General features: G+C 63.2%; 51 protein-coding genes (2 of these 51 only partly in view). 22 read left to right on the forward strand and 29 right to left on the reverse strand.

The genetic code is table 11. The annotated features are described in order from the left end of the window. The 5 genes from C0Z18_RS01575 to C0Z18_RS01595 form a co-directional block, all read right to left on the reverse strand. On the reverse strand, positions 1-33 hold the 5' portion of the coding sequence (locus tag C0Z18_RS01575; protein WP_102643587.1) for a response regulator. Its footprint begins 642 nt before the window's first position; 33 of the gene's 675 nt are visible here — the first part of the coding sequence; it begins with the start codon at positions 31-33; its stop codon lies beyond the left edge, outside the window. A gap of 4 nt (positions 34-37) precedes the next feature. Next, positions 38-1,408, reverse strand: coding sequence for a sensor histidine kinase (locus C0Z18_RS01580; protein ID WP_102643588.1), 1,371 nt, complete (start codon positions 1,406-1,408; stop codon positions 38-40). A gap of 104 nt (positions 1,409-1,512) precedes the next feature. Then, positions 1,513-2,376 (reverse strand): ABC transporter permease, encoded by an 864-nt coding sequence (locus C0Z18_RS01585; protein ID WP_102643692.1) that lies wholly within the window; start codon positions 2,374-2,376, stop codon positions 1,513-1,515. A 34-nt stretch (positions 2,377-2,410) separates the two neighbouring features. Next, on the reverse strand, positions 2,411-3,208 hold the full coding sequence (locus C0Z18_RS01590) for an ABC transporter ATP-binding protein (protein ID WP_102643589.1): 798 nt from the start codon (positions 3,206-3,208) through the stop codon (positions 2,411-2,413). Between the two features lie 124 nt (positions 3,209-3,332). Further along, positions 3,333-4,346: an ABC transporter substrate-binding protein gene (locus C0Z18_RS01595; protein WP_102643590.1), complete on the reverse strand. Its 1,014-nt coding sequence runs from the start codon at positions 4,344-4,346 to the stop codon at positions 3,333-3,335. 262 nt (positions 4,347-4,608) lie between these two features. On the opposite strand from C0Z18_RS01595, the gene C0Z18_RS01600 reads away from it, so the two are divergent. Further along, positions 4,609-5,946, forward strand: coding sequence for an APC family permease (locus tag C0Z18_RS01600; RefSeq protein ID WP_102643591.1), 1,338 nt, complete (start codon positions 4,609-4,611; stop codon positions 5,944-5,946). Between the two features lie 46 nt (positions 5,947-5,992). Here the strand turns inward: C0Z18_RS01600 and C0Z18_RS01605 are convergent, their stop codons facing one another. Beyond that, complete coding sequence (locus tag C0Z18_RS01605) at positions 5,993-7,384, reverse strand: alkaline phosphatase family protein (protein ID WP_233216802.1); 1,392 nt, start codon at positions 7,382-7,384, stop codon at positions 5,993-5,995. A 414-nt stretch (positions 7,385-7,798) separates the two neighbouring features. On the opposite strand from C0Z18_RS01605, the gene C0Z18_RS01610 reads away from it, so the two are divergent. From C0Z18_RS01610 to C0Z18_RS01620, 3 genes are read left to right on the forward strand one after another with little or no spacing between them, the layout of a single operon-like run. Further along, positions 7,799-9,682 (forward strand): TonB-dependent receptor plug domain-containing protein, encoded by a 1,884-nt coding sequence (locus C0Z18_RS01610; RefSeq protein WP_102643694.1) that lies wholly within the window; start codon positions 7,799-7,801, stop codon positions 9,680-9,682. A 1-nt stretch (position 9,683) separates the two neighbouring features. Beyond that, positions 9,684-10,226: a YfiR family protein gene (locus C0Z18_RS01615; RefSeq protein WP_102643592.1), complete on the forward strand. Its 543-nt coding sequence runs from the start codon at positions 9,684-9,686 to the stop codon at positions 10,224-10,226. Continuing rightward, positions 10,223-12,121: a putative bifunctional diguanylate cyclase/phosphodiesterase gene (locus C0Z18_RS01620; protein ID WP_102643593.1), complete on the forward strand. Its 1,899-nt coding sequence runs from the start codon at positions 10,223-10,225 to the stop codon at positions 12,119-12,121. The genes C0Z18_RS01615 and C0Z18_RS01620 overlap by 4 nt, the downstream gene beginning before the upstream one ends. A gap of 15 nt (positions 12,122-12,136) precedes the next feature. On the opposite strand, the gene C0Z18_RS01625 is transcribed toward C0Z18_RS01620, so the two are convergent. Next, positions 12,137-13,459 (reverse strand): hypothetical protein, encoded by a 1,323-nt coding sequence (locus C0Z18_RS01625; RefSeq protein ID WP_102643594.1) that lies wholly within the window; start codon positions 13,457-13,459, stop codon positions 12,137-12,139. Between the two features lie 296 nt (positions 13,460-13,755). On the opposite strand from C0Z18_RS01625, the gene C0Z18_RS01630 reads away from it, so the two are divergent. After that, entirely contained in the window at positions 13,756-13,968 is a 213-nt protein-coding gene (locus C0Z18_RS01630; RefSeq protein WP_102643695.1) for a DUF3820 family protein, read from the forward strand. A 95-nt stretch (positions 13,969-14,063) separates the two neighbouring features. Here C0Z18_RS01630 and C0Z18_RS01635 read toward each other — a convergent pair whose 3' ends face one another. Beyond that, positions 14,064-15,227: an aldose epimerase family protein gene (locus C0Z18_RS01635; RefSeq protein WP_102643595.1), complete on the reverse strand. Its 1,164-nt coding sequence runs from the start codon at positions 15,225-15,227 to the stop codon at positions 14,064-14,066. On the opposite strand from C0Z18_RS01635, the gene C0Z18_RS33355 reads away from it, so the two are divergent. From C0Z18_RS33355 to C0Z18_RS01650, 3 genes are all read left to right on the forward strand, one after another. Beyond that, complete coding sequence (locus C0Z18_RS33355; protein ID WP_233216803.1) at positions 15,220-15,897, forward strand: helix-turn-helix domain-containing protein; 678 nt, start codon at positions 15,220-15,222, stop codon at positions 15,895-15,897. The genes C0Z18_RS01635 and C0Z18_RS33355 overlap by 8 nt on opposite strands. A gap of 281 nt (positions 15,898-16,178) precedes the next feature. Then, entirely contained in the window at positions 16,179-16,670 is a 492-nt protein-coding gene (locus tag C0Z18_RS01645; protein WP_102643597.1) for a ComEA family DNA-binding protein, read from the forward strand. 81 nt (positions 16,671-16,751) lie between these two features. After that, positions 16,752-17,201: a YidB family protein gene (locus C0Z18_RS01650; RefSeq protein ID WP_102643598.1), complete on the forward strand. Its 450-nt coding sequence runs from the start codon at positions 16,752-16,754 to the stop codon at positions 17,199-17,201. Positions 17,202-17,301: 100 nt separating this feature from the next. Here the strand turns inward: C0Z18_RS01650 and C0Z18_RS01655 are convergent, their stop codons facing one another. From C0Z18_RS01655 to C0Z18_RS01675, 5 genes are all read right to left on the reverse strand, one after another. Beyond that, positions 17,302-18,006 (reverse strand): ProQ/FinO family protein, encoded by a 705-nt coding sequence (locus C0Z18_RS01655; protein WP_102643599.1) that lies wholly within the window; start codon positions 18,004-18,006, stop codon positions 17,302-17,304. 130 nt (positions 18,007-18,136) lie between these two features. After that, positions 18,137-19,351 (reverse strand): DUF3734 domain-containing protein, encoded by a 1,215-nt coding sequence (locus tag C0Z18_RS01660; RefSeq protein ID WP_102643696.1) that lies wholly within the window; start codon positions 19,349-19,351, stop codon positions 18,137-18,139. Further along, positions 19,348-20,133, reverse strand: a complete 786-nt coding sequence (locus tag C0Z18_RS01665) for a 3-hydroxybutyrate dehydrogenase (RefSeq protein ID WP_102643697.1) — start codon at positions 20,131-20,133, stop codon at positions 19,348-19,350. Before C0Z18_RS01665 ends, C0Z18_RS01660 begins: the two co-directional genes overlap by 4 nt. Positions 20,134-20,174: 41 nt before the next feature. Then, on the reverse strand, positions 20,175-20,915 hold the full coding sequence (locus tag C0Z18_RS01670) for an acetoacetate decarboxylase (RefSeq protein ID WP_102643600.1): 741 nt from the start codon (positions 20,913-20,915) through the stop codon (positions 20,175-20,177). Positions 20,916-20,982: 67 nt separating this feature from the next. Continuing rightward, entirely contained in the window at positions 20,983-21,639 is a 657-nt protein-coding gene (locus tag C0Z18_RS01675) for an NADPH-dependent F420 reductase (RefSeq protein WP_102643601.1), read from the reverse strand. Between the two features lie 177 nt (positions 21,640-21,816). Between C0Z18_RS01675 and C0Z18_RS01680 the strand changes: the two genes are divergently transcribed. Then, a complete protein-coding gene (locus C0Z18_RS01680) occupies positions 21,817-22,782 on the forward strand; it encodes a LysR family transcriptional regulator (protein ID WP_102643602.1) in 966 nt (321 codons plus the stop codon). A 2-nt stretch (positions 22,783-22,784) separates the two neighbouring features. Here C0Z18_RS01680 and gntR read toward each other — a convergent pair whose 3' ends face one another. Beyond that, positions 22,785-23,855: an HTH-type transcriptional regulator GntR gene (gene gntR / locus C0Z18_RS01685; RefSeq protein ID WP_102643698.1), complete on the reverse strand. Its 1,071-nt coding sequence runs from the start codon at positions 23,853-23,855 to the stop codon at positions 22,785-22,787. A gap of 163 nt (positions 23,856-24,018) precedes the next feature. Between gntR and C0Z18_RS01690 the strand changes: the two genes are divergently transcribed. Continuing rightward, on the forward strand, positions 24,019-25,305 hold the full coding sequence (locus C0Z18_RS01690) for an ABC transporter substrate-binding protein (protein ID WP_102643699.1): 1,287 nt from the start codon (positions 24,019-24,021) through the stop codon (positions 25,303-25,305). Positions 25,306-25,339: 34 nt separating this feature from the next. Here C0Z18_RS01690 and C0Z18_RS01695 read toward each other — a convergent pair whose 3' ends face one another. From C0Z18_RS01695 to C0Z18_RS01715, 5 genes are all read right to left on the reverse strand, one after another. Then, positions 25,340-26,128, reverse strand: a complete 789-nt coding sequence (locus C0Z18_RS01695; RefSeq protein WP_102643603.1) for an ATP-binding cassette domain-containing protein — start codon at positions 26,126-26,128, stop codon at positions 25,340-25,342. Beyond that, a complete protein-coding gene (locus C0Z18_RS01700; protein ID WP_102643604.1) occupies positions 26,128-27,135 on the reverse strand; it encodes an ABC transporter permease in 1,008 nt (335 codons plus the stop codon). Before C0Z18_RS01700 ends, C0Z18_RS01695 begins: the two co-directional genes overlap by 1 nt. Next, on the reverse strand, positions 27,132-28,238 hold the full coding sequence (locus tag C0Z18_RS01705) for a sugar ABC transporter substrate-binding protein (RefSeq protein ID WP_199189366.1): 1,107 nt from the start codon (positions 28,236-28,238) through the stop codon (positions 27,132-27,134). The genes C0Z18_RS01700 and C0Z18_RS01705 overlap by 4 nt, the downstream gene beginning before the upstream one ends. A 357-nt stretch (positions 28,239-28,595) precedes the next feature. Then, positions 28,596-29,588, reverse strand: a complete 993-nt coding sequence (locus C0Z18_RS01710; RefSeq protein WP_102643701.1) for a response regulator — start codon at positions 29,586-29,588, stop codon at positions 28,596-28,598. 44 nt (positions 29,589-29,632) lie between these two features. Continuing rightward, positions 29,633-31,075, reverse strand: a complete 1,443-nt coding sequence (locus C0Z18_RS01715; RefSeq protein ID WP_102643605.1) for a sensor histidine kinase — start codon at positions 31,073-31,075, stop codon at positions 29,633-29,635. Between the two features lie 200 nt (positions 31,076-31,275). Between C0Z18_RS01715 and C0Z18_RS01720 the strand changes: the two genes are divergently transcribed. Beyond that, complete coding sequence (locus C0Z18_RS01720) at positions 31,276-32,661, forward strand: carbohydrate-binding protein (protein WP_102643606.1); 1,386 nt, start codon at positions 31,276-31,278, stop codon at positions 32,659-32,661. Positions 32,662-32,756: 95 nt separating this feature from the next. On the opposite strand, the gene C0Z18_RS01725 is transcribed toward C0Z18_RS01720, so the two are convergent. Beyond that, a complete protein-coding gene (locus C0Z18_RS01725; protein WP_102643607.1) occupies positions 32,757-33,467 on the reverse strand; it encodes an SDR family oxidoreductase in 711 nt (236 codons plus the stop codon). A gap of 61 nt (positions 33,468-33,528) precedes the next feature. Next, positions 33,529-34,089: an ester cyclase gene (locus C0Z18_RS01730; RefSeq protein WP_233216806.1), complete on the reverse strand. Its 561-nt coding sequence runs from the start codon at positions 34,087-34,089 to the stop codon at positions 33,529-33,531. A 771-nt stretch (positions 34,090-34,860) separates the two neighbouring features. Here C0Z18_RS01730 and C0Z18_RS01735 point away from each other — a divergent pair. The 8 genes from C0Z18_RS01735 (at position 34,861) to C0Z18_RS01770 (ending at position 48,344) form a co-directional block, all read left to right on the forward strand. Then, positions 34,861-37,461, forward strand: coding sequence for a sugar ABC transporter (locus tag C0Z18_RS01735; protein WP_408646957.1), 2,601 nt, complete (start codon positions 34,861-34,863; stop codon positions 37,459-37,461). Further along, positions 37,451-41,293, forward strand: coding sequence for a tetratricopeptide repeat protein (locus C0Z18_RS01740; protein ID WP_233216813.1), 3,843 nt, complete (start codon positions 37,451-37,453; stop codon positions 41,291-41,293). Before C0Z18_RS01735 ends, C0Z18_RS01740 begins: the two co-directional genes overlap by 11 nt. 71 nt (positions 41,294-41,364) lie before the next feature. Continuing rightward, a complete protein-coding gene (locus C0Z18_RS01745) occupies positions 41,365-41,910 on the forward strand; it encodes a penicillin-binding protein activator LpoB (protein WP_102643703.1) in 546 nt (181 codons plus the stop codon). Between the two features lie 21 nt (positions 41,911-41,931). Beyond that, complete coding sequence (locus tag C0Z18_RS01750; RefSeq protein WP_102643609.1) at positions 41,932-43,314, forward strand: PelD GGDEF domain-containing protein; 1,383 nt, start codon at positions 41,932-41,934, stop codon at positions 43,312-43,314. After that, complete coding sequence (locus C0Z18_RS01755) at positions 43,307-44,326, forward strand: hypothetical protein (protein ID WP_102643610.1); 1,020 nt, start codon at positions 43,307-43,309, stop codon at positions 44,324-44,326. The genes C0Z18_RS01750 and C0Z18_RS01755 overlap by 8 nt, the downstream gene beginning before the upstream one ends. Continuing rightward, on the forward strand, positions 44,323-45,957 hold the full coding sequence (pelF, locus tag C0Z18_RS01760; protein WP_102643611.1) for a GT4 family glycosyltransferase PelF: 1,635 nt from the start codon (positions 44,323-44,325) through the stop codon (positions 45,955-45,957). The genes C0Z18_RS01755 and pelF overlap by 4 nt, the downstream gene beginning before the upstream one ends. Beyond that, a complete protein-coding gene (gene pelG, locus C0Z18_RS01765) occupies positions 45,957-47,330 on the forward strand; it encodes an exopolysaccharide Pel transporter PelG (RefSeq protein ID WP_102643612.1) in 1,374 nt (457 codons plus the stop codon). The genes pelF and pelG overlap by 1 nt, the downstream gene beginning before the upstream one ends. A gap of 48 nt (positions 47,331-47,378) precedes the next feature. Continuing rightward, positions 47,379-48,344: an endo alpha-1,4 polygalactosaminidase gene (locus C0Z18_RS01770; protein WP_102643613.1), complete on the forward strand. Its 966-nt coding sequence runs from the start codon at positions 47,379-47,381 to the stop codon at positions 48,342-48,344. Between the two features lie 25 nt (positions 48,345-48,369). On the opposite strand, the gene C0Z18_RS01775 is transcribed toward C0Z18_RS01770, so the two are convergent. Further along, on the reverse strand, positions 48,370-49,293 hold the full coding sequence (locus tag C0Z18_RS01775) for a LysR family transcriptional regulator (protein ID WP_102643614.1): 924 nt from the start codon (positions 49,291-49,293) through the stop codon (positions 48,370-48,372). 64 nt (positions 49,294-49,357) lie between these two features. After that, a complete protein-coding gene (locus tag C0Z18_RS01780) occupies positions 49,358-50,197 on the reverse strand; it encodes a hypothetical protein (protein ID WP_146013906.1) in 840 nt (279 codons plus the stop codon). 276 nt (positions 50,198-50,473) lie between these two features. Here C0Z18_RS01780 and frmR point away from each other — a divergent pair, with 276 nt between their 5' ends. Next, the gene (frmR, locus tag C0Z18_RS01785; protein WP_102643616.1) at positions 50,474-50,749 is read left to right on the forward strand and encodes a formaldehyde-responsive transcriptional repressor FrmR; all 276 of its coding nucleotides are present in this window, start codon (positions 50,474-50,476) and stop codon (positions 50,747-50,749) included. 63 nt (positions 50,750-50,812) lie between these two features. Continuing rightward, positions 50,813-51,922: an S-(hydroxymethyl)glutathione dehydrogenase/class III alcohol dehydrogenase gene (locus tag C0Z18_RS01790; protein ID WP_102643617.1), complete on the forward strand. Its 1,110-nt coding sequence runs from the start codon at positions 50,813-50,815 to the stop codon at positions 51,920-51,922. Here C0Z18_RS01790 and C0Z18_RS01795 read toward each other — a convergent pair. The 5 genes from C0Z18_RS01795 to C0Z18_RS01815 form a co-directional block, all read right to left on the reverse strand. Next, the gene (locus tag C0Z18_RS01795; RefSeq protein ID WP_146013907.1) at positions 51,916-52,245 is read right to left on the reverse strand and encodes a hypothetical protein; all 330 of its coding nucleotides are present in this window, start codon (positions 52,243-52,245) and stop codon (positions 51,916-51,918) included. The genes C0Z18_RS01790 and C0Z18_RS01795 overlap by 7 nt on opposite strands. Before the next feature lie 15 nt (positions 52,246-52,260). Then, positions 52,261-52,635 carry a hypothetical protein gene (locus C0Z18_RS01800; RefSeq protein ID WP_146013908.1) on the reverse strand — a complete coding sequence of 125 codons (375 nt, stop codon included), beginning with the start codon at positions 52,633-52,635 and terminating at the stop codon, positions 52,261-52,263. Between the two features lie 328 nt (positions 52,636-52,963). Further along, the gene (locus C0Z18_RS01805; protein WP_102643620.1) at positions 52,964-54,262 is read right to left on the reverse strand and encodes an MFS transporter; all 1,299 of its coding nucleotides are present in this window, start codon (positions 54,260-54,262) and stop codon (positions 52,964-52,966) included. 147 nt (positions 54,263-54,409) lie between these two features. Then, complete coding sequence (locus tag C0Z18_RS01810; RefSeq protein ID WP_102643621.1) at positions 54,410-55,300, reverse strand: LysR substrate-binding domain-containing protein; 891 nt, start codon at positions 55,298-55,300, stop codon at positions 54,410-54,412. Between the two features lie 323 nt (positions 55,301-55,623). Beyond that, positions 55,624-56,766, reverse strand: a complete 1,143-nt coding sequence (locus tag C0Z18_RS01815; protein ID WP_158244185.1) for a branched-chain amino acid ABC transporter substrate-binding protein — start codon at positions 56,764-56,766, stop codon at positions 55,624-55,626. A gap of 171 nt (positions 56,767-56,937) precedes the next feature. Here C0Z18_RS01815 and C0Z18_RS01820 point away from each other — a divergent pair, with 171 nt between their 5' ends. After that, positions 56,938-57,189 (forward strand): hypothetical protein, encoded by a 252-nt coding sequence (locus tag C0Z18_RS01820; protein ID WP_102643623.1) that lies wholly within the window; start codon positions 56,938-56,940, stop codon positions 57,187-57,189. Positions 57,190-57,353: 164 nt separating this feature from the next. On the opposite strand, the gene C0Z18_RS01825 is transcribed toward C0Z18_RS01820, so the two are convergent. After that, positions 57,354-57,478, reverse strand: partial view of a rhomboid family intramembrane serine protease gene (locus C0Z18_RS01825; RefSeq protein ID WP_102643624.1) — the 3' portion only. Its footprint extends 1,804 nt past the window's final position; only the last 125 of its 1,929 coding nucleotides appear in the window; its start codon lies off the right edge, out of view; the stop codon is at positions 57,354-57,356.

Below are 57,478 nucleotides of genomic sequence, written 5' to 3' on the forward strand. Positions count from 1 at the left end.
ATCGGCGTTGTCTTCCACCAGCAGCAGCTTCATCGATTCATTCCTTCCAAGCCGGCAGATGCACGGTGGCCACGAGCCCCACCCGCCCCTCTCCCGGCGCAATCCCTACCGTCGCGCCGTGCGACTGCGCGATACGCCGCACGATCGCGAGACCAAGACCCGTTCCCTCGACATCGGTCTTGCCGCGATAAAAGCGCTCGAAAACGTGAGCCCGAATCTCGGCGGGGATGCCCGGCCCGTTATCGATGACGTCGAGCACCACCTCCTCATCCACACGCCGGCAGCGCGCCGTGACGCATCCGCCCTCTTGCGTATAGCGGATCGCATTGTCCACGAGGTTGGCGACGAGCGCGGTCAACAGTTGCTCGCTGCCCGCGACGCGTAGATCCTCGCCCAGTTCCGCACCGAGGTCGATGTTGCGCCGCTGCGCGGCGAGAATCAGTTCCTCGAGCACCGACGACACCACCTGCGCCATATCGACAGGCACGCTCGGCACCGGCGAAGGTGCCGATTCGGCGCGCGCAAGAAGCAGCAATTGGTTCGTCATCTCGGTCATCTTGCGGCTCGTGCGATGAATCGCGCCGAGCGCATCCGCGAGCGCCGCCGGGTCCTCGGCGCTCTGACGCGCGCACTGCACTTGGGTATCGAGCACGGTGAGCGGCGTGCGCAACTGATGAGCGGCATCGGCGACGAATTGACGCTGCGTGCTCGTATGCAACTTCAGCCGGGCAATGCACTGATTGATCGCATCGACGATGGGCCGAAGCTCCGTCGGCAAATGATCGACGCGTACCGGCTCGAGCTGCATCGGGTCGCGGTCGGCCACGTCGTCCTTCAATTTCATGAGCGGTCGCAGCTCGCTCGTGAGGCCGATCAGCACGAGCAGGACGGCTAGCACGAGCATCATCCCCTGCCGGATCAATTGCGGGTGCCACAGCTGCGCGAGCATCCCCTCGCGCGATGCCTGCGTTTTGCCGACCACGACCACCACGGGCAGCGCGGCGCCCGCGTCGTATAACTGGCGGCGGAACGCGACCGCGCGGATGGCTTGGCCCTCGAGCGTCGTGTCGTAGAACACGGGGTATGGCCGCTGCCCTTCCGGCAGCGAAAGCTCGGGCGTACCGACTAGAAGCCGGTCCTCGCCGGCCACGACTTTGTAGAACACATGATCGTGATACGGCGACTCGAACATCTCCAACGCGGCCGGCGGGATGTCGGCTCGCAGCTCGCCGTTGTTCCATTCGATGTCTTCGCCGATGGTACGCGCGGAGGCGAGCAGCGCGTTGTCCTGCAGTAGAGCGGCCGTGTGCCGGGCGGCGTCATAAGACATGACGCCCGCGACGAACATGAAGGCCGCGAGCGGTAACAACACCCACCACAGCAAGCGGGCGCGCAGGCTATGCATCATCGATTGACGCCCTATAAATGAGTTTGGCCCGTTCCGGGTCGACGCACGGGGCGTCGGCACGGAACGAGCCGGCCGGGTCCGATGCGCCGTGGCGGCGCATACCATCAGAATGCGGCGGGTCTCCATTTCAGTAGACGCTTTTCCAGCCGGGTCAGCAAGTAGTCGCACGCGAGCGCGACGACGGCCAACACGATCATCGCCGCGAACACGCCGCTGGAGTTGAAGGCGCCCTGCGCCGTCGAGATCAAGAGCCCGATGCCCTGCTTCGAGCCGAGGAACTCGCCGACCACCGCACCGACCAGCGCGAAGCCGAAGCTCACGTGCAAGCTGGCCAAGATCCACGACAGCGCCGAGGGGATGACGACGGCTGTCGTCAGTTGCCGTTTCGACGCGCCCAGGATCTGCGCATTGGCGATCATATAACGATCGGCTTCGCGCACGCCCTGGAACGCATTGCCGAACACGACGAAGAAGACCATGACGACGGCGAGCGCCACCTTCGATGCCATACCGAGACCGAGCGCGATCACGAACACCGAGCCGAGCACCACGCGAGGAATCGAATTGGCGATCTGAATATAAATGCTGAACACGTCGGACAGCAGCTTGTTGCGCCCCAGCACGACGCCGCAGATCACGCCGGCCACGGAGCCGATCGCGAAGCCGATCATCGTCTCCTCGAGCGTGACCCAGACCTGCACGAGCAGCGGCCCCTGAGAGGTACCGTTCACGAACCAATCGCCGATCTGAGCAAAAATCATCGAGGGCATCGAGAAGAAGAACGGATCGATCCATTTCAATCGTCCGGAGACCTCCCAGCCGCCGAGCCAGACGACGAGCACGAGCAAACGCAGGCCGATGATCAAGGCGCGGCGCTGGCGCAACCGGCGCTGTGCCGCTTTTTCGACTTCGGCGAGCGATTGCGCGTCGAGGCCGCTCGCTTTGGGTTGTTCGAAGGTGGTAGCCATGGTAGCCATTCTCTAGTCTTTCCGGTGTTCAGGGTCAAGCAATCCGCACTTCTTCGCGCAGGTCGTGCCAGATATCGCGCGACAGTTCGATAAAGCGTTGTTCGTAGCGAATTTCCGAGGTGATACGGGGGCGCGGCAGGTCGATTTCGTAGACCTTTTTCAGCGTCGCGGGCCGAGCGGTCAGCACGAACACGCGGTCGGCAAGCGCGATCGCCTCTTCCAAATCGTGCGTGACGAACACGACCGATCCTTTGTTCGCCGACCACAGTTGCAGCAATTCGTCTTGCATCAGCGTACGCGTTTGCATGTCGAGCGCGGAGAACGGTTCGTCCATCAGCAAAATCTCGGGCTTGTTGATGAACGTCTGCGCGAGGGCAACGCGCTTTCGCATACCGCCCGAGAGTTGATGCGGGTAGTGATTGCCGAACTTCTCGAGGCCCACGCGGCGCAACCACTCTTTCGCCTCGTCGTAGGCGACGGCCTTCGAACGGCCGCGGAACAGCGGACCGGCAGCGACGTTATCGAGCACCGAGCGCCACGGAAAAACCGCATCGGCCTGGAACACGAAGCCGATGCGCGGATCGATGCCCGAGACGGGGTTGCCCATGACGCGTACGGTGCCGGTCGTCGGCTTGAGCAAACCGGTGATCATGCTCAACGTCGTCGATTTACCGCACCCCGTCGGGCCGACGACGGCAATGAATTCGCCCTTGGCCACGGACATGCTGAAATCGCGCAACGCGATCGTCGCTTTGCCGTCGGGGGAGATGAAGCGGCACGACACCGAGTCGAACTCGATGACGGGTACGTCATGGGAAGCAGCGTGGTTCATCAGAGCAATCCAAGCGTTTGGGGGTGGGCGCCAAAGCCGCGGCGCCCGGGGCACGGCAGACGATACAAAAAACCGGTCGAGCTTGCCCGGGCCGCTCACGCGCGGCTCGGGCAAGGCCCGCGCGTCACTTCGCGCCGACGAACTCGTTCGTATAGGTCTTGGACAATTCGACGTGCTTGCCCTTGATGGACGGGTTGAAGCCCGAAAGCACCTTGAGCACCGTCGCGGGACCATCGGCCGGCATCTTGCCGTCCGCCGTATACATCGGCAGGGACGCCTTCAGCGCGGCAACGTAAAGGGCCTTGTCCTTCTGATAATCGGCCGGCATCTTCGCCGCGATGTCCTCGGCGCTATGCGTATGGATGAACTGCATCGTGCGCACGAACGCATGGGCGAGCTTCGCGGCCTGGTCCTTGTGCGCATCGGCCCACGCCGATTGGACATACAGGCTCGCGGCGGGATACGTTCCGCCCAGCGCCGCTTTGGTGCCCTCGACCGAACGCATATCGACGAGCACCTTCGCGTCGCCCGTGGCGAGCAGCTTCGAGACGGTCGGCTCGGTGGTCATGCCCGCGTCGATGCGCGCCTGCTTGATCGCCGCGATGAAGCTCGCGTCGGCACCCACCGGCAGCATCGTGTATTGCGACGACGTGATGCCATGCTGGCCCGCCAGATACTGCGTCAGGAAACTGGTCGACGAACCGAGGCCGGTCACGCCGAGCGTCTTGCCCTTCACGTCGGCCATCGACTTGATCGTATCGGCCGCTTTCGTCGACACCATCTCGACCTCGCCCGGCACTTGCCCGAACACGGCGATGGCCTTGACGTCCTTGCCCTTCGTCTGCAAATCGATCGTGTGATCGTAAAAACCGACGACACCCTGCACGGCGCCCGCGAGCAATTCGTTTTCCGCATCGACGCCGGCCGGCTGCGAGAGCAGCTCCACGTCGAGGCCCTCGTCCTTGAAGTAGCCCAACTGCTCGGTCAGCTTCGCGGGCAGATAGATCAGCTTGGTGATGCCGCCGACCATGATCGTGATCTTGCCGCTATCGGCGGCCATCGCGCCATGCGAGGCCACGCCGAAAAGCAAAGCTTGGGCAACGGCGAAAGTACGGATTTTCCACGAGCTCGGGTGCATGCGAGTGTCTCCTCTTTATGTCGGCGCCTTGGGACGCCGGGTTGAATCGATGAGGCGATTCTAGGAGCAACAACCCTTCCCGAGCCTTTCACCGGGCCGGCCGGCACATCCGGGATTACCATGACGAAACGCACGTCCGCGCGCGTGGGCCGCGCGCCTCGCTCAATTCATGACACCCTTTGTCATGTTTACAGGACTATAAAGAACGCACCGCTCCCCTTTCGCGGGCGGCTCGATTCGAACAATGGCACACGAGATAAGCATGTCAAATAGCAGCAGCAATGCCCGCGGCGGCCGCACGGCGCCCAGCGAGGCACGTCCAACCTCGTCGCACGGCACGTTGACCGTGCTTCAAGGCGCGGCCCTCTACGTGGGGGCCGTACTCGGAACCGGGGTCATCGCCCTCCCGGCATTGGGCGCCCATGTCGCCGGCCCGGCGTCCTTGCTGGCCTGGCTCGGCCTCGTCGTCCTATCGGCACCGCTCGCCGCGACCTTTGCCGCGCTCGGGGCGCGCTATCCCGATGCGGGAGGCGTCGCCACCTACGCCCGGCAAGCGTTCGGGGCGCGCGCGTCGGCCATCGTCGGCTGGTGCTTCTATTTCGCGGTGCCGGCCGGCGCGCCCGCCGCGGCGATGTTCGCGGGCGCCTACGTTGCCGCCGTCGTCGGAGGCGGGGAGCAGACGGTGTTACTCACGAGCGCCGTTCTACTGACTGTCGTCACCTGCGCCAACGCATTCGGCGTGACGATCTCCGGCCGGATGCAACTCGCCTTGTCCACGGTGCTCGTGGCGCTGTTGGTTACGGCGGTCGCCGCCTCGGCACCCCATGCGCACGCGAGCAACCTGCACCCGTTCGCGCCGCACGGCTGGCTTGCCGTCGTGCCCGCGGCCGCCCTGCTCGTTTGGAGCTTCGCGGGCTGGGAGGCCATCACGCATCTGGCCGGGGAATTCAAGCATCCGTCCCGGGACCTCCCACTCGCTTCGGCGATCGCCGTGGTCGTCGTCGGCGTGCTTTATTTGGCCGTTGCCCTCGCGAGCGTGCTCGTGCTCGGTCCGTCGGCGGGCACCTCCGCCGCCCCGCTGGCCGAGTTGCTCGTGCTCGGCGTCGGCGGCAACATCCGAGTATTGGCTGCTTGTGCGGCCTTGTTGCTCACGCTCGGCACCATGAACGCCTACTTCGCGGGCGCGGCCAAGCTCGGCGCGGCACTGGGCCGCGACGGAGCGTTGCCCTCATGGCTCGCGGCGGGCTCGCTGGCCGGCGACGTGCCGCGCCGCAGCCTCGGGGTCATTTGCGCTTTGGCCGCGCTGGCCACGATCGCCGTCGCCGTGGCCGGCGTCGGACCGAAGCCGCTCGTGCTGCTCACGACGGGATCGTTCGTCACCGTCTACGCGCTCGGCTGCGCGGCGGCGTTGCGGCTGCTGCCTCGGGGCACCGCGGCGCACCGCTGCGCTTGCGTCGCCCTCGTGTGCGTCGTTGCGCTTTGCCTGGCAACCGGCTGGTTCTTGCTGTGGCCGCTCGTCATGAGCGGCTGCGCGCTGCTCTATCTTCGCTTGAACCGTCGGCGCGCGCGCCCCACCGCCGTACGTTGCGACGCTTCTTGACGCATCGCCATGTAGGCACTTCGACGGCCGCGACGTACCGGCGGACCTAAGCCACACGCGCGCTCGACCAGCCGAGCGTGCGGAACGCCGACGCGGCTCGCCCGCTGTTCGCCGGGGCCGGCTCGGCCGCGAGCGGCAACGCGTGCGGGCATGGATGAATGTCGGCCGCCTTGCGCGGCGCCGACAACGTCAACACCGACGTGAAATCGGCCGCCTGTGCGAAGCGTGGCGTATCGAGCAACGGCGCCCCGCCTTGCGCCACGATACGGGCCAGTGTCTTGGGGATCGACGCATGTTCGTAGAACGTGTGATCGATCGTCGCCTGCTTCACGTACGGCGAGATCACGAGTGCGGGCACGCGAAAGCCGAAGCGATCGAATCGGAAACCGCGTTTGGTCAATCCCGTAGGCGCGCTCGGCGCCGGCGTCGGCAAACCGGCCACGTGCGCGGCATCCGGAATCACGTGATCGAAAAACCCGCCATGCTCGTCGAATACGATGAGCAACAGGCTTTGCTCCCAATACGGGGACGACACGATGGCGTTGTAGACGCGCTCGACCAACGCCTCGGCAGCGCGTACATCGCCGCACGGGTGCATCGATTCGCCGTTTGCGAAATTGCCGACCGGATCGTAGTGCGGCTCGATGAAGACGAAGCTCGCGTCGAGATTGCCGCTGGCGAGCGCCGAGAAAAAGTCCTCGTGCGTGGCGAGGCGTGCCGCATGCGCATCGACGCCTTTGATCGCCCATGCTTGCGGCATATCGCCGTGGGCAATGAGCCATTGCTCGGGCGGCAGCCGCGTGAAAATCGAATCGTTGCCGTTCCCGTACTTGGCCACATCGAGCAAACTCGACTCGATCGACTGCAAATCGCTCGGCGAATGATCGAGCCCCCAGGAGGTGCCGGCCAATGCAAAGAAGCGATTCGGCCACGTCGGTCCCGGAACGGAGGAAAACCAGCGGTCGCAAATCGCGAATTGCTGCGCGAGAAAGTTCAGCACCGGCAATTGGTCGGGGGTGAAACAACGCAGTGCCGACGCCACGTCGTAACCGTGCGCCTCCAGATCGCGCGCGAAACCGAGATCGAGCGCGCTCGTCACGCACGCCGGATAGGCGCCGTTGGTCAGCCCGCCGGAATCGTCGCGCACGCAGGTGGCAAACGCCCGGCTTTCGCTCGGCACCGCCAGTTGCACGAGCGTATCCGTGAACTCGTGCCCGGGATCGAAAGCCAACCTGAACGGCGCCCCTTGCCCCACCGGGTACACCATCCCATTCGCGCCCGAATTCGAAAAAGCCGGTTTGCCGACGAGGCCGTCGGCTTGCGTCGCCGTGCCGTCCGGCGTCCAGCCGCGCAAGTCCGACCAGCCGAATACGTTGTCGTACGAGCGGTTCTCCAACATCAAAACGAACAGCTTTTTGACATTTAGGACTGCCGACATTCGTTGTCTCCGTCAGTATCCCCGCAGTCACCGGGCCCGATCCGCACCGGAGCCCGAAACCGGGGACGCGCTAGCACCCCATCAATTCAGTAAGTGTTACATGTTCCGCCGATGGCAACGGTGGCCCGGCCGGCGCCTTCCCGTCGGAACCTAGTTCACTCGCCGGCGTTCGTCAAGCTGGGGCGTGCGCTGCTCAAGGTTTTCATCCGCGAGCCGATAAACAAGCAGGCACACATTAGATAATCGAACGCTGTCGTTTCTTGCTCCATGCTTTCGGAACACTTCCCTCACGGGTCCAACCCGCACCCGTTGTGCCGCCTTGCGCTCGTGCTGACGATTTTATTCGGCGCGGGCCGCGTCGGCGCCGCGCAATTCGACGCCGCCGGGGGAGGCTCCACGCCCGATCTGGCCTCGATGCCCCTCGAGGCGCTGATGCAGGTCAAAGTTAGGACTGCTACTTTGTTGAGCCAGTCCGTTGCCGACGCACCGGCGGCGGTCGTCGTGCTCACGGCCAAGGACATCGAGGCCTACGGATGGCGCACGCTGGCCGATGCCCTCGCATCGCTACCCGGCCTCTATACCTCGTACGACCGGACCTATTCCTACTTGGGCGGACGCGGTTTTCAACGGCCGGGCGACTACAACAGCCGCTTCTTGCTGCTGATCGACGGTATGCGGGTCAACGATACGGTCTACGACCAAGCGCCGATCGGCGACGACTTCCCGCTCGACATGGACCTCGTCGAACGCATCGAATACGTGCCGGGTCCCGGCTCCGCGGTGTACGGCTCGAACGCGCTCTTCGGCGTGATCAACGTCGTCACCAAGAAAGGCAGCGATATCAACGGCACGCAGGTGGCCGGCTCGGTCGGCAGCTTCGGCGAAAAGCGCGCACGAGCGAGCTACGGCTGGCACGGCGATAGCGGCGCCGACCTCGTGCTGTCGGCGACGGGCTACGATCGCAGCGGACAAGACCTGTACTACCCCGAATTCGATACGCCCGACCAAAACAATGGCGTGGCACACGGTCTCGACTACGATCGTGCGCAATACTTGTTTGCAAAGTTCGCGTACCAAGGGTTTAAGATCAGCGCCGGCTACGGCTCGCGCACGAAGGGCGTGCCCACCGCGCCGTATCAAGCGATTTTCAACACGCCGCAAAGTACGAGCGATGCGCATAGCTTCATCGACGCCAAGTACCGTCATGCCGTCACGAACGGGCTAGAGATCGCATCGGAAGTGTATTGGGAGCGGTACGACTACCAGAGTGTCGGCCTGTACGGCCAGCCGCCCGTCGGCAACGTCGATGGCGACAAGGCGATTTGGTACGGGGCCGACGTGCATGCCACGGTTTCGTCCGTGCCGCGCAATAAGTTCGTCGTGGGCATCAGCGCGCTGCGCGACGCGGCCCGCGATCAATACAACTACAACGCGGACCCGTATCAGCTCATCCTGGACGACCGGCGCAGCAGCAATTCCGTCGGCCTGTATGCGGAAGACGAAATTCAGTTGCCGTGGCACTTCACGTTGAACGCGGGGGTGCGCATCGATCACGATTCGAATGCGGGCACGAACGTAAGCCCGCGCCTCGCGCTCAACTACAAGCCGACGGACGTCGATACGTTCAAGCTGCTCTACGGCCGGGCTTATCGCGCGCCGAACGCGTACGAACTCTATTACACGATTCCCGTTCCCGGCGGGCAACTCGGCAATTCGTTGCTGAAACCCGAGCGAATCGCGACGACCGAGTTCATCTACGAACGGGCCTTCGGCGAAAACGCGCATGCGACGGTTTCGCTGTTTCACTACGACGTCCGAGATCTGATCACCGAGACGCCCGACCCGTCCGGCGTCTTCATCTTCGAAAACGTCAATCATGCAACCGCGAACGGCGTCGAGCTCGCTTACGAGCAAGACGTCGCTTCGATCGCTCGGATCAGGGCGAGCTATTCGTGGCAGCTCGCTCGCGACAGCGCGACGGGCGGCGTTTTGCAAAACTCGCCGCGCCACCTCGGCAAGCTCAACGTCACCGTACCCCTGCTGCACAACGCCGCGCGCGTGGGTGCGGAGCTGCGGTGCGAATCCGCGCGCCTCGCCGAGGCGGGCTCGGCCGCGGGATATTGTCTCGGCAACGTCACGATCGGAAGCGAGCGTCTGATCCCTCACGCCGATGTATCGTTCTCGGTCTACAACGTGACGGACAAGCGCTATGCCGATCCGGCAGGCCCGAACTTCACGCAGAACGTGATCCCGCAGCAAAGCAGGACCTTTCTGTTCAAGCTCGTGTACGGTTTCTGACATGCAAGCCGCGCGATCAGTGCTGAGTCGAACCCTGGCCCTCGCGGTGGTGGCGGCCGCGTCCGCGTGCGCGCGGGTGTCGGCCTACGCGCAGGTCGATTTGTATTCGCTCGAAGCCGCCTACATCTACAACTTCACGGAGTTCACCGAATGGCCGGCTGCGCGTGGCGAGAACGCCGCACTCAACGTTTGCGTCAACCCGCACACCCCGCTCGGGACAACACTGGCGAAGCTGAGCGGGCGCGCCGTAGCGGGCAAGACATGGAGCGTGAAGCCGATTCCCGACGGTGCCACCCTCGCCGTGTGCAATGTGCTGATCGTCGATGACGCGAGCGCGAGCGCGGCGGCGAAAACCGCGGCCGCCCGCGACCTGCCGATCCTCATCGTGCGCCCGGCCGACGTCGACGGCGGTGATGTGCGCAATGTCGTCACGCTGTTTCGCGAAGGCGACCGGCTGCGTTTCGACATCGACAACACGGAGGCTGCCCGCCGTCACCTCGCACTGAGCTCGAAACTGCTGCGCTTGGCAAGGAATGTGACATGAACCATAGTGCGGACCACACGCCGAGCCCGCTGAAGGAAATGGCGCGCGTGAAGCTCGCCGGGTTCGGCGTCGCCCTGTTGATATCGGGCTTCGTCTTGCTCGCGTATCAAGCGTTTTCCTTACGCTCCGCTTTGACGGCCGATGCCAACGTGCAAGCCGACATGATCGCCGACAACGTCTCGGCCTCGGTCTTGTTCGACGACGTGCATTCTGCGCAAGAGACGCTGCATTCGCTGCGCAAGGTGCCCTACGTCGAAAGCGCCGCCATCTACACCGCCGCGGGCAAGCATTTCGCCGCCTACATCCGTCCAGGGGTACCCGCGAAAGAATTGCTCGAAGCGCAGATCGGTAACGTCGAGGGCTCCAACCGGCGCTTCTTGTTCGACGATGTCTTCGTCGCCTCGAGCATCACGCAAAACGGCAAGACGCTGGGATCGGTCGTCGTCGTCGCGAGCACCCAGCAGATTGCGGCCGAGTTGGCGCACTTCGCGGTATTCATCCTCGCGGCATCGCTCTGCGCATTGTGGATTGCCTTCGTGATCACGTCGCGAATGAGCGCGCGCATCGCCCAAGCCGAAAAAAAGCTCGAGTACTTGGCCTCGACCGACCCGCTCACGGCACTGCCGAATCGCCGTGCGTTTTACGAAGCGCTGAACGACCGATTGCAGCGAGGCGCGCAGGGATGCGCGCGTGCCGCGCTGATTCTCGTCGACCTCGACGACTTCAAGAACGTGAACGACACGCTCGGCCACGGGGCCGGCGACGAACTGCTCAAACACGTCGCGCTCGCGCTGCGGCAAAGCGTGCGCGTGGCCGATCTCGTCAGCCGCATCGGCGGCGACGAATTCGCGGTACTCGTGGCGATCGCGAAAGAGAAAGCCGAGGGCATTCGCACCGCCGAGCGTATCGCCCGTGCCCTCGCGCGGCCGTTCGATCTACCGCGCGCCAGCATCGTCGCTAGCGCGAGCGTAGGCGTGAGCGTCTATCCCGACGACGCGGCCGATGTCGCCGCGCTCGTGAGCAGCGCCGATATCGCGCTGTACGCCGCCAAGAGCACCGGCAAGAACGCGGCGGTCGAGTTTCATCCGAGCATGACGGTCGAGGCCCGCCGCCGCGCCCGGCTCGAGACGGAGTTACGCAAGGCGATCGAGACCGATGCGCTCAGTCTCGTGTACCAGCCGCAATTCGATTGCCGCACGGGGCGCATGATCGGCGTAGAAGCGCTTGCGCGCTGGGTCCATCCCGTGGATGGGGAAATCTCCCCGGTCGAATTCGTACCGGTGGCAGAAGACAGCGAACTGATCGTCTCGCTGGGGCAATGGGTGTTGCGCCGCGCCTGCCGAGACGCCGCTCGCTGGAACGCCGATTCCGAAGTCCAGATTTACGTGGCCGTAAACGTATCGGCACGCCAGTTGCGTCAAGTACAGTACAGCGAAAACGTGAAGGCGGTACTCGCCGAAAGTGGCCTATCTCCGCATCTGCTCGAACTCGAGCTCACGGAGAGCCAACTGATGGCGAACATGACCGCCGGGGTCGAGGCAATGCAGCAATTGCGTGCGGCCGGCATCCGCTTGTCGCTCGACGATTTCGGTACGGGCTATTCCTCGCTATCGTATTTACAGTCGTTCCCGGTGAACAACTTGAAGATCGATCGCGCCTTCGTGAAGCCGCTGCCGCAAGCGGGGCAGCCGATCGTCACCGCCATCATTTCCATGGCGCACAGCTTCGGTATTGCCGTCGTCGCCGAAGGCGTGGAAGAAGCCGCGCAGCTTGCGTGGCTCACCGACGCGGGCTGCGACATCGTGCAGGGCTACCTCACGGGCAGGCCGATGCCGTTCGAGCGCATCACCGAACTCATGCGTACCGAATGCGAGGACTCCGAACCTTTGGCGTAGCGCCGCGCGTACCCGCTACAAATCGGCGTTCGATGCGGTAAACGCCCTGAAAGCCGTGTGAGTCGGGTCGATCGGCGCCAGATCGTTCATCACGATCCCGAACGTTTGGTCGCCGCTGATCAAATCGTAGTACATCACCGCCTGGATACCTTCCGTTTTGCGCGCCGCATAAAAGCGCTGCATTTTTTGTTGTACGTACGTTGCCCGGAATTGCTCGCTTTCCTCGGGCGCCGCGTTCCACTCCGTGATCATGAACGGCACGCCATAGCGGGCCTTGCAGTACGCGGGCAAATTGAACCCGGGGCCCGCGCCGTCGATGCCGATCTCGAAGATGTCGCCATAGGGCTGGTAGTTATGCCACGTCGTGATGTCCCAGCGCATCTTTCGATAACCGCCCGAACCGTCCGGCTGCTCGCCATCCCACAGCATGTCGGATGCGCCGATGTCCGCGACCGTGAAATTGACGCCGCATTTCGCGTTCGGCTGTACCGACTTCACACCGTCGATCATTCCTTGAATCGCACCGCGCAGGATCGGCCAGTTCGCGTTATTGAAATCGTGCGGCCCCGTTCCCGCGCTGGTCGAATTCAGGATGATCGCGCGATCGCGCGTCAGTTCGTTCCCGCATTCGTACATCGCGATGCCGTGCGGCGCGAGTGCTCGAGCCACGTTGGCCGCGCCCGCGCGACTCGCGAAATAGGCGGCGGACTCGCTTGGATACAAATTGCCGTTGCCGTCGCGCAAGCCGAAATTGAGCATCGGCAACAACGTAAAGCCTACGGAGCGAAATGCGTCGGCCAGCCCGACGAGCGCATTCACTTGTTTAGCCGAACCGTCGCAACCCACGCGATAGCTCGTGCAACCGAGCGCCTGCAATGCGGCCACGATCTGCTGCGGCGTGAACGGATAATCGAAATGTCCGTTGATCCCGTAGAACGCACCCGCCGGCACCGTCATGGGCGTGCGCGGATCGGCGCACGGCAACCATCGGTTAGCCCACGTCATCACGTAGAACTGACCGCCGGTACCGCGTTGATAAATCATGCCGCCGTGCCAAAGCAGCAGGCTCACATTGTAGGAATCTTTGTCTTTTACACCGTTCTTGTAAATAAAACCGTTGCTGAGGGTCCATACGTTCAGGAGCCGGTCGACAATGGACGTGGCGGAAGGAATGACCGTTCCATCGGTGGACGTCGTAAGTGCGGCATGAGTTACCGCAGTTGTGCCGCTGACATTGCTCGCGGCGATAGCTTCGTCTGCTTCCAAGGCACCTAATGCAACCAAAACGGGGCCGCCGGCTAAGGCGGCCACCTGGCCCAGAAATCGACGTCTCTTCATCTTCACGTAAAGCCTCCATGATCGAGTAGCGAGTGAGTAGGTACGACCCTTGCGAGGTCGGCCACTCTGACCATGAGAGCCGTCAAAGAGTTCGGCACGTCGCGTCGATTTTTTCGATAAATCGACTCTTTCCATGCGCTCGCCGGACGAACGTGCTCGCGCAGCCCGCATCGTGAAATGGGCACATGTCCCCGGTTTTCGTATCGTGGGGCCGCGAAAGCGTATCATTCGGCGTCCGGCGTCTTTCGATCGGCATCGTGCCGTATCGATGGACGCTCTACCTGTTCTTCAAGTTTATGGATGCGCGCGACCTCGAACGCCTCGTGACCCTCGCCATGCCGTTCGGCAAATACAAGGGCAGACTCATAGCCGATTTACCCGGCCATTACCTCAATTGGTTTGCTCGCGAGGGTTTTCCGCCCGGTGAAATCGGCCGTCTGCTCGCGCTGATGCAAGAGCTCGATCACAACGGCTTGCGTGTGCTGCTCGATCCGCTGCGAGCGCGCTGACACACACGCCGCCGACAAGATTCGTCGGCGCAAGTAGGCGTGAGATAATTAGAAGTACTTACGATCTGCCGATTGAACGAGGACGATCTTCGCGCTCAGCGCACGCCAAGTCGCCAAATGGTGACTTCATGCAGCGTTTGACCCGGCTTTAACTCGGTAGTGGGAAACGCCGGATGATTCGGCGAATCGGGAAAGTGCTCGGCCTCCAGCGCGAATGCATCGCCTTGCCGATAAGCGCGGCCCGACATGCCTACGACACTGCCGTTCAAACCGTTCGCCGTATAAAACTGCAAACCCGGCTGCGTCGTATAGACATCGAGCACACGGCCGGAGCCCGGATCGTACGCGCGCGCGGCAAAGGCAGGGGTATGCTGCCCCCCGTTGTCCAATACCCAGTTTTGATCGTAGCCGTGCGCCCAAAGCAACTGAGCGAATCCATCGCGAAGATGAGCCCCTATCGGCGTGAGCGCGCGTAGATCCATCGGCGTTCCCTCGACATCGCTCACCTCGCCTGTCGGGATCGACTGCTGATCGGTAGGGGTGTAGTGTGACGCCGCGATCTCGATCAATTGCCGCTCCACCGTGCCGCTCGCTTCGCCCGCGAGATTGAAGTAACTGTGATTCGTGAGATTGACGACCGTATCTTTATCGGTCGTCGCTCGATAGTCGATATGGATCGCGTTGTCGTCCGATAGCGAATAGGTCACGTCAACCGTCAACGTTCCCGGAAAACCGTTTTCGCCGTCGGGACTGATATAACGCAATTGCACACCGGCACTCGTCGCCTCGCTGAACGTGCGCACCGGCGTCCATACTTTGGAATCGAAGCTATGGGGACCCGAGTGCAGCGTATTCGGGCCGTCGTTCGTCGGCAGTCGGTACAGTTCGCCGTCGAGCTTGAAGCGCCCGTTTGCGATGCGATTCGCGTAACGCCCGATCAACGCGCCGAAATGAATGTTGCCGTTATAGCGCTCGTAATCGGCCAGCGAGGCGAAACCCAACACGACGTCGCCCACTCGGCCTTGCCGATCGGGGGCATCGAGTTCGGCCACGATGCCGCCGTAGGTGATGACTTTCAGCGTGTCGCCGTGCCGATTGATGAGCGTGTATTCGCGCACGGGCTGTCTTGCCCCGGTGACGCCGTAGCTCGACTCCGAGATCGACACGGACGCAGCGTGTGCACAGGTGAGCGAGGCGAGCGCGGCCGCAAGCGCCCCGGCGATGCGACACAAGAAACACGATCCGCGAAACGTGTTCATGATCCGATGCCCGGTTGCTCGTCCGGCCGCCGCGCATCTGCTGCGCCCGGCGACGAAACGATGGTTGAGGTCGACCGAACAGGCAGCACGGAGCATGCCCCCAGGCGGGAATGGGCTGGGCGCGCAAGCGGAAAACAGTCTGATAAATAGGCCCTGGTATTGGGTTTCCGGCTATGTAGCCATAATAATTATGGGTATGCTCACGTCCCCCTTGCGCTTACGCACCACCGATGCCATGTACCACTACACAGAGATAGGACTTCAAAACGTGTGGCTGGCCAACGGCTATCACGTGCGCAAGACGTCCTACGGAAAATCGGTATCGTTCGAAGACGCCAAGGGCCTGCACCTGGCCATCGGACGAGCGCTCGCGCGCAAGAGCTATCTCACCGGAGCCGAATTCCGCTTTTTGCGAAAGGAACTCGACCTCTCGCAGCACCGCGTCGCCGACTTGTTGGGCACGGCGGAGCAAACGGTCGCGTTGTGGGAGAAGCGCGGCAAGATCCCCAAAACCGCCGATCGAATGTTTCGCGCGATCTATCTCGAGACCGTCGACGGCAATGTGAAACTCAAGGACTTGATCGAACGCATCGCCGATCTCGATCGGAAGACTGACGAAAAAATGATCTTCGAAGATACCGCTCAAGGTTGGCTGCCCGCGGCAGCCTAAATTGTCGTACGCTGTCGCGACCGATGCGCTACGCTCATTGCACGCGGCTAGATCGACCCCGGCTCGCAATCGTTGCTAAATAGTGGGGAGCCTTATCGGCACATGCATCCGTGCAATGCGTATCGTGCGAGTTATCCCCACTTTCTGTTGGCAATGCTGTGGACAAGCTGCAGATTAACAGCGTAAGTTGTTGATTGCATTAAGAGACGAACCCGACGCACGCAATTGAGTGCACCGGTCTTTCCAGTTGTCGTTTCCTTTGTCGATCGGGAGTTACAACCATGCTCAAAAAGCTTGTTTTGCTGCTCGCCGCATTCGTCTTAACGATGTCAGCCGCGTTCGCCGCTTCCATCGACGTGAATAGTGCCGATCAAGCAACCCTCGAAACGCTAAAAGGTATCGGCCCGGTCAAATCGAAGGCGATCATCGATGAACGAACCAAGAACGGTCCGTTCAAGAATGCCGACGATTTGGCTCATCGCGTGAAAGGCTTGGGCGAGAAATCAGTCGCAAAGCTTGAAGGCCAAGGGCTTACGATCGGCGGCTCCTCCGCACCGCCCACCGCGGCGAGCGCGAAGGGCGAAAAAGCGTCGCCGGCGCCGGTGACCACTCAATCGTCGGGCAAAGCTCCGCAATCGGCGCCTCGGGCGGCCACGGCTCAAACACAGGCTCAAGCGCCGACGGCTTCCGGCGCGCAAGAATCCAAAACGAAAACGAAGAAGAAAGGCAAAGCAAAGCAAGTATCCGCAGCCTCGGCGGCATCCGGCGGCTGATGCGCGCCGCTGCCGGCCAAGGACGCGCCCTTCCCCCGGCGTCCCATAACGGGCCACGCCGCATTTCGCAGGAGCGTCATCATGGGTCTATTCGATGTAGTCGGTTCTCTGCTCGGCAACCAAAACGCCGACGGACAGCAACAAAACGCGCTCGCAGCGGTGACCGAGTTCATCAATCAGCAACCGGACGGATTACAAGGACTCATTCGGCAATTCGAATCGCAAGGCGCCGGCGAACTGATTCAGTCATGGATCGGCAAAGGCGCGAATCAACCGGTATCGCCCGATACCCTTCAAAACGTAGTCGGGAGCGGCCCGCTCGGCGAATTGGCCGGTAAGCTCGGTGTTTCGCCGGAACAGGCATCGACTCTACTCGCGCAGGTATTGCCGCACGTGGTCGATCACGGCACGCCTAACGGGGAAGTGCCGCAAGGCGGGCAACTCAACGCCGCCGGCGTGCTCGCGTCGATCGGGCAAGCCGGCGGTCTGGGTTCGCTCGTCGAGGGATGGCTGGGAAAGCGGGAAAGCTAAACGGAAGTCAATCGGCCGTCGGCCATGAGGGGCAATAAGGGCCGATTAGGGGCAGGATTGGGCGCATCGCCTACGATAAACGCGCGATGCGCCGCGCTCCTTAATTCGGGGGCGTATCGTCAGCCGGTTGCACAATGCCGGATTGCCCGGGCTGTGCGTTTTCTTGCTCCGCCGTTTCGCTACTTTGCGGCATCGCCTCGGCCTCGCTTGCCTGTGCTTGACCCGCCTCGGCTTGGCCGGCGTTCGCTTTGGCCTGCGGCTTGCGTCGGCCTGCCCCGCCCTTTGCCTGGTTCCGCGCAAAAGCGGCGTCGCGCGCCGTCACCGTGCCCGCCGGCTCGCCAGCCAGATCGACACGCGCCGCGCCATCGGTCAAGCAAGCCCAGTAACGGCTTCCTCGGCACCACGTGCTCACGGCCTCGCGAATTTCCGCTTCGCTCAATTGCAGATCGGCCCCTTGCGCGATCAGGTCCGCGAGAATGCCGACCTTCAACGGCACTTTCGGGGCCGGATTCTTCGGAAAAGCAGCCGGGAAACGCTTTTGCAGTTTGCCGATCACGCGGACGACGGGGTCGACCGGCGGCGTCTTCTCGTTCGTGCGCGCATGAGCGCCGGCACGAGCCGGCCGTGCCGGACGTTCGGCCCGCGCAGCGCCCTTGCCGGCGGGCTTGCCGCCGGGCTTCGCCGGCTGCTTCTCAGCCTGTTTCGCAGCGGGCGCAGGCTTTTCGGCCGGGCGCTCCTGCTGCTTTTTCAACTTCGCTTCCTTCGTTAGCTGCGCCTTGAGCGCTGCCAGTTGCTCGAAACCCATGCTCTGTCCTGTCACCGCAAACCTGAATCGGACGACAATAGTATCAGCGTCGGCGCCGAGTTGCCGCACGCGCCGACATTTGCCTATGAAGATTGTCGAGCAGATGGCGTATCCGAGGAGCCATCTCGCATCACTTGGTCCGATGGATATCGTGTGTAATGAATCCCATATCGTTCTCGGGCAGCGCCAGGCCGCCGTCCACCGCCAGCGTCGCGCGAATGTCGTCGAGCCCCGCCGACCAATGTTCGCGCATCGTCGACACCCCGAACTGGTAGTCCTTGTAGTGATGTTCGTAGGCCTTGCGCCGGTAAATCAAGTGTTGGACGTTGTAGCGCTTGTTGCTCGACAATTCGGCCGCCTCGACGCACCAAGGATCGGACACGCGCTGCGCCCGCGGCACGCGTTCGAGCAAATGTCGCAGGACATTGCGATAGCGTTGCTCGCGCGCGAGCGTATCGGTCACGAAACGCGTACGGCTCGAATACTGCACGTCCTTGGTGCGCTCCGCCACATCGGCAATCGTGCGCGGCAACGGCCCGCACGCGCTCCAAAGATCGACTTGGAAGACGAGCGTATCGCGGCGGGGCTGCCCCCGCAGCACCTCCATCAAGGGCGTGTTGGAGACGACGCCCCCGTCCCAGTAGTACTCGCCGTCGATTTCCACCGGTGCGAACGCAGGCGGCAAGGCGCCCGAGGCCATGAAATGCTCGGGTTTGAGCACCATGCGCGTGTTGTCGAAATAGACGAAGTTGCCTGTCCCTACATTGACCGCCCCCACCGAGACGCGCGTCTCGCCTTCGTTGATGCGCTCGAAATCGCATAGTTTGACGAGCGTATCGCGCAGCGCCGACGTGTCGTACCAACTGATCTTCTCCGGTTGATCGGACATTCCAGGCAGCGGAGGCGGAAAGCGCGGCACGAAAAAACCATGTTGGCCCTGTAGCATCGCACTGGCAGCCTGCGACGCGGTAAACAGCGTGCGGACTTGATCGAAACTGTCGAACAAGGCGAACTCGAATGCCGCCGGCAAGCCCGAAAAATACGCCGGGCGGCATATCGTTTCCCAAAACTCGCGCAGGCGAGTGGCACGGCGCTCGGGTGGATTGCCGGCGATCAGCGCGGTATTGAGCGCACCGATCGAAATACCCGCTATCCAATCGATCGGCATCCGCGCTTCGTGCAAGCCTTGGTAGACACCCGCCTGGTAAGCACCGAGCGCACCGCCGCCTTGCAGCACGAGTGCAATCGTTTCGTAGCCGAAAGGCCGCGGCGGCCGGACACCCGATTCTCGATGCAGGTCCGCCGCATCGACTGCCTGCCTTTGCGTGGGGGCGTGCGGCTTCATCGCATGCACCATCCGTGGCTGACCACGAGCGACTGGCCGGTCAGGGCCGCGCTCGGAAACGACGCCAAAAACAAGACCGTTCGCGCGATGTCCTGCGCATCGGTGAACTCGCCGTCAACGGTGTCGCCGAGCATGACGCGCTCGATCACTTCTTGTTCGCTAATACCGAGCGCGGCCGCCTGTTCGGGAATTTGCTTGTCGACGAGCGGCGTCTTCACGAATCCAGGGCACACGACGTGCGAGCGCACGTTATGCGCGGCGCCTTCCTTGGCCAACACGCGCGCAAGGCCAATCAAGCCATGCTTGGCCGTTACGTAGGCCGATTTCAGCGCCGAACCTTCGTGCGAGTGCACCGAGCCCATATAGATCACCACGCCGCCGCGGTCTGCCTCGTACATGTACTTGAGCGCCGCTTTGGTCGTGAGAAAAGCGCCGTCCAAGTGAATGGACTGCATCTTCTTCCAATCGGCGAATGTGTACCGATCGATCGGACCGACGATTTGAATGCCTGCATTCGACACCAACACATCGATCGAACCGAACGCCTGTGCCGCTTGATCGATGCCTCGAGCAACGTCGGTTTCGCTCGTGACATCCATCTTCACACCGACGGCCCTGCCCCCCGCCCGCCGAATCTGCTCGGCCACCGCCGCCGCGCCGTCCCGATCCAGATCGGCGATGGCGACCGCTGCGCCGGCATTGGCGAAGGTGAAGGCAACCGCCCTGCCGATACCGCTCGCGGCGCCTGTGATCACCGCAGTCTTGCCCGCCAAAGTATTCATCATCGACATTCCGTGGTTTTGATTGTGGAAAGCATCTGTCGTTACTGGGCCATGTAATCGAAAACGACCTCGCCGAGCCCGAGCGTCAGGTCGGCAATCAAATGCCGCGCCTCGACGATCTCGAGCACGGGCAAATCGGCGACGGGCGCGAGCGCGTGCGGCGACAGTTCGAGCGATGCCGGCCCGCTCCAGGCCCCTTTCATCGCGATGTCGCGCAGGTGGTAGCGGACGAGTTCGCATACGCGCGGCGAGCCGTCGACGTGGGGGATGATCTTCAACAGAAAATTCGGACCGGCGAGCCGCTCGGTTTGCTCCTCGATATCGAGTTCGCGATGTTTGTAACCCATCGTGCCGGTCGCCACCCGCACGTTGCCGTAATCGAGCGTGCCGAGCAGATGATCGGTGCTCACTTGCAGCGTCGGGGACGCCAGCTTCTTCGGAAACCCCCAAAGCTCGCGGCCACCGGCAATCGGTGGATGGTCGTCCAGGTACATCGCAAGCGTGTAGCTGCCTACCTGCCCGTTCAAACGCACCGGAATGACTTGCCCGCTCTCGGTGTAATCGCCGAACCCCGTCGAATCGCGCATGCGGATGAATTCATAATGAACCAACGGCTCGACCAGCTCCATCGGATCGGGCACGAGCGCGCGCAGGCGCTCGGGGTCCGTGCGGTAGGTGACGATCATGAATTCTCGATCGACGAATCGGTACGGTCCGATCGGAAAAGCGGGACTCGTCAACGGCATCGAAAATGCTCGCGACCTCACTTCGTTTCTTTTCATTCGGAATCCTAATTAAGTAAGGAAGACCGGCGCCCCAACGCTTACACCGCGCCGGCATCGATATTCGTCAAACACCGTCCAGCGGACCGTGCGCAGGATCGCCGCGCAACACCGACATGCCGATCCTCGGCCCCCATTTGCGCGAATACGCAAGCTGCACGAGCAGCATCGCGGCCGGCTCCGCATAGCGGGCAAGCGAGAGCGGCCCCGCATCGATCGGTTGCGCGTCGATTTCTCGCACCAGGCGCGCGACGACTGTCCGTGCATTCTCGTCGTCGCCGCATACGAACACGTCGGTACGCTTATCGCCGATCAGCATGTTGGGCGAATGCAGCATTTGCGCAAACGGCGGTATCGCTTTGACCACGGTCGCCCACGGCGCGAGTTTCGCCACCTCCTCGCCGCCCGATGTCACCGTCCCGATCGCAAGCCCGCTCAAATCGGGCTTGAGTGCATTCGTGCAATCCCAGAGGATGCGCGGCGGCGCGTCGCCTACCTGGGACAGCGCTTCCGAAACCGCGCCCCAAGGCACCGCCAACACGACGACGTCGGCGAACGCCACGGCCTCGGACACCGTACCGGCCCGAGCGCGCAGACTCGCCGCCGTCGACGGTAGCCGGCCCGCGTCCAAACAAAAGCTCAGCATCACGGAATGCCCTTTCGTGATCAGGCGCTTTGCGATCCCCAACCCAACGTTGCCCGCCCCGATGACTCCGATTCTCATAACCACCCCTCACTCGTTATCAAGCGCCGCGCACGCACGGCCGCTTCAATACCCCTCGATTCGATACTCGTCGCGCGGGTGCCGTCGCATCTCCATTCGACTTGACCCATTCTGGGTACTCAAGCGATGCAGGTCTATAATCGCCAGTAGAAAAACAGTTATGAGCGTTGGTATCAAATGAAAACCGAAGGCAATGGGTCGATCGATCTGCTCAAGGCGCTGCGCACGTTCGCGGCCACCGTCGAATCGACGAACTTCTCCACGGCGGGGCGCGAATTGGGCGTTACGCCCGGCGCCGTGAGCAAGCAAATCGGCATGCTCGAGTCATTCCTCGGCCGCCGGCTCTTTCAGCGCACGACGCGCCGGCTCTCGGTAACCGACGAGGGCCGCCGGCTCTATGCGATGGTGCGCGAGCCCGCGCGGCAAATCGACGACGCGATCGCCGCGCTGAGCTCCGACGAGACGCAACTGGCGGGTACAGTCAAAGTATCGCTACCGATGGCGTTCAGCCGAGCGGCGATCCTGCCGCTGATGCAGGGATTCCAGGCGCGTTACCCGAATATTTCGCTTGATTTGCGCTTTGAAAACCGCGCGGTCGATTTGATCGCCGAAGGGTACGACTGCGCCATCGGGCAAATGCACGACGCCGATTCCGGCCTCGTCGCACGAACCCTCCTGCCGTTGACGCTGGTCTTGTGCGCAGCGCCCGCGTATCTCGATCGCGCGGGCGAGCCCGAATCGATCGAAGCGTTAGCCAACCATCGGCACATCGTGTTTCGATCGCCTCGCACGGGGCGCGTGGCCAGTTGGAAGTTGCGCGCACGCACCAAGGAATTCGTTTTCGAGCCGAACGCACAGCTTGCCGTGACCGATACCGAAGCGGCCACCGAGCTTGCCGTGTCCGGCTGCGGTATCGCATTGCTGGGCGCCCATCACGCCGCCGCGCTCGTGGCCGCCGGCAGATTGCGCGTGGTGTTGCCGCAATACACGGCGCAACGCAGCCCCATCTGCATCTATTACGCCGCCAGAAAACACCTGCCGCCGCGCGTGGCCGCATTCGTCGAATATGTAGTGGACGAAGTGCGCAAGGGCCCGCTGATCAAAGCCAGCAAAGCGCTATTGCAGCGGCGTGCGGCGCGCTGAATTCATGCGCTTTCGCGCACCACGAGATCAAAACCCAAATCGATACGGTTTCGTTCCGGTGCGATTCCATCCAAGATTTGCAGCAGCATGCGCGCGGCTTCGAATCCGACCGCATAGCGCGGCGTGGCGACCGTCGTGATGGACGGTGACGCGACGGCCGCGAATGGCAAATCGTTGAATCCGACGATCGCTAAATCGCGCGGCACAGCGATCTTCAATCGCTGGCATTCGAACAGCGCACCCAGGGCGAGATCGTCGTTACAGCAAAACACGGCGTCGCAATCGGGCGCCTCGCTAAGCAACGACCGAAGCAACGTACATCCTAGATCGACGCTCGACGGCTGCTTCGTCAAGATCTCGAGGCCGGCATCGAGTCCGGCCTCGCGTAATGCGCGCCGGTAACCCGCGCGCCGTTGCATGGTGCGCGGATCGAGTTGCGCGGCGATGAACCCCGGGCGTCTCGCGCCGCGGCCCGCCAGATGCGCGCCGATCGCATGACCCGCCTTGCGTTGCGAAAAGCCGACCGACCACTCCCCCGCCGCCGCCAAATCGAACATATGAACCAACGGCACGCCCGATGTCTTCAAGTGCTCGCGGATCGCCTTCGTATCGTCGCTACCGGTCACGAGGAATCCGTCGGGCGCATGGGCGAGGTAGGCCGACAGCAACTCCGCTTGCCGCGCCGGCGAATAGCCGGTATTGCCGATGAGCAACTGATAACCGGCCGGGCCCACGCAGTCTTGCACGCCGGCGAGCGTCTCGACGAAAACCGCGTTCGATAACGACGGCACCAATACAGCGATGAGCTTCGAGCGGGCGGAAGCGAGGGTACGCGCGGCCCGGTTCGGAATGTAGCCGAGCTCACGGACCGCCGCTTCGATCCGCTCGCGGGCGCTCGGTGAAACGAGCGACGTGTCGCGCAGTGCGCGCGACACGGTCATCGTGCTGACCTCGGCATGACGCGCGACGTCCTCGAGCGTCGCGCGGCCGCCGGGTCGCCGCCGGTTGACGGCCGTATTGGGGTTGTCTTCGCCGGCAATGCGCACCGGCACTTCGCGCTTGATCTTCGTCATGACGAGAGTATCGCCGGTTTGCGCCGCGGCCAAAACCAGGCGTCCCGTTTGCAGGGTTCATCCTAGTGTGGATGCCCCGATGTTAGCGCTACCATCACTGGCCGGAAATGCCATCGATCAGATCAACCATAACCGCCGCTAGCCGGCGATGGGAGCATCCTTCATGCGTTCGAATCGTCATTCGCGTGCACACGCGCGTCGCCTTTTCGCCACCTTGACCGCCTGCGCCGCGGCTGCGGCAACGTTCGCGACGAGCCAAGCGCAGGCGGCATCGGTCGAGGTTCTGCACTACTGGACGTCCGGCGGAGAAGCCAAATCGGCACAACTGCTCAAGCAGATGCTCGAACAAAAAGGCGATACGTGGGTGGACTTTGCCGTGGCGGGCGGCGGAGGCGGCAACGCGATGACGGCGCTGAAAACGCGCGTGGTGGCGGGCAATCCCCCCGCCGCCGCGCAGATCAAAGGCCCGGCCATTAAAGAATGGGCCGACCAGGACGTGTTGCTCTCGATCGACGACGTGGCAAAAGCCGGCAACTGGGACCGACTGCTGCCACCCGAAATCGCAAGCGTCATGAAATACAAAGGTCAGTATGTGGGTGCCCCCGTCAACGTGCACCGCGTGAACTGGCTTTGGATCAACGCCGATGCGTTGAAAAAGGTCGGCGCGCAACCGCCCGCCACCTGGGACGACTTTTTCAAAGTGGCCGATGCGTTGAAGAAAGCCGGTATCACGCCGGTGGCGATCGGCGGACAGCCATGGCAAGAAGCGGAGACGTTCGAAACGGTCGCGCTCGGCGTAGGCGGCGCCGGCTTCTATAAGAAGGCGTTCGTCGATCTCGATCAAGCCACGCTGAAAGGCCCGACGATGATCAAGGCGCTCGAAACGTTCAAACGCCTCAAAGCGTATACGGACGAAGGGCAAGTGGGCCGCGACTGGAACATGGCGACCGCCATGGTGATCAATGGCCGCGCCGGCATGCAATTCATGGGCGATTGGGCCAAAGGCGAATTCACGGTCGCGGGCAAGGTACCCGGAAAAGACTACCTATGCGTCGCGGCACCCGGCACGCAGAAAGACTTCACGTTCAACGTCGATAGCTTTGTCTTCTTCAAGGTGAAAACGCCCGGCGTCGAGAAAGGCCAAAAAGATATGGCGGGCTTGCTCATGAGCCCCGCTTTCCAAGAGGCGTTCAACCTCAACAAAGGCTCGATTCCGGTTCGACAGGATTTGAGCTTGGCCAAGTTCGACGATTGCGCCAAGAAGTCGTCCGCCGACTTCAAATCGGCCGGCGCATCGGGTGGACTCGTGCCCTCGTGGGCGCACGACATGCTCGTGAGCCCCGCGGTGGAAGGCGCCTTCTACGACGTCATCGGCAACTACTGGGTCAACAAGGACGAAACCGCCGAACAAGCGGCCGGCAAGCTGGCCGTTGCCGCGAAGACGAACTGAACTTGCGCGCGGCCCGCGCCCGCGGGCCGCGCGATCAAGCGCGAGTGCCGTTCGTGGCCTCGCGCATCGCGCGGTATTCACGCCGGACGATCTCCATGAGCTCGGGCACCGACGTATTGGCACTGCGTTGCTCGTAGGTCACGCGCCCGCGCTGCATGAGCATGATGCGATCGGCGATGTCGAGCGTCTGCGCGTAGTTGTGCATGATCATGACGATCGAGAGCCCGCCCTTGTCCTTCAGCCGCAAGATCAGATCGATGATGAGACTCGCTTCGCGTGCGCCCATGGCGGCGAGCGGCTCGTCCAGCAGCAAAATCCTCGCGTTCGAATTGACCGCGCGCGCCACGGCGATCGCTTGACGCTGCCCGCCCGAGAGACGCTCGACCGGCATCGTCACCGAAGGCACGTGCACGCCGATATCCTCGAGACATTGGGCTGCGCGCTCGCGCATCGCGCGATGATTCAGAAACCGGATCGGCCCTGGATAGACGATCTCCCGGTTCAAGAACATGTTGTGATAAATGCTCAGCGAATTGGCGAGGGCCAGGTCTTGGTAGACGCATTCGATGCCGAGCGAGCGCGCATGGTCGACCGAGCGCAGCAGCGTATGCTCGCCACGGATCGATAAGTCGCCGCTCGTTTGTTGATGAAAGCCCGTGAGGATTTTGATGAGGGTGGACTTGCCCGCGCCGTTGTCGCCGAGGATGCCGAGGATTTCGCCGTCCGCGAGTTGCAGCGAGACGCCGTCCAGGGCCGTGACCGCGCCGAACCGCTTGACGATGTTTTCCGCGCGCAGCGCAAGCGGCGCGTCGTTCGTGGCCATCAGGACCTCCCGCGCCGGCCGAGCCGCGCCACGTGGATATTGAAAATCATCGCGGCGAGAATCGCGGCGCCGAGAATGATGTTGAACGTGAAAGCGTTGATGCCGATCAGCGTGAAGCCGTCGTTCAACATCCCGAGCACGGCCGCACCGATCAGGCCGCCGATGATCGTCCCCGATCCGCCGGTCAGCGGCGTACCGCCGATGACGGCGGCGGCCACGGCCAAGAACATGATTTGATTGCCGCCGGCCTGCGGATCGATCGAGGTGATGCGTACACCCTCCAAGATGCCCGTGAGCCCGGCCAAAACGGCCGCCAAGATGAAGTTACCGAGCTTGAGCCGGTTCACATGGATGCCGGCCTCGGACGCGCCCAGCGGATTCGCGCCGCTCGCCACGGTGTGCAAACCCCAGCGCGTGTGCCGCAGCATCACGTGCATCGACAGCGCGATTGCGACCGCCCAGCAGATCTCGCTGTATCCCCAACCGCCCATGACGGCCGTGAAGAGCGGACCGCCCGGCGTCGATACGGGCGTGCCGTGCGAGATCGTCAGCGTGATCCCGTTGATGAGGAACAGCGTACCGAGCGTGGTGACGAAGGAAGGCAAGCGCAGAAAAACGGTGACCGCACCGTTCACGAAGCCGACGAGACCCGCCGCCGCGAGACCGGCTGCGACAGCGAGCCACATCGGCGCACCCGCATCTTGCGCGAACGCCATGATGAACGGCGCGAACGCGAACACCATGCCCGCCGATAGATCGATCTCGCCGCCGATCATGAGCATGATCTCGCCGAACCCGATGATCGCTGCGGGCGCGACGAACTGCGACAAGTTTTGCAAGCTTGCGCTCGTCAGCAAGAAGTCGTGATTGGCGGCTTCGAAGTACGCCGCCACCGCGATTGCAACGAGCAAGATGCGTAATTCCGCCGACCAGGCAAACGTGCCGAACCTCGCGCGTGGGCGCGAGGCGATATGGCTTGGTTGCGCTTGCTTCACGCTATCGCTCATGACTTGATCGGGCCCGAGCGCGGAACGATTTGCGCTTTCGTGCTCTTGCCTTCATACCGGGTAGATGTATTCAAGTAAGGATCGACGCTCGACTTCGTCACGAACTTGAGCCCGGAATTGATGTTCGCGGGGCCGACCAAACCGCCCGACGACAAGTAGACGAACGCTTCCATCACCGTATAGAAACCTTGCACATAGGGCTGCTGGTCGATCGTGAAATCGAGGAAGCCTTCGTGGATCAACTGAATCGTCGTCGGCAATAAATCGAACCCGCCGCCGTGCACGCCTTTTTCCGTCAGCTTCGATTCCTTGATCACTTGGGCGACGCCTTGCGTGCTGCCCGCGTCGACGGCAAACATGCCTTTCAGGTCTTGGTGGCCCAGATAAAACGATTTGATCTTCGAGAGTTCCTCGTTGACCGTCGCGCCCGTGGCGATCATCTGCGCATCGATTTTCTTGCCGGACTTCTTGATCGCATCCATCGCGCCGTCCAAACGCGGCTGGATATTGAGTTGGCCCGGCGTGGCGATGAACAGCCCGACTAGGCCGCTGTCGATCAGGCTCACGATACGCTCGCCCATTTGATAGCCGGACTGGTACAGATCCTGGCCGATATACGCGAGTCTTGCGTTGGTGCTGCCGCGCGGGGCGTCGGCGTTGTAGGCGAACACCGGGATGCCCGCGTCGAGCGCCTTCTCGATCGGCTTGTCGAATGCCTTCGGATCGACGATCGGTACCGCGATCGCATCGGCTTTGGCCGCGATCGCCGCATTCATGGCATTGACCATCTCGCCGACATCGGCATTGGCCGATCCGGTCCACTGGTAGTCCATGTTGAAGGTGGCGCACGCGTCTTGAATGCCATATTGCGTCGGCACGAAGAACGGGTTCGTCGTCACGTGATTGACGAACACGATTTTCCAGCGCTTATGCGACGGAAACGGCGCCTCCGCGGCCTGCGCCGGAGAGATCATGCCGCCCATCATCGCAAGCGCCGCGCCTAACCCGGCGCCTTGCAGCAACCCGCGCCGCGTTCGATTCTCGACCCCATCGCCGGCCGGCTCTTGCGACATTTCCCGTGCATCGTCTCGCTCGCTCGTCATCACATCCTCCGTCGTTTTCGTTGGCTGAATGCTATTTGCGAAACGGCGCAAACCGTTGCCGGCTGGCGCCGGCGTTCACCCCGGCGCGCCCCACGCGCACAAATACGACAAGCCGCGCGGCGGCCAATCTCATGAACGCAGCCATGCTAGCTCACCGTGCGGGCGACCTTAATACATAGATACCCTTAACTAGTCCGACTATTTGAAACGTTGAGTTGGTAAATGGCGAGCGAGCCGCACCGACCGCGATGCATTTGGCGTCTGTTTCCTGCCACCCATAGCAAGTCGGGCGTAAGGAAACGTGCGATGAGGATGCGTGCGATCGAATGAGTGACCGGCATGCATTAAATAGTAAAACTATATTAATTGCCCGGTCGATTTCGCCAACGTATCGCGTCGGCTTTGCCGCCATTGAGCAAACGTCAGGCTGCCCGGCTCAACTTCAGATGCCTCGAGAGGCGTGACGCCGTAACACGCGCCGGACCAACCGGGAACGGGATGAAACTCCGTGGTTCGGATATCCGCCAGGTCCGGACGATATGCTTCGTCCGGCCAAAACAACGGCATGATGCGACGCTCGAGCATTGCTCGGTGCAGCCATTCGGGGCCGCCCGCATCGATCACGGTATCGCATTGAAACGCCCATTCGTCCTCATCCCAGGCGACGAAGACACTGGCGTTGCCTTGAGCGTCGAACATCAGCACCGCATTCTGCTCGGGTCGCCAGTAGTACTCGACGAGGCCTTCACGAACCGCGAGCTCATCGAGCAAACGCACCACCCTCGGGTCGCAATAGGTCGCGCCCACGTCATGCATACCCACTAGTCCTCTGTGTTCGCAATGGCGCTTTTGCGCATCCTCCACGATTCTCGCGAGCTTCGCCGGCAGATCGGCGTCGGTCTTGCGAAGGTAGAAATCGATGAGATGGGCGTTGAACGCTTCCACGGCCTCCTCGTTGCCTGCGACGCCAGTCAGCAAGATCTTGGTGCAAGGAACGTCACGGATCGACGACAGAAAGCGGATTCCATCCATTTCCGGCATTTCGTAATCCACGACGACGGCCGCGATCTCGTCGAATCGGCCACGGTCGTCGAACGGGTCGCTTCCCAACGCGTTGCCCGTGCCTCGTTCGATCGCGATGCAATCTGCGCTCGAGAGGCCACCGGCTCGAGCGCCGAAGTCGCGGCGAGATGACGCGATGTGGTCCAGCGCCGCCTTGGGGTTCGTGAAAAAGCGATTCAGTGTTCGGTCGCGAAAAAAACCACGCAATCCGTTTAGGAAATCGGCGCTGTCGTCGATGAATAGGACGGACAACGGGTGAAACACCGGCTGTTTAACCAAAAGAGTCATACCCATCTCCTTGCATGCCGCGCACGATCGGCGGCGCGTAACGCTCAAACGCGAAAGGACTCGGCTGATGGCGGAAAAGCGTCCCGGCCATCGTCCGCGAGCGACTCGCGCTCGGGCAAACATAGCGTGAACGTCGTGCGCACCCCGACTTCGGACTCACACGAGATGGCACCGCCGAATGCCTCGCAAACGCTGCGGCAGAAGGTCAGCCCGACGCCCGCGCCACGGCCGTGCGCCTTGGTGGAATAGAAAGGCTCGAAAATTCTCGGCAGCACTTCCGGGGCAATTCCCGGCCCGCCGTCGGTAACACGCAGCAAACAAAAACCGTCGCGACGCTCGGCGCGGATGTCCAACCCGCCCTCTCCGCGCGAACGAATGGCGTCCATCCCATTCTTCAGCAGATTGAATAGGGCGCAGACGAGCAGGGAATCCGAGCCGAAAAAGCGAATCGCAGGATCGATTCCCGTCGCCTGAACTTGATCCCGTTCCCCGGCCTTGAACGGAAAACGATCAAGAGCCGACTGCACACAGGCATCGATCGAATGAGACGCGAACTGTCGCCGGTCCAAGCGATCGAGCGTCAACGACGCCAGCGACATCTCTATGACAGTAGACGTGCCATCGACTTGCTGCCTGATCGCCGGGGCGAGCGCCGCTATTCTCTCGGGCTCCTCCAATAGGAATGACTTGTCGGTACACAATCCATGTTCGACAGCCAATCGATAGCCGCGCATCAATTCGGGGACGACGCGGCGCAACTCGTCCGCATGCAAGCCTATAGTTGCGAGCGGCGATGCCACTTCGTGCGCGACGGTCGCTAGCGTTAGACGCGGACGGATCAGCCCATAACGCACGATCGCCACCGCCAGTATGCCGGGGCCGATCGCGATGAAAATCACGCCTACCGGATAAAAGTCATAGCCATAGTTGACCGCATAATCGCTGGCGGCGACGCAATACATGCACAAGCTGGCTAAGCAGGGATTGAATAGGTTGGGCAAACCGCGGGCGTATCTAGAACGCTTCGCCTCGAGCAGTAGCCACGCACTACGGCCCGCAAGAAATGCCGTCTGCACCACATGAATGGGATGCAAGCGACCGGCTTGAGGATAGTATCCAAACGAGTGCGCCCTCATCCCGCTGATGACCCCGTCTCCGGTCATGAGTGCGATAGCCAGCACCGCGCAGACGCAGTACGACGACCACAGCATCGTTCGCTCGCTCCGTGCCGAGACGACCTCTGTCACGAAGTGATAGAAGGTGGTCGGCAAGAACAAGATGAAAAGATAGCCGATTTTGACGAGCACGCCTCCGACATCGGCGCGGCTCGTTTGAAACAACAGGGCCCATGTTCCTTGCCATGCGAACGTCGTGGCACAAATGGCCACGAACGGTGCCGATACGCGTGTCGAGCCCTCCGTGGCCAGTACGTAGACGCCGAAACCGAGAAATAACGCCGATACGAAAGCAGGCAGTAGCGAGTACATTTTGCGCGTTCAGCGTATTTGGTTGATAACCATTTTAAATCGTCCCCTTCTAAACAAACCTACCAAAAACGGTTGCTTTTCAAACCGGCATTCAAAAAAACTCATTTCAAGCACCTATCATTAGTCGCGGCATCGATATTCGATGTCAACTCATTGCATTCATGCTGTCAGTCAACCCAGCACATCTAGGAGGCAAGGAGATGAAGAACGAAGGTTCTGCATGTGTCATGCGGCCGGCCTTGAATTTCCTGTCCATGATTTTGCTTGCATCGTCGCCATTTTTGACCGATGCCCACGCCGCCACGCCCTTTTCGGCTGCGCTGCAAGCGTCCGCGTCCAGCGCGTGCGAAGCGGCTTGGAGCGCGACGCAGGTCTATACGCAAGGCAATGTCGCATCGACCGGCGGAGTCAACTATCAGGCGAATTGGTGGACGCAAAACCAGAATCCCGCCACGAACAACGGTCCGGCCGGTAGCGGCCAGCCTTGGACCTCGCTCGGGGCCTGCTCCGGTGGATCCGGCGGGTCCGGCGGCTCGGGTGGATCGGGAGGCTCCGGCGGATCGGGCACAGGCACCGCCACCGGATTCATTTACAGCCCATACAAGGATGCAACGATTTCGCTGAACTGGAACACGAACGTGATCTCATCGAACGTCACCGGCCAGATCAGCCCTGTCCTCTCGGTGCTCCCCGCCAGCGTCCATACGATGACACTCGCGTTCGCCACCGGCGAGTGCGGCAGCGAGAACTGGGGCGGCGTAAGCGGCGCGGCCATGGCCGCGGCGAATGTGCCTTTGTTCACCGCGGCCGACGTCAATTACGTGATTTCCACCGGCGGCGCAGCGGGCTCGTTCACTTGCGGCTCCGACGCGGGGATGACGACGTTCATCAATCGGTACGCGTCGAAGAACCTTGTCGGCATCGACTTCGATATCGAGGCCGGACAGACCCAGCAAGTCATCAACGATTTGGTGCAACGCGTGGCCATGGCTCAGCGCAGCTATCCGAACTTGCGCTTCAGTTTCACGCTCGCCACGCTAGCCCCCTCGCAGGCGGGGTCTTCGACAGCCGTTTCCTTGGGTTCGAACGCGCAGGACAGCTTCAATATTTACGGCGATTGGGTCATGCAGGCCATCCGGACATACGGACTTGCGAACTACACGATCGATCTGATGACGATGGACTATGGATCGGCAGGTCCGGGTAATTGCGTCGTCGCGGGCGGCGCGTGCGAGATGGGTCAATCGGCGATTCAAGCCGCTATGAATCTGCACGATCATTGGGGGGTGCCGTACCGCCAGATCGAGGTCACGCCGATGATCGGCGGTAACGACGTGGCAGGCGAGACGTTTACGCCCGCGGACGCCGATGCCGTCTCCGCGTTCGTCAAGCAATACGGGCTCGCGGGTCTGCATTTCTGGTCGTTCGATCGCGACGTGGATTGCGCGCCGGGCTCGGCCTCGCCGACCTGCAATTCGATCGGCGGCGTGGGCACGCTCGGCTATACCAATCGATTCGCGAGCAACCTAGGCTCGAGCGCCACGATGCTCTTGAACGCCAAAGCCAAGACGAAGTCGAGTCGATGAGTCAAGCACCGTCGATCACGACTTTTTCGTGACTCGACGTCAACCGCGACGGCGCGCGGCATCACCGATGCCCGGCGCGCCGTCGCCGAATCGAATCACGCGATCGCGCCGCCGCCGTCGATCAGTACCGTCGAACCCGTCGCGTAAGGCGTCGATGCCAGATAGACGATGGCGTTGGCGACGTCCTGCGGCTGCCCGACCTTGCGCGCCGGCAAGCGTGCGGCCGCCCCTTCGTACATCTTCTCGCGCGCGGCGTCGTCGAGCTTGGACCACAACGGCGTGGCAATCAGCCCCGGCGAGACGGCGTTGACGCGCACCGGCGACAGTTCGAGCGCCAGCCCTCGCGCCAACGCTTCAAGCGCCGCATTGATCGCGCCTTGCAGGACCGAACTCTTGCTCGGCCGCACGCTCAAAAAGCCCGACACGAGCGTCAGCGAACCGCCCTCTTTCACGCGCGCCGCGCGGGCCACGCGATAGGCACCCCAAAACTTGCTGTTCATCGCGGCATACGCGTCGTGCAGCGCGAGGCCGCGCACGGGCCCCGCCGCTGTTTGCGCGGCCGATACGACGACGTGATCGAACTCGCCCGCGCCGCCGAAAAACGCCTCGATGCTCGCGTCGTCGGTGATATCGAGGCTCGCCGTGCGCACGTCATGGCCGATGCGCGCCGCGCTCGCGGCCAATTTGCCGGCGTCGCGCGACACGATCGTCACGTTCGCTCCCTGCTCGGCGAACGCTCGCGCCGCAGCCTCGCCGATGCCCGAACTGCCGCCCACCACCAACACGCCTTGTCCGTCGAATCTCATAGTCGTTTGCTCCGTTGACGACCCTGTTCGCCACGCTGCGCCCGAGCACAGCGCGCTGCCCTTACATCTTGACGATGCCCAGTTGCTGCAACAGTGTCAGGTTGTCCTCGATATGCCAGTTATCGGCGATCTTGCCGTCGCGGATGCGGTAAATGTCGGTCGCGATGAAATCGATCGGCCGACCCGCGCCTTGCACGCCATTGAAGGTCCCCGTGAAGTGCCCGGTGAAACGCAGATGAGCGATCACGCGGTCACCGGCCACGATCATCTGTTCCACATCGCAGTGCACGTCCGGCACCGCGGTATGGAACGTCTTCGACGCGGCCAGCGGACCTTCGATTCCCTGCGCGCGCCCGTGCGGCAATGTCCTATCCGTGAAATCCGCCGCGAGTGCCGCGCGAGCCAACGCCGGCTCGCCGGTCGTCCAAAACGTGTCGTACCGGCGAGCGGCCAAGATCTGCCGCTGCGCTTGCGCGGTCGGCAAGCTCTGCTCGACGATCAATTCCTTTGGGTGCACGAGATCGTCCGCATGGGCGGCAATCGGCGCCAACAGTGCAAAGAGGCCGGCGACGAGGGTCGCGCGCGATGCTCGGGCGGCGCGGTTGGAAGCTAATGAATTCAATACGTTTGCCATAGGGAGGATACGCTGCGAAGAAAGTAACGGGTCGCATTGTGGACACCCAACCCCGCCCCGATAATAGGTCCGCTCCTTGAAGGATTTTCAACGCCGACGGAAAGATGGCCGCGGACCCCCTCGTGGACAAAGCCCGTTACGCCCGCGATGGCGGATCGGTAAAAATGTGCTCGCCTCGTCACAAGCCGGTAAACAAATTCGCGTTCGGGTTTTCTTTCAAGACGCATGCAATCGTTATCGATTGCCGTTATCGCCCATCGTCAAAGATTTGACATTCAGTTGTGCGAAGCGTCGGACAACTAAACGCAGCGCCTATAGCGCCGCGGCATACCGTGCGCCCCCCGCAACGCCGCTGCGTATGCGCCTCTCGAATGTCCTCGAGGCCAGCCCGAGTGCTCATCGCCGCGCAAACGTAATCGATCATGCATTTAAACGTTTGCGCCCCAATAAATACACGCCCACGAGAAACGGACCTCATTTTTCATTAAAAGGCGAAATGAGATTGGCGCTTTTCTTGCCTGTCCGATCCATGCTATTTTTGCGCGGCGCACGCATCGGGCGAAACGGCCAAAATCCCGTCGTTATCCGTCCGATAGCGGTAGCAGTGCGCGCTGAACCGCCTGGAAGGCGGCGCATACGACAACAAGGGCCGGCGAGCGGCCAGTTCCGGGAAGCAAGTTGAAAGCAGGTTTCGCCAAAGCGGGCCGTTGGGGCCGAAGCATCTCGCGGCAGTTGCCACGCCTCGTCGCATGGACGTTCTTGACGTGCATCGGCCTCGCACTCGGCGGCGGCCGGCCGGCCGCCGCGCAAACGCCCGCGAAGGCCGTGAGGCATATCAATCTCGCGCTCTACGATGGCGCCGATCCGCCGCTCGATCTCCTGCAAGCCTTCGACGCGCTGATTCTAGACCCGGCCGCCGCATTCGATCCCACCGAGCATCCCCTCGCCCATACCGTCTACATCGCTCGCACGAGCGCAACCGAGGGAGAAAGCGTCGAGGCCTTCGTCGCGCAGCAAGTACAACCTCTATGGCAGCGCGGCTATCGCGGCGTACTGCTCGACACGCCGGCGGGTTACGAGGCGATCGACGCGATTCACGCTGCCCATCCGGACGCCGCGATCGTCGTCGCGGGCGGCGGGGCACTCGAGGTCGCACGCCGGCACGCGGCGGCGGTGTACGCGGTGCTCGCGCAAGGACTCTTCAGCGAACACCGCGACTCGCTCGCGGCCGCACAAAGCTTCGAACGCGAATTCGGCATTCCGGTGGTCGCGCTCGAAACGTGCGAGGACGGGGATCGCGTCTGTGAGCATCGCACCGCCGACCAAGCGCTCGCCGCGGGGCTCGATGCCTACGTGACCGATCCGGCGCACGATCTCGTGGGTATCGGGCGCATCGAGGTCATGCCTCGAAAGATTTTGGTCGTCCAAGACTTGGCGAGCGGCCAGCAACTCGATACCAGCCCCGGCGTCACCGCGGTCGCCACGCCGCTCAACTACCTAGGCTACGACGTTCGATATGCACGGCTCGATGCGCCGCTACCGGCCGACGTCACGCCGGACCGCTACGCAGGCGTGGTCGCGTGGCTCGCGCGCGATAACGGCGGGCATGCCTGGCGCGCGTGGGTACAACGCGTGATCGACGCGCATGTTCCCATCGCGTTCTTCGGCCAATTAGGGTTCGCGCCGGGCGGTGATGGCGGCGCACTCGGCCTCCAGCCGGTGCCGGGCAACTTGCATGCGCCTTTGAAGATCGTCGCGCGCGACGCGATGGTCGGGTTCGAAACGATGCCGGTGCCCGACCCGCGCGATCTTCCCCAGCTTCGCATCGCCGGCGACGGCCGGTCGCTGCTCGGTATCGATGCCGGGGGGCAGCGCGTCGACGCCGTCGGCATCATGCCGTGGGGCGGCTTCGCGCTCAATCAGTACAACATCGTTTCGCTGGACAGCATCGAGCAGCAGCGCTGGGCGATCCAGCCCATTTCGTTCTTGCAAGCGGCCCTGCGTTTGCCCGCCTTGCCCGCGCCGAACGTCACGACGGAAAACGGCCGGCGTCTGCTGATGTCGCATGTGGACGGGGACGGCTTCGCATCGCGCGCGGAATTTCCCGGCCCCGACTACTCGGGCCAGGCGTTGTACGACCGCATTTGGACGCGCTATCCGATCCCCACGACACTCTCCGTCATCGAGGGCGAGGTCGGCGCGGACGGCCTTTATCCCCAAATCTCGCCGCGTCTCGAGCAGATCGCGCGGCAGATGTTCGCCCTGCCCTACGTCGAGATCGGCACGCACACGTACTCCCATCCGTTCACCTGGGAAAACGTCGATGCGAAGACCGGCGGGCATGCCGATCGCGGAGGGTCCGACGCGGCGTTTTCGCTAAACATCCCCGGCTACAAGTTCGATCTCGATCGCGAGATCGCCGGCTCGATCGCCTATATCGATCGCCGCCTCGCCCCCGCGGGCAAACACGTGGTCGTGCTGCAATGGTCGGGCGATTGCATGCCGCCCGCGCTCGCCGTGCGGCGCGTCTACGAGACGGGCGTCTACAACTTCAACGGCGGCGATACCACCATCACCAAGGCCGACGACAGTTGGCTGAACATCGCGCCGATCGGTGTCGAAAAAGGTCCGGGCGCCTATCAAGTCTATGCCCCGAACCAGGACGAGAACGTCTACACGAACGACTGGCAAGGACCGTTCTACGGCTTCACGCAAGTGCTGCAGACCTACGCGATGACCGACCGTCCGCTGCGCTTCAAGCCGATCGACATTTACTACCACATGTACAGCGGCACGAAGATGGCCTCGCTGCGGGCGCTCGACGAGATTTTTCGCGCCGTGCTCGAGCAGCCGGTGTTGCCGGTGCACGTGAGCGATTACATTCGCCGGGTCCTCGATTGGCGCACGTTCGCGGTCGCGCGCGACGCAAACGGCTGGCTCGTGCGCGGCAACGGCGCGGTGCGCGAGTTGCATTGGAGCGGCTCGCAAGTGCCTCGCCTGGACGACGCGAGCGGCGTCACCGGCTATTCGAGCGGCCCGGACGGCACCTACATCCACATCGACGGCGGCAGCGCCCGCTTCGAAATGGCCCCGGCCGACACCCGCAACGCGCTGCCGTACATCGACGAGGCCAACGGCTTCGTGCGGCACTTCCAGCGACTCGATCACGGCCTGCGTTTCGAATTCGGCGGCTATTACAAGCCGTTCTTCTCGATCGCCAACGGCGCGCGTTGCCGCGCCTCCAGCGCGGGACTTGCGCTCACCGCCGAGCGCAAGGGTACCGCGTTGCGCGTGCAGATACCGGCCGTCGCCGGACAGCAGGTGACGTATCGGAGCATCGAGGTCGACTGTGGCGGTTGATCGCCCGCGCATCGCGACACCGCTCATGCTGGCGGGCGCCGCGTGCGCCATCGTCTGCGCATTGGCCGCCACGTATGTCGCGGGCGGCCTGCGCGCGCGCATCGTGAACGACGCCGCGCCGAGCGAACTGACGGTGGCGTATCTCGAAGCATGGCTGCGTAGCGCGCCGAGCGATCCCCTCTATTTGTCGGCGCTCGCGAACCAGTATCTCGCGCTGGGCCGCTGTAACGAGGCGCATCGGGCGGCTGCCCGCCTCGCCGCGCTCGGCGTGCAGCGCTCGCGCCGGCAAGCGATTCAAATCGAGCTGCGTTGCGACGAACAGCGCGCGTTCGCCGCGCCCGCCGATTCGCCGCAACGGGCTGCCCTGTTGGTGCGCGTCGCCACCGAGCTCGATATCGCAATGCAAGAAGAGTGGAATGCGGCGCAGCTTCAGGCGCTGGCTTCGCAAGCGCTCGCGGTCGGCGCGCCTACCATCGCCGCGCGCTACCAAGAGCGGCTCGCACGGGCCGAGCCGGCTCGCGCCGCATATTGGCAGGGCCAATCCGCGCGGCAGTGGCTAGCGGCGGGCGAATACCGGCGCGCGGCGCAGGCATACTTCACCGCGCAAGCCCAGGCGCGCAACCGCGACGAGGCGCGCGCGGCATTCATCGCGGCGGTTCGTGCGCTGCAAGCGGGCAATTTGCTCGACGATGCGCTCACGCAGGCGCAAGCCCATCTGGCCGGCCTCGACAACGATCGCCAAAGTTTGGAGGTGCTGCTGCAACTTGCGCGCGCCGCGCATCGCCCTGACCTCGTCGATCGTTACGCCCGCGCGCTGATGCAGTTCGTCGATGCGCGGCGCAACGTATGGATCAGACTCGCGTCGGCCACGAGCCGCGAGCGCGTTGCCCACCTCATACCCGCCGTATTCGATCGCGCATCGCGCGGCAAGGTGACGCGCATTGCCGGCAAAGTACAACCCGCGGCGCCCGCGGTAACCGATCTCGCCTCGACGCTTTATCAAGCGTTCCTCGAATCGAACGATCTCGAATACGCCGCCAAGATCGCCGCCGAGCAAGTGGCCCGTCATCCCGACCAACCCGAATGGCGCAAACGCCTCGCGCAAGTCGACGAATGGCGCAATCAGCCGGCCGCGGCTTTGCAGGCATGGCTCGCGTACGCGCGACAAACCGGAGACAGCGCCGGCTGGTCGAACGTGCAACGCATCGCACCGATGCTCGACGACGACGCCTCGTACGTTCAAGCACTGATCCATGCGAGCGATACGGCGCCCGGCGACCTGAAGCTGGTCGACGCCGTGGTCTCGGCCTACGAACGCCTCGGCCAGCCCGACGATGCCCTCGCATTCTTGAAGGCACGCATGACGGGCGCTCGGCAGGCGCCGATCGCGAGCCGCTATGCGCTGCTCTCCGAGCGGGCCGGGTATATCGACCAAGCGCTCAGGACCTGGCAAGCGCTGCACGAGTCGAACCGAGGCAACGTCGAATATGCGCTGCACAGCGCGAACCTCTTGTACCGCCAGAGCAATCTGGCCGGCGCATTGAGGGCGCTCGAAGCCGTGCAACCGTACGCGACCGATCGCGACGTGCTGTATTGGCGCACCTACGGGCAGCTCGCGCGCCTCACGCAAAACGACGCGGACAGCACCCTCGCCTATCGTCATTTGCTCGCGAGCGGCGAAGAGACGCCGGAAGATCTGTCCGCCATGACGTTCTTTTACGAACGTCAACCGCTCGATGCCGCGCGGCTGGCGCAGTTGCAGTATGAACGCGACCATAGCGCGCGCGCCTTGCGCGATGCCATCGGCTCGTATCTTTCCGCGCACGCCCCCGAGCGTGCCGAGGCGCTATTGAACGGCTTGACGGCGGACGAGCGCGCAGCCGCCGAGCGCGATGCCGGCTTTCTCGTCGCACGCGCCGAGTTCGAGCGGCAAAGCGGTCGACTCGCGGCCGCGCTGGCCGATCTTCGTCGAGCCGTCGCGCTGCCCGGCGCAGGCGACGACACGCGCGCCGCTTACCTGTGGATGCTCGTGGACGAAGGCACCGAAGCCGACGTGCGCGCCGCGCTCCGCCAGTGGCGCGCACGCGCGCTCGAAGACGAAGCGCTCTGGGGACCGTTCGCGGCCGCCGAACTGCGCTTGAACCGGCCCGTGGACGCGCTGCGCTACTTGCGGTTGCAAGCGGCGTCGATGCGGCGCGATCCGTTGTGGCTGCTCACGTATGCGGACGCACAAGAAATGGCCGGCCACCCCGGGATCGCCGCTGCCGTGCGTCGCCGCGTTTGGCTCGGCTTGCTGGCTGCCGAGGGACACGAGAGCCAAGCACCCGTGCGCGGCGAGCCGCTGCACCTGCCCGATCGCGGCGACTGGGAAACGATGGCCCAATTGGAGGGACGGCGCGCGACGCTTGCGCAAACGCTAGCCGACGGCGATGCGGCCCGCCATCTGCTGCACGCGTTGACCGCACCGGCTCCGTCAACGAGCACGCCCGACGAATCCGAGCGCAGCCTGCTCGGCGCCGCCGCCGGGCTGTCGTCTCTACCGTCGGATGACGCCCGCCGCGCCGAGCATACGCGTCTATTCGAGGCCGTTGCGCGCGACGTCGCCGTCGCCTGGGCCATTTCGGACGAACGCTACGGCGTGGCCAAGCGTTGGCTCGCGCGTCGCTATGCGCGGCGCCTGCTCGGCGCGCAAGACGAGCGGCTAGCGATCGCCTTGGCCGAGGACGACGTGCAAACGATCGAACGGCTGCTCGATACGCCGGCCGCGCCGCTGCCGCGCTACAGCCGGATCGACGCTTCGATGCGAGTCGATCGTCAAGGCGCGGCACAGGCGCTCGCCTTCGATGCGCTCGACGGTGCCCCCGACGACACCGAACTCCATACCCGGCTCGTGGACGCCACGATGTTCTGGGGCCAATCGATCGACGCCTCGGTCGACGATTACGTCGAGCATCCGCTCGATTACGTCCAGCAAACGCTGGCCGCGAATCTGAAGCTCTCCGATCACTACCTGCTCGGCCTTCACGCGCAGCAGCGGATGCAACGCTCCACCGACACGACGCAGCTCGTGAATCTGCCGTCGGTCGATCGCGCGGTCGATCTGAGCGTGCGCCGGCTGACACGCGACACGCTGTTTTCGCTCGACGCCGGCCGCCGCGATGCGGTGAGTTCCTTTTACACAGCCAAAGCCGCAGCCACGTTCGGACGCAACTCGCCCGTTTCGTTGACGGCGTCGGTCGAACGCGGCGCCGAAGCGACCGAGCAGCAAGCGCTCCTCGTCGGCGGGCTCAAGGATAGCGCCGGCGCGGCGATGACTTGGCAACCCAACCCGCGCTGGTCCTTCACCGCGAGCGTCGAAGCGGATCGCTTCTATAGCCAGGCGCGCGGCTTCGTCGGCAGCGGCGTGCTCGAGCAGGCCGAGATCGACTACAAGATTCGCACCAAGTTTCCCGACTACACCATACGCATTACGGGCGCGCACGGTGGATACAACGCCAGCGGACAGCCCGACGCGCTTTTGCAACGGCTTGCGCCGGCCGCCCTGGGGCCGTTGAGCGCGGCCACGTTCATGCCGGCGAGCTATGGCCAATTCGGCGCGTTCGTCGGCTTCGGCAACGATCTCGTCGACCGTTACACCCATGCCTGGCGTCCGTATTTGGACATCGGCATGGTGCACGACACCAACCAAGGCTGGGGCTTGCAATCCGATGTCGGCATCGCCGGAACCTTATTCGGCGGCGATCACGCGGCGCTTTACTTCCAGCACGAGCGCGTCGCCGCGCAGGGTACGTCGGTCACCGTGATCGGCGCGCGCTATCGCTGGTTCTATTGACGAGGGGACCGCGAATGGCCGACCCGGCAAGCATTTCAGGACTATCGAATCACCATCACGAGGAAATGAACATGAATCGTTTCGAGCGAATCCGCAGGACCGTCGGGTGGACGCTCGCCACGGCCGCCCTGATCGCCGCCGGCGCCTGCTCGACCGTCGATACGACGCCCGCGCCGCGGCTTCGTGCGACCGATACCGTCGTCGTCCTTCCGCTCGCCAACTACACGGAAACGCCCGATGCGGGTAGCGCGGCGCAATCGATGGCCGCCAACGCGCTGCGCAAGCTGGGGATCGCCACGGTCGACAGCATGCCGGCCAGCCCGGGCGGCGATCCGTTCGACGCCACGAGCCAGCCCGATCGAGACAAAGCGCTCGGTTGGGCCCGCTCGCACCACGCACGCTACGCGCTGTCGGGCGCCGTCGAAGAGTGGCGCTACAAGGTCGGCGTGGACGGCGAGCCGGTGGTCGGCATGACGTTCGAGCTGCGTGATGTCGAATCGGGCAAGGTCGTATGGAGCGGCACGGGAAATCGCGGCGGCTGGAGCCGTTCTTCGCTCGGCGGCGTCGCGCAGAGCCTGATCGGCAAGCTGCTCTCGCCGCTCGCGGCGCGCGGCTGAGCCTTCGCCGCCCGCCACGTCATGGATGCGAAAACTTCCGCCAACGGCGCGCGCATCGTGCGCCGCGCCGAGCCGCTCGGCAAACTGGGCCGGCTGCGCCGCGCGCTTGCGCCCGCCGCCCAGCGCCCGTTCGCGATCGTCGAAAGCGCCGCTTTCACGATCGCCGTCCTCGCTTTCGCATGGGCGCTCGATCGCCGTGACCCGTTGCTGTTGCACGGCAATTTTCCGTGGCTATGGCTCGTGCCGACCATCATCGCGCTGCGCTACGGCGTGTTGATCGGCGTGGGATCGGGGCTCTTGCTGGCTCTCGAATGGCAAGTGCTCTACCCGCCGGGTACCGCCTGGCCGGGCGCCTATTTCGCGGGCGGATTGATCCAAGCGATCGTCGCAGGGCATTTCGGCGATACCTGGGCCGCGCGCACGACACGTGCCGCCTCGATCAACAGCTACCTGAACGACCGGCTCGCCGCCCTGACCAACAATCACTACCTGCTGCGGCTCTCGCACGAGCGGCTCGAGAAAGACCTGCTGACGCGCCCCACCACCCTACGCGATTCGATCATCGAGTTGCGCCGGCTCTCGCTCTCGGCGGATGCGGCCGAGAGCGCTTCGCTGCCCGGGGCCGCCCGCTTGCTCGAATACGTCGCGCGCGCCTGCCAAGTCGAAGTCGCCGCGCTCTATCCCGCGCGCGGGGGCAAGCTCGGCCGCAAACCGTTGGCCACCGTCGGCGCCCCGCCCGATCTCGTCGCGAGCGATCCGCTCGTTCGGCTCGCGCTCGACACGGGCAAGCTCGCGCACCTGAAATCGGAACATGCGAACGCCCACGAGAGCCGCTACCTCGTATGCGCACCGTTGCTCTCGGCCGACGATACGTTGCTCGCGCTGCTCGTCATCGAGAAAATGCCGTTCCTCTCGTTGAACTACGACAACCTGCAAATGATGCTGGTGCTGCTCGGCTACTACGGCGACGGCGTGGAGCATTCGCGCGTGGTGAGCCGACTACTCGATGCGGTGCCCGGCTGTCCGCTCGAGTTCGCGCTCGAATACGCGCGCCTGGCGCGCCTGCAACGCACGAGCGGCATCGACTCCTCGGTCGTCGCCCTCTCGTTCCGCCGCGACGAGGAGCACGACTCATTGTTCGAGCACGTGCTGCGCCGGGGCCGCTCGCTCGATCTTGCCTGGCCGCTGCAAACCGAGCGCCGTTCCGTGTTGATCAACCTCATGCCACTCACCGATTCGACCGGGATCGAAGGTTACCTGGCGCGGATCGAGGCGAACCTGCAAAGCCAATTCGATACCGACTTCGACCGCGCCGGCATCGGGGTCCATACTTTGCACGTCAACGCCGCGTCCACGGGCGCGAACTTGGCCGGTCTCGTCGAGCGGGCGGACGCCCATGCTTGATAATCGAGAGCGCCTCATCACGGGTCTCGCTCTGGCGGGCGCGGCACTGTTGCAGGCCGCGGCGATCGTCGGCGCGCTGCACGCCGGCCGCTTCGCCGATCCGCTCGTGGCGCTGCTCGTGTTGCAAGCCATCGTGGCCGCCGCCGAAGCCGTCGCTTTCCGCCGCTTGCTGCCGCTGGAATTGCGCGAGCCGCGCCGCACGGTGCTGCTGCATCTATGGCTCGCCAGCATGCTCGTGCCATGCGTCGGCGGTTTGATCGAAGTGCTGGCGGCGGCATGGGGCAAGTGGGTGCCGATGCGGCGCAGCTTGCGCGACCCCGGCATCGTTGGCCGTCCGGAATTCGTGAGCTATCTCGTCTCCCGTGTCGCGCATGGGGGCGGCGCGCGCGTGCAGTCGCGGCTCGTAAACACGCGTGCGGCCACGAGCGACCGGCTGGCCGCATTGGTCGCGATTCAGGGCTTGCCCACGCACACCACGGGCGCCTTGCTGCGCGAGTTGCTCGCCGACCCGGTCGACGATCTGCGCTTGCTCGCTTATGGCACGCTCGATCAGGCCGAAAACGAAATCGTCCGCAAGATTTCCGACAGTAAGGAGGCACTGCGCCTCACGGCGAGCGACGACGAGCGGCGAGCGTTGCATCGCAGGCTTGCCGAATTGCACTTCGAATTGGTGTATCAGCAGCTTGCGCAAGGCGACGTCTATCAGCACACGCTCAAACAAGCCGACGGCCACGCGCGGCAAGCGCAAGCGCTACCGGGCGGTGAGCACGACGCGGCGCTTTGGCTGTTGCGGGCACGGCTCGCGTTGGCGCAACATCGCCCCGATGCGGCGGCGCCGCTGCTCGAACGCGCGAGCGAACTCGGCTTTCCGCGGGAGCGGCTGCTGCCCTGGCTTGCCGAAGCGGCGTTCCTGCAGGGGCATCACGCACGCACCGCCGAACTCGCGGCCGCGCTCGCGCACGGGTCCGCCGCGCCCGCGCTCAAGCCCGCCCTCGACTATTGGACATCATGAATTCCCCCCTGAACCGCCGGGCCGCCGACGTCGATGTCTGCCTCTTGCTGGAGGGCACCTTCCCGTACGTTCGCGGCGGCGTATCGAGTTGGGTCAACGAAATGATCCGCGCCTACCCGGACACGCGGTTCGGCATCGTATTCATCGGCAGCCGCCAAGAGGACTATGCGGGTGCCGCGTATGCCCTGCCCGAGAACGTCGTTCATTTCGAGGCCCACTACCTCTACGAAAGCGCACCCGCCGATGCCCGGCCCCCGCGCGAAGTGGCAGGCGATGCCGCCGCGTTCGCACGTTCGGCTCAGTTCCATCAAGCCCTGCGCGATGCCCGCTCGCATGCCGAAATCGGCACGATGATGGCGGAGCTGCTGCCCTTGCTCGGCGCCGACGGCGCCTTGAGCGAAGCGCAGTTTCTGCATAGCCGCGAAGCGTGGCGATTCATCGAAGAGCAATACACGGAACACTGCACGGACCCGTCGTTCACCGACTACTTCTGGACCGTGCGCATCATGCACAAGCCGCTCTGGCAACTCGCGCGCGTCGCCGCGGGCACGCCGCCGGCACGCGTCTATCACACCGTCTCCACCGGTTACGCGGGTTACTTGGGGGCGCTGATGCACTATCGAACAGGCCGCCCGCTGATCGTCAGCGAACATGGCATCTATACCAAAGAGCGCAAGATCGATCTGCTGCAAAGCCGCTGGATTCGCGACAACCGCGGCCTGTTCGAACGCGATGCCTCGAACGTCAGCTACTTTCGCGAGCTGTGGGTCCGCTTTTTCGAGGCGCTCGGCGCGCTCGCGTACGGCGCCGCGCATGAAATCATCGCGCTCTACGAGGGCAACCGCTTGCGGCAGGTCGCGGACGGCGCACGTCCCGAACTCACGCGCACGATCCCGAACGGCATCGACGTGGACGCCTTGCGCCCGCTGCTCGCGCAGCGTCAACCGGATAGGCCGCGACGCGTCGTGGCGCTGATCGGCCGCGTGGTCCCGATCAAAGACATCAAGACGTTTATCCGCGCCATCTTCATCGCGACACGCACGATGCCCGAGATCGAAGGATGGATCGTCGGGCCCGAGGAAGAAGACCGCGCGTATGCGCACGAGTGCCGCGCCCTCGTGCAAAGTCTCGGGCTCGATGCGAACTTGCGCTTCCTTGGCTTTCAACGCATTGCCGACGTGTTGCCCAAGATCGACCTCGTCGCCTTGAGTTCGATCAGCGAAGCGCTGCCGCTCGTGGTGCTGGAGGGATTCGCCGCCGGCGTGCCGGCCATCACGACCGACGTGGGTGCGTGCCGCGAGTTGATCGAGGGCTTCACCCCGGAGGATCGGGCACTGGGCGCGGCCGGCGCGGTCGTACCGATCGCCAATCCGTCGGCGTTCTCACAGGCCGCGCTCACACTGCTGGCGAGCGACACGCTTTGGCAAGCCGCGCAACGCGCCGGCCTCGAACGCGTGCAGCGCTACTATGCGAAGTATCAAATGACCGATCGATACCGCGAGATTTACGAACGCGCCGCGGCACTCCCCGACACCCGGCCCGCCGCGGATGCCAGCCACACCCCCCGCTGCCCGTTTCATCCGGCACCCGCCGGCGCGGCGCCGCGCCGCCTTTGGTTCAGGAGCCGCTGATGGCAGGGATCGGATTCGAACTACGCAAAATCATGCGGCGCGACACGCTCACCGGCGTGACGCGCGCCTACGTCTATGCGGCGCTGATCAGCTCGGGGCCGCTGATTCTGTCGATCTTCGGCATTTTGGTCATCGGTCTGCTCACGCTGACGGTGGTCGTGCCGACCGTCCTCATCACGCAGTTCCAGGTCTCGGTCACTTACATGATCGCGTTCAGCTTGATCCTGACCGGGCCGATTCAGCTATCGTTCACGCGTTTCGTGTCCGATCGATTGTTCGAAAAGCGCGACGACCTCGTGCTGCCGAATTATCACGCCATGCTCTTGGTCACGACGCTCGCGGCCGGTGCGTTCTCGACGGCCGTGATGCTGCTCGGCTTCCGCGATCAATCGCTGCACTACCGGATGCTGATGGTGGCCGGTTTCGTCATCGTCAGCAATATCTGGATCGCCGTCATCTTTTTATCGAGCGTCAAGCAATACTGGCAAATCCTGTCCTCGTTCGCGGTCGGTTACACGTTCGTGGTCGTGCTCGCCTTGGCATTCGCGCATTACGGCTTGACGGGGCTGCTCGGCGGGTTCGTCGTCGGCCACTGGGTGCTGTTGCTGAGTCTGTCCGCGCTCGTGCACCGGCACTATCGCAGCCCGCGCTTCATGTCGTTCGAGGTGTTCCATCGGCGCATGGCCTACCCCAGCCTCGCGTTCGTGGGACTTCTGTTCAACCTCGGCATCTGGATCGACAAGATTGTCTTCTGGTATGCGCCCGGCACGGGGAGCCGCGTGATCGGCTGGTTCAACGCGTCGATCATCTACGACATTCCCGTGTTCATCGCGTACGTCTGCGTGATGCCGGCGATGGCGACGTTTCTCGTGCGCATCGAAGCCGATTTCGCCGAGTACTACGATGCGTTCTACGACGCCGTGCGTACGGGCGCGACGCTGCGCCGGATCAACGACATGCGCGACATGATGGTGCGCAGCGTGCGGACCGGGCTCTACGAAATCATCAAAGTGCAGACCGTCGTGCTGCTGCTGGTCGTCTCGTTCGGCGCTCCGTTGCTCGCGGCACTGGGCATCTCGACGTTGTATCTGCCGTTGCTGCTCGTAGACGTCATCTCCGCCAGCCTGCAGGTGCTGTTCCTCGGCCTGCTGAACGTCTTTTTCTATCTCGACGCGCGCATTGCGGTGCTGCGATTGAGCTGCGCGTTCGTCGTGCTGAACGGCGCGCTGACCGGCGTGTCGCTTTGGCTCGGGCCGAGCACGTATGGCTATGGATTCGCGGCCGCGCTCGTCATCGTCGTGATCGTCGCCGTGCGCATGCTCGATGCGAAGTTCGCTTCGCTCGAGTACGAAACCTACATGCTGCGTTCGTAGGGCCGCTTTCGCGCCGCTCCGTTACCCGCCCCCTACGTCTTTGCCGATATGCCCTACCTAGCGACTTTACTTCGACAGCTCGCCCACCCGACGCGCGCCGCCTATTTGACGCTGCCGCTGTTGCTCGCCGCTGGCGCGTTGGCGCTCGTGTTGCGCGCGGTGTTCGGCGCCGCGCCGGCGTGGGCCGACACACCCCAAAGCGACATCCGGCGCGGCGTCGCGTTCTACTACGGCACCACACCGCCCGTCGATCTACTCTCCGGTTACGGCATCGCCGTGCTCGAGGCCGACAGCGGCTTCTCGCCGCGCGAACACCCGCTACCGGATACACGCTGGTACGCCTACGCGAGCGTGGGCGAAGTTACGCCGCATCGCGCTTATTACCGCGAGATCCCCCCCGATTGGTTCGTCGGACACAATACCGCGTGGAGCTCGCATATCGTCGATCAAAGCACGCCGGGCTGGCCGGCGTTCTTCGTGCGGCACGTGATCGATCCACTTTGGGAACGCGGCTACCGCGGCTTCTTTCTCGACACGCTCGACTCTTATCAACTTGCCGCGAAAACCGATCCGGCCCGCGCCCGCCAACGCGAAGGCCTCGTGCGCATCATCCGCGCGATCAAGACGCGTCATCCGCAAGCACGGTTGATTCTGAATCGCGGCTTCGAGTTGCTACCCGACATCCATGACGATGTCGATGCGGTCGCCTTCGAATCGTTGTTCAACGGCTGGGATCAATCCCAGCGGCGCTACGTTCCGGTACCCGATAACGACCGCGCCTGGCTGCTCGGCCAGGCGCGTACCGTGCGCGATCAATACAAACTGCCCGTCATCGCCATCGACTATTGCGCCCCGGACGACGACGCCTGCGCCCGCTCGAGCATCGAGCAAACCCGCGCACTGGGGCTGATCCCGTTCGTCACGGACGGCGCGCTGCAAACGGTGCGGCCCGCGCCGGCTCCCGAATCCGAATCCGATTCCGCGCCCGGCAGGAACGCTCGCGCACCGGGTTGAACAAGCGCCCTATCGGGCGCCGCGCTCAGCGCAAAAACGGCATCAACGGCTGCGCCGCATCGGCAAAACGTTGCTCGAGGAAGTCGAGCAGCGCGCGTACCCTCGGCGCCATGTATTGGGTCCGCTGAAACAATGCGTGTACCGGCGCATCGGGACAACGCCACTGCGGCGCGACGATCTTGAGTGTGCCCGCGTGCAAGTCCGCCCCGACGTCCCAAATCGACTTCATCACCGCGCCGCGCCCCTGAGCGGCCCATTCGCGCGCGATCGCACCGTCGTTGGTGAGCCGCGCGCGTTCGATCGGCGCGGTGAAGCCCACCGTTTCGCCCTCGTGAGCAAACTGCCATTGATTGGCGATACCGGAGGCGGACGTCAGCAACACGAAGTCCCAATCGCGCAAATCGTCGGGATGCTGCGGCATCCCGCGCGCATCGATGTACTCGGGCGATGCGCACAGCACGCGGCGGTTGTCGGCCAACCGTTTGGCGATCATCGAACTGTCGGCCGGCACACCGAAGCGAATGGCGAGGTCGATGTCGTCTTGCAGCAAATGCGAGAGCGAATCGGACAACACCAACGTGAAGTTTACTTGCGGATGCAACGCGTTGAACTCGTCCAGCCAGTGCCTCAACACCGAGCGCCCGAAATCGGATGTGGCCGATACGCGCAAGGCGCCGCTCACGGACGCCCGTCCGAGCTGCAACGCGGCGCGTGCATCGTCCAAGGTTTGCAGCGCGTGCCGGCAATGCGCGAGGTACATGCGCCCTTCGTCGGTCAGCCGCAGCATGCGCGTCGATCGCTCGAACAGTTGCGTATGCAGTTGGCTCTCGAGCTTGCCGAGCCGGGCGCTGGCGGCGGCGGGCGACAGGCCGAGCTTGCGGCCCGCCGCCGAAAGGCTGCCCAGGGTGGCGGCCGCAACGAAGAGCCGAATGTCGCCGAGATTATCCATGGTCGAAGCTTGCATAAAATGAGCATCCCGGATGAGAGGCCACCGGATCGGTACCCCGCGCGCGCTAGAACTCCGGCACCGGGTTGCGGCCTTCGGCCAACGTGTATCGACCGTCTTTCAAACGATAGATGGCCGTTTCATCCACGTCGCGCACCGCGTTGCCGTGTGCGATCGTTTCGGCACCCGTGAACGCGATGCGTAAATCGCCCGGGGCATCCTTGCCTTGTAAGATCTCTAGATGGCCGACGACGTTGAAACACTGCGGCATATCGGTCGACTCGGCGCGCTGCGTATTATTCTCGTCATCCGCGGTTGCGCCGCTGATGGCGGCCATGGGCTGCGCGGAGCCACTCGCAGCGGGCGCGGCCCCGCTCTTGAGCACTGCTTCGCAATCTTCCGTCGCACCCAGATTGTCCGCTGCCACGCGCAGCGTCGCGGCGAGCGTGCGGACTTGGCCCGGCGCAACACCGTACACCGAGGCCCACGATCCGCAATAGCCTTGCCAACAGCCTCCGGAAGTCAGTACTACGCCGAATTCGCTCGGCGACAGGCGGGCGACGCTGCTTTGGCCATAGCTGCCTGCGACACCACCGTAGTCGACTCCGTCGATGCGCCGCTCGAGCGCCCACCCCGAAGATTCCCGCCGGAAGAAGTAGGCTCCGAGCCAGGCACCAGATGCATATGAGTCGACCCGCTCGCCCGTGTCGGTGACCTCGACTCCTTCGGTCAGCATAACGGCGTGCGTATCGTCGAGCCGGATGACTTCGCGCGGCGAAACGTCCAGTTCGCTGGCCACGATCGTTTTCGTGATCTTGCCGTGCTCGTCCCTGTCGGGAATCTCGACATCGACGACACGCTTATCGCCCTTTTTCGTGTCTTCCCAATTAGGAAACACAGTTTTCATCAGATCGGCGCGTTTCAAGTCCGGCGAAAGCACTGCGGTTTGCGCATCCGATCCTGCCGCCGCCGATTCGCTTTGCGTGGCCGGATGCTTGCCGCAAGCGCCGCATGCGAGGATTGCCGCAAGAAGAACGCCGGCCGCCGAGGTTCGCGCGGCAAAGCGTATCGAAGGGAAACGGGTCATCTCGGGTCTGTTTTCGTTATAGGGAAAAATGCAACTTTGCATACTACCATCCAGTATGCTACCGTGTACTACCCCCTAGTACCCGAGCAATCGAAGATGCCGCACACCGTCGAAGAGAAAAAGCGCGTTCTAGCCCGCGTCCGCCGCGTGCGCGGCCAGATCGACGCGCTTGAGCGCGCGCTCGAGGAAGGCGCAGACTGCGGCCCGATTCTTCAGCAGATCGCAGCCGTGCGCGGCGCGATCAACGGGTTGATGGCGGGGGTGCTCGAAAGCCACCTTCGAGAAGAGTTTTCGCATGTCGCGCAAGCAAACGGCGCGCAGCAAGGGTCGATCGACGATGTCGTCTCCCTCGTGCGCTCCTATCTTCGTTGATTGACGTGCAGCGGCCGTCGAACCGGCCGGCTGATCTTCCCTTCTTTCGCCCAAAGGACTGACATGAAATCACGTGCCGCCGTTGCATTCGGGCCCGGCAAACCCCTCGAAATCGTCGAGATCGACGTCGAACCGCCCCGCAAGGGCGAAGTGCTCGTGAAGATCACGCATACCGGCGTGTGTCATACCGATGCCTTCACGCTCTCCGGCGACGACCCGGAAGGGCTTTTCCCCGCCGTACTCGGCCATGAGGGCGCGGGCATCGTCGTGCAAGTGGGCGAAGGCGTCACGAGCGTCAAACCGGGCGATCACGTCATCCCGCTCTATACCGCGGAATGCGGCGAATGCTTGTTCTGCAAGAGCGGCAAAACGAATTTGTGCGTGGCCGTACGCGCGACGCAAGGCAAAGGCGTGATGCCCGACGGTACCACGCGCTTCAGCTACAACGGCCAGCCGATCTATCACTACATGGGCTGCTCGACGTTCAGCGAATACACGGTCGTGGCCGAAGTCTCGCTCGCCAAGATCCATCCCGATGCGAACCCCGAGCAAGTGTGTCTGCTCGGTTGCGGCGTCACCACGGGACTCGGCGCGGTCAAGAACACCGCCAAGGTGCAGGAAGGCGATAGCGTGGCCGTGTTCGGTTTGGGCGGCATCGGCCTGGCCGTCATTCAAGGCGCCAAGCTCGCCAAGGCCGGCCGCATCATCGCTATCGACATGAACCCGGGCAAGTTCGAACTCGCCCGCGTATTCGGCGCGACCGATTGCGTGAATCCCAAGGATCACGAGAAGCCGATCCAGCAAGTCATCGTCGAGATGACCGGCTGGGGCGTGGACCATAGCTTCGAATGCATCGGCAACGTGAACGTCATGCGCGCCGCGCTCGAGTGCGCGCACCGCGGCTGGGGGCAGTCGGTCATCATCGGCGTGGCAGGCGCCGGGCAGGAAATCTCTACCCGCCCGTTTCAACTGGTCACGGGACGCCGCTGGCTAGGCACCGCCTTCGGTGGCGTAAAGGGTCGTTCGCAATTGCCGGGCATGGTCGAGGAGGCGATGGCAGGCAAGATCCAGCTTGCTCCGTTCGTCACCCACACCAAGACGCTCGCCGAAATCAACGAGGCATTCGACCTCATGCACGAAGGCAAGTCGATTCGTACCGTCGTCCATTATTGATCGCAAGCCGGGGCGCCGAGCGGCTCGCCGCCTCGGCTCTCGAGCAATTCGAGCACCGTCGCCGTGTAATTGCGCAGCGTCGCGTAATGCAGGGGCGACCGTTCGCCTGCCTCGGCTCCGGCGATCGCCTCGTGCATCGCGTCGCGCAGCAACGCGGCGATCGCTTGTCGCTGCGAACGCGTGAGGTGCGGCAACGCAGCCTCGAGAAACCGGCTCAAGACCATCGTTCGCGCGCCGAGGTGCGATACCGCATCGGCATGCGCTCGTAGCGAGCGCAATAGCGCCGGCCGAGCGTCGCTCGGCATGTCGATGTCGCTGGCCATATCGCTCGCCGGCAATTACACGCCCGCCGCTTCGTTCGCGCCGGCATCGTCCTCGACGCCGCGCAATGCCTGCCGGCGCAGTGCCGCCAAGGTCGCCGCGGCCTCGGGATGCAGCCTCGCGAATTGCCGCTCCACTTCTCGATCGGCATGCGCTCGCCCGATGGCGTGCCTGGCGATTTCGAATACCACGTCGAACGCGCTGTCGTAGCCGTCGTCGTCGAATCGCGATGCGTCGAACGGCGTCGTCACGCCTAACGCACCGTGACCCGCGCCTACGCTCTCGCGCGCCAGCTTGATCGCGCGGCTCAGCGGCTTGACGTGTTGCGCCGTCAGCCGCGCCAATGCGATATCGAGCCCGCGCGCATAGTCGATGAGATCGGCTCTCGACATCTCCTCCACGGTCGGCGTGCCGTGCTCGGCATGCCGCTCGTCCGAAGATGGCGCCGGCCGCGCGCGTCGATGCGTTCGGTGGATGAAGCTTCGGTATGACGTGCCCATTTTCAAAGTGGATTCACTCAAAGTCGATTCGCTTAGCGAAATGAACGACATCGTTGCGGATCAGGCAACGCGGTGGATTGGCGATTCAAATGCCGTGTCGCCGTCGCGATGCACGGCGATTTTAAAAACGTGCGGATTGATCGATCGAAGCCCGCTCACGGCGAGCAGGCGCATGGACGGGAATGCGGCGAAACCTCATCCCCGTCCCTCGACGAGCGCGTCAGCGCACTGTGCTTGCCTGAGCCGGCCGCCAAGCGATCGCCGCCACCAGGCTCAACGAAGCGGTGACGATCACATAGACCGCCGGCGCCAGATTGTTATGGGTTGCCGCGATCGCCCAAGTGATGATCGTCGCGGAAAAGCCGCCGAACGTGATCACTGCGAGGTTATAGGCGATGCAGATACCCGTCGACTGAATCCGGGCCGGAAACAACTCGCTGATCGCGGCCAGAACCGGGCCCTCGTAACAAGCGATCACGAGACCGAAAACGAGTTGGAACAACATCAGCGAACCAAGGCTCGGTTGCCGGTTGATGAAGGCGAACAGCGGATACGCCAGCGCGATCGCGGCGATCGTCGCGCCCACCAAAAAGGGCTTGCGTCCGAACCGGTCCGACAAGTGCCCGATGACCGGCGTCACGACCAGCACAATGCTCGCCCCGACCAACACCGCGATAAAACCGGCGGACGATTCCAGCTTGAGCGCCTTGACCGCGTACGTGGGGATGTAAAACAAAAGCACGTAAGAGCAGACGGTCCAGAAAATCACCAAGCCGAAGCCGAGCAAAATCGGCAGCGCACCGTTACGCACGATATCGAGCAGCGGCGCCGATTCGACCGCGCCTCGCTCGAGGCGATCGGACTCGACGAGATTGCTGCGGATATACATGCCCACCGGGCCCAGCATCAAGCCGACGAGGAACGGGATACGCCAGCCCCACGACTCGATTTGCGCGGCCGAAAGGTAGTTCAGTATCCACGTGCCGAGCGCCGCGCTCAAGATGATCGCAAAGCCGATGCTCGCCTGAATCCAACTCGTGTAATAGCCGCGCTGCGCCCCCGGCACGCGGTCCATCAGATACGCGGTGGCACCGCCCATTTCTCCGCCGGCGGAGAACCCTTGCAACAGCCGGGCCAAAACGATGATCGCAGGTGCGAGCAAACCGGCCTGCTTGTAGGTAGGCGCGAAGCTGATCAGCGCGGTCCCCATCGTCATCAGCAAGATGGTGATCGTGAGCGCCACTTTGCGGCCCGCCTTGTCGGCGAGCGCACCCAAGATCAGGCCACCCACCGGACGCATCAAGAAACCCACGCCGACGGTCGATACCGAAAGCAAGAGCGAAATGTTACGGTCCCCGACCGGAAAAAACAGCTTGGCGATGATGATCGCGAAGAAGCTATAGGAAATGAAATCGAACCATTCGAAGCCGTTTCCGATAATCACTGCCAGTACTGCTCGCCGCCTCGCGGCCTCGTCGGTCGGCCTGGCGTTATCCAGATACAGTGATGCGTTTTGCATAGAAACCCTTCTTTAATATTGTCACCAACTCTCTCAGGAATCTGCAGGTGCAGATGCTATGGCATTCGGGTTAGATTTGACTCGGAATTTTTTTCGGTCTGCTCCGACAAAAAGGAATGGTGATGGATAAGCGCACGGCTCGCATGACTATTTATTATCGAGGATCCAGTTTTTGAACGCGCGTACCGCGGCGGTGTCCCGACGCTCCGCCGGCCATAACAGGTGATACGCCCCGCCGTAAGTCGCGGTCGCCTCCGAAGCACGGACCAATTGCCCTGCGGTGACATGAGGCGTAATCATCTTATCCCACCCGAGAATGATCCCTTGACCCCGTAAAGCGAGATTCAGCAATAGCGGATAGCTGTTGCATGTAATCGTTTTCTTCGGGCGCGTCGATTTTGCGCCCGTGAGTTTGAGCCAGTTGTGCCAGCCCATCCATTGTCGTTGCTGCTCGTCGGCGACGAGCAACGTTTGTTCGAGCAGTTCGTCGGGCTGCAAGAGTGCGCCGCCCAAGAACGACGGCGTGCAGTAGGCACCGACCTCCTCCTCGATGATCCGCGTGCCGGCGAGGCCCGGCGGGATGACGTCGCGCACGTAATAGATGCCGACGTCGAACTCGGAAGTATTCAGGTGCAGTAAGCCGTCGCGCACCAAGATGCGGACGGTGATGTCGGGATGCGCTTGGGAAAACGACGTGACCCGTTGAATGAGGAACATATTGGCGGTGCCGGACGCGGACGCGATCGTCAGTTCTTGCGGCCCGGGGTCTTTCATGAGCTTGGCCGTGAATTCGGAGCAATCGACGAGCATTTCGTGAACGAATTGCGCGTATTGCTGCCCGGCCATCGTGAGCCGCAAAGAGTGACCGTCTCGGATGAACAGCGCAACTCCGAGGAAGTTCTCTAATTTCATGACCGCTTTGCTCACCGCCCCTTGCGTGACATTGAGTTCGTCACCCGCGCGAGTGAAATTACCCAGCCTCGCGGCGGCATCGAACGAGACGAGACATTGAAGCGGTGGAAGGGGATTAATTCTCATCTGACCGTGGCCCTAGTCGCGTAGCCGCGCCGCACGACCGCGACGCCGCGCATGCGCGGTCACGATCAGACGGATGACGGCGCATGCACTGTGCTACCCAATTTTCATTTTTGGCAAAAATATGCGGATCATTACCTACCATTGCCTGATCCGTGACCTGTCAACTTTAGCAGGTCGCATTCATGCAAGCGTTCGGTACCGTTCGATATAACGGCGATGCACCGCACTCAATGGCGGATCGGATGGTGACGCGATATGGCATTGGCTCGCATGCACGATAGGTATGCGATTTATTAAAGTGAAGAATATCGTTAGCCGCCGCGTTATTTCCTCGCCTCCCAGCGCCCCTTGGCGTCGAGGCTCGCGTACGGCTCGAACTTGCCGCCTCTGACCATCACGGCCATGAACGCCGGCCTCGTCCGGTCGCCCTTTGCGTCGAAGGCAATCGAACCGGTGGCGCCGTCATAGCGTCCGAGCCGATGCAACGCGGCGGAAATGGCCTCCGGCTCGGTCGAGTTCGCTTGCTCGATCGCTCGCGCCGTCACGCCGATCGCATCGTATTCGTAGATCGAATAAGGTCCCGGCGGGTGCCCGAACTCGGCTTCATACGCCTTGATATAGCGTGTTGCGCTCGCGCTCGTCATGAACTGCGGCAGCGGCGAGGTCGTCACGATCATGCCCTCCACGGCCTCGCCGCCCTTTTCGATGAGAGACGGGTCCGCCGTGCCGTTGCCCATGAAATGCTTGATGCCCGAGCCCAGCGCGCGCAGATTCTTGGCGAGCACCGCGGCCTCGGTGTAGTACCCGGTGAAGTACAAAACGTCGGGGTGCGTATCGGCCGCCGCCTTGGCCACGTCCCGATAGTCTTGTTGTCCGGGCGTGAGCGCGTTGTCGTAGACCACCTTGACGCCTTCACGTTCGAGCGCGGCGATCGTGCTCGAGGCGAGCCCTTGCGAATAGGCGGTGCCGTCGTTGACGACGGCTGCCCGCGTGGCATGCAGGACGTCCTTCATGAGGGTGGCCGCGTAGCCGCCTTGCGTGTCGGTCCGGCCGATCGTGCGAAACACATCGGGCCAGCCGTGCTCCGTCAGCGCGGGGAACGTGGATGCATCGAGGACGTAAGGAATCCTCGTCGTGTGCAAGATGCGCGATTCCGGCAACGCCGCGCTCGAACAATAGCCGCCCGCAACGGCCACGACCCCGGCGGCAATCAGCTCACTCGCGGCGTTGGCGGCGCGGTCCGGATTGCAGGCATCGTCCCGCTCGACGAGTTCGAGCTTCTTGCCGAGCACCCCGCCGGCCGCGTTCAGGTGGCTCACCGCCAGCTTGGCGCCGTTCAAGATGTCGGTACCCGAGCTCTGGTAGTTGCCCGAGAGCGGTACCAGCACGCCGATCTTGATCCGCTCTTGCGCTTCGGTTCGCGTGGAAGCCAAGCCTAGCGCCAGCGCAAACGCAAACGTCGTCATGGGCAAAGGCGCCGCAAGGCGTTTCACCGCACGCATGGGCCTCGGGCGGTGCCTCCATCGGGAAAACGAATCGCTCATGGCCGTATCTCCGTATCTATTGTCATTTATACCGGAGCGAAGCCGCCAATGCACCCCTAGACTGGCCTTTTTCCCAACAGACCAGGAGTAAGCATGCGCGCCGAAGACGTTCTTCCCGATTCCATCAATCACGTTACGATCGACGGCCAATTGCTCCGCAAGGGCACGGTCGCCGCATTCCTCGCGAATGCGCGACTCTGGCTCGACGCGAGCCGCGACGCGGCACAGCACGAGCAAGCCGAGGCGGACATGGTTGCGGCACTACCCGCGCTGCGGGCGCTCGGCCTCTTCGATATACTCGACGTTCGCGACGCAACGCTACGCGCGTGGCTCGCGCGTCATTGAAATCCTTTTCTTCCGTAGCGGCGCGGCGCGCGTGCCGATGTTTCTCGATCGTCAAGGCTTTGCCGCGATGCCGCAACCTTGACCCACGCAAACCCCATCGACGAATACCCACAACGCCCCCCAGCAATGCGATCAAGACGGCATCGATGCGCGGCCGCGGCGGCCTATTCGTTGTCGTCTCCGCCGGACGCTTGCGAGGGCGGGCAAAAGAACGGGTTCTCAGTCTCGTCGCGCGTATAGTCGGCCGAGTTTTTCCGATCGACGATGGATACCGTTCCTTCTTGCGCCA

Source organism: Trinickia dabaoshanensis, from assembly GCF_002879885.1.
GTDB classification, from domain to species: Bacteria; Pseudomonadota; Gammaproteobacteria; order Burkholderiales; family Burkholderiaceae; genus Trinickia; species Trinickia dabaoshanensis.

Coding starts and splice junctions, on each gene's coding strand:
- C0Z18_RS01790 (WP_102643617.1), top strand. CDS start 50,813: ATGAAATCACGTGCCGCCGTTGCATTCGGGCCCGGCAAACCCCTCGAA.
- C0Z18_RS01610 (WP_102643694.1), top strand. CDS start 7,799: ATGCCCCTCGAGGCGCTGATGCAGGTCAAAGTTAGGACTGCTACTTTG.
- C0Z18_RS01630 (WP_102643695.1), top strand. CDS start 13,756: ATGGATGCGCGCGACCTCGAACGCCTCGTGACCCTCGCCATGCCGTTC.
- C0Z18_RS01705 (WP_199189366.1), bottom strand. CDS start 28,238: ATGACGAGCGAGCGAGACGATGCACGGGAAATGTCGCAAGAGCCGGCC.
- C0Z18_RS01655 (WP_102643599.1), bottom strand. CDS start 18,006: ATGGGTTTCGAGCAACTGGCAGCGCTCAAGGCGCAGCTAACGAAGGAA.
- C0Z18_RS01585 (WP_102643692.1), bottom strand. CDS start 2,376: ATGGCTACCACCTTCGAACAACCCAAAGCGAGCGGCCTCGACGCGCAA.
- C0Z18_RS01700 (WP_102643604.1), bottom strand. CDS start 27,135: ATGAGCGATAGCGTGAAGCAAGCGCAACCAAGCCATATCGCCTCGCGC.
- C0Z18_RS01620 (WP_102643593.1), top strand. CDS start 10,223: ATGAACCATAGTGCGGACCACACGCCGAGCCCGCTGAAGGAAATGGCG.
- C0Z18_RS01805 (WP_102643620.1), bottom strand. CDS start 54,262: ATGCAAAACGCATCACTGTATCTGGATAACGCCAGGCCGACCGACGAG.
- C0Z18_RS01690 (WP_102643699.1), top strand. CDS start 24,019: ATGCGTTCGAATCGTCATTCGCGTGCACACGCGCGTCGCCTTTTCGCC.
- C0Z18_RS01770 (WP_102643613.1), top strand. CDS start 47,379: ATGCCCTACCTAGCGACTTTACTTCGACAGCTCGCCCACCCGACGCGC.
- C0Z18_RS01665 (WP_102643697.1), bottom strand. CDS start 20,133: ATGAATACTTTGGCGGGCAAGACTGCGGTGATCACAGGCGCCGCGAGC.
- frmR (WP_102643616.1), top strand. CDS start 50,474: ATGCCGCACACCGTCGAAGAGAAAAAGCGCGTTCTAGCCCGCGTCCGC.
- pelF (WP_102643611.1), top strand. CDS start 44,323: ATGAATTCCCCCCTGAACCGCCGGGCCGCCGACGTCGATGTCTGCCTC.
- C0Z18_RS01750 (WP_102643609.1), top strand. CDS start 41,932: ATGGATGCGAAAACTTCCGCCAACGGCGCGCGCATCGTGCGCCGCGCC.
- C0Z18_RS01670 (WP_102643600.1), bottom strand. CDS start 20,915: ATGAAAAGAAACGAAGTGAGGTCGCGAGCATTTTCGATGCCGTTGACG.
- C0Z18_RS01815 (WP_158244185.1), bottom strand. CDS start 56,766: ATGACGACGTTTGCGTTTGCGCTGGCGCTAGGCTTGGCTTCCACGCGA.
- C0Z18_RS01820 (WP_102643623.1), top strand. CDS start 56,938: ATGCGCGCCGAAGACGTTCTTCCCGATTCCATCAATCACGTTACGATC.
- C0Z18_RS01605 (WP_233216802.1), bottom strand. CDS start 7,384: ATGTCGGCAGTCCTAAATGTCAAAAAGCTGTTCGTTTTGATGTTGGAG.
- C0Z18_RS01650 (WP_102643598.1), top strand. CDS start 16,752: ATGGGTCTATTCGATGTAGTCGGTTCTCTGCTCGGCAACCAAAACGCC.
- C0Z18_RS01660 (WP_102643696.1), bottom strand. CDS start 19,351: ATGAAGCCGCACGCCCCCACGCAAAGGCAGGCAGTCGATGCGGCGGAC.
- C0Z18_RS01755 (WP_102643610.1), top strand. CDS start 43,307: ATGCTTGATAATCGAGAGCGCCTCATCACGGGTCTCGCTCTGGCGGGC.
- C0Z18_RS01590 (WP_102643589.1), bottom strand. CDS start 3,208: ATGAACCACGCTGCTTCCCATGACGTACCCGTCATCGAGTTCGACTCG.
- C0Z18_RS01675 (WP_102643601.1), bottom strand. CDS start 21,639: ATGAGAATCGGAGTCATCGGGGCGGGCAACGTTGGGTTGGGGATCGCA.
- C0Z18_RS01580 (WP_102643588.1), bottom strand. CDS start 1,408: ATGATGCATAGCCTGCGCGCCCGCTTGCTGTGGTGGGTGTTGTTACCG.
- C0Z18_RS01710 (WP_102643701.1), bottom strand. CDS start 29,588: ATGACTCTTTTGGTTAAACAGCCGGTGTTTCACCCGTTGTCCGTCCTA.
- C0Z18_RS01745 (WP_102643703.1), top strand. CDS start 41,365: ATGAATCGTTTCGAGCGAATCCGCAGGACCGTCGGGTGGACGCTCGCC.
- C0Z18_RS01615 (WP_102643592.1), top strand. CDS start 9,684: ATGCAAGCCGCGCGATCAGTGCTGAGTCGAACCCTGGCCCTCGCGGTG.
- C0Z18_RS01680 (WP_102643602.1), top strand. CDS start 21,817: ATGAAAACCGAAGGCAATGGGTCGATCGATCTGCTCAAGGCGCTGCGC.
- C0Z18_RS01795 (WP_146013907.1), bottom strand. CDS start 52,245: ATGGCCAGCGACATCGACATGCCGAGCGACGCTCGGCCGGCGCTATTG.
- C0Z18_RS01635 (WP_102643595.1), bottom strand. CDS start 15,227: ATGAACACGTTTCGCGGATCGTGTTTCTTGTGTCGCATCGCCGGGGCG.
- C0Z18_RS01645 (WP_102643597.1), top strand. CDS start 16,179: ATGCTCAAAAAGCTTGTTTTGCTGCTCGCCGCATTCGTCTTAACGATG.
- gntR (WP_102643698.1), bottom strand. CDS start 23,855: ATGACGAAGATCAAGCGCGAAGTGCCGGTGCGCATTGCCGGCGAAGAC.
- C0Z18_RS01600 (WP_102643591.1), top strand. CDS start 4,609: ATGTCAAATAGCAGCAGCAATGCCCGCGGCGGCCGCACGGCGCCCAGC.
- C0Z18_RS01725 (WP_102643607.1), bottom strand. CDS start 33,467: ATGAGATTCGACGGACAAGGCGTGTTGGTGGTGGGCGGCAGTTCGGGC.
- C0Z18_RS01595 (WP_102643590.1), bottom strand. CDS start 4,346: ATGCACCCGAGCTCGTGGAAAATCCGTACTTTCGCCGTTGCCCAAGCT.
- pelG (WP_102643612.1), top strand. CDS start 45,957: ATGGCAGGGATCGGATTCGAACTACGCAAAATCATGCGGCGCGACACG.
- C0Z18_RS01715 (WP_102643605.1), bottom strand. CDS start 31,075: ATGTACTCGCTACTGCCTGCTTTCGTATCGGCGTTATTTCTCGGTTTC.
- C0Z18_RS01695 (WP_102643603.1), bottom strand. CDS start 26,128: ATGGCCACGAACGACGCGCCGCTTGCGCTGCGCGCGGAAAACATCGTC.
- C0Z18_RS01810 (WP_102643621.1), bottom strand. CDS start 55,300: ATGAGAATTAATCCCCTTCCACCGCTTCAATGTCTCGTCTCGTTCGAT.
- C0Z18_RS01775 (WP_102643614.1), bottom strand. CDS start 49,293: ATGGATAATCTCGGCGACATTCGGCTCTTCGTTGCGGCCGCCACCCTG.
- C0Z18_RS01780 (WP_146013906.1), bottom strand. CDS start 50,197: ATGAAAACTGTGTTTCCTAATTGGGAAGACACGAAAAAGGGCGATAAG.
- C0Z18_RS01625 (WP_102643594.1), bottom strand. CDS start 13,459: ATGAAGAGACGTCGATTTCTGGGCCAGGTGGCCGCCTTAGCCGGCGGC.
- C0Z18_RS01720 (WP_102643606.1), top strand. CDS start 31,276: ATGAAGAACGAAGGTTCTGCATGTGTCATGCGGCCGGCCTTGAATTTC.
- C0Z18_RS01800 (WP_146013908.1), bottom strand. CDS start 52,635: ATGTCGAGAGCCGATCTCATCGACTATGCGCGCGGGCTCGATATCGCA.